This is a genomic window from Dokdonella aquatica (assembly GCF_051987395.1).
Taxonomy (GTDB): domain Bacteria; phylum Pseudomonadota; class Gammaproteobacteria; order Xanthomonadales; family Rhodanobacteraceae; genus Dokdonella.
Window position 1 is genome coordinate 2785951 of sequence record NZ_CP197094.1, and the last position, 57671, is coordinate 2843621.

Sequence of the window (57671 nt, forward strand, 5' to 3'; positions counted from 1 at the left end):
CGCGGGCAAGATCCAGGAGCGCTATGGCCTCGCCAAGGACGAAGCGGCCAAGCACGTGAAGGATTTCGAAGACAGCTTGCGCTGATCCGCGGTGCCGCCACCGCGAAGGGCCGGGAGCGATCCCGGCCCTTTTCTTTTGCATTCGACGGTAGGCGTCGGCGCGCCGACGGCCTACCATGCCGGCATTCCTCCTGCCGGTACCGCGCGACATGAGCCAGATTTCCGTCCCCGTCTCCTACGGCGAACTCATCGACAAGATCACGATCCTCGAGATCAAGGCCGAGCGCATCGGCAACCCCGACAAGCTGCGCAACGTGCGCACCGAGCTCGATCTGCTCAACGCGACGTGGTCCGCCGCCGAGGTGTCGCGCATCGACATCGCCGCCTCGCGCGGCAAGCTGCGTGCGGTCAACGAGCTCCTGTGGGACATCGAGGACCGCATCCGCGTCAAGGAGAAGGCCAAGGCCTTCGACGAGGAGTTCATCGAGCTCGCGCGCGCCGTGTATTTCCGCAACGACGAGCGTGCCGCATTCAAGCGCGAGATCAACGACGCACTCGGCTCGACACTGGTCGAGGAAAAATCCTACGAGGACTACCGCTGAAACGCCGACGGGTGCTGGCCGGCACGCTTGCGGTCGCCGGCGTGCTCGGCATCGCCGGCGCGCTGCTCTGGCCCGTGACCGGTCGCAGCCTCGTCGCGCGCGTGCACGCCGCCGAAACCGACCGCGCCGCGGCCGCCGAGGCGCGCGTCAAGCCTGCCCTCGAGCGCGACCTCGCGGCGCTGGGCCTGCGCTACGGCGCGCCGGTGTTCATGCGCGTGTTCAAGCGCGAGAAGCTGCTCGAGCTGTGGATGCAGGGCGAGGGCGGCGCGTACGTCCATGTGCGCGATTACCCGATCTGCACGTACTCGGGCGCGCTCGGGCCGAAGCAGCGCGAGGGCGACCAGCAGGCACCGGAAGGCTTCTATCGCGTGCGCGTCGGCCAGATGAATCCTCGCAGCAGCTACCACCTCTCGTTCGACCTCGGCTACCCGAACGCCTACGACCGCGCGCACCGGCGTACCGGCAGTTACCTCATGGTGCACGGCTCGTGCGTGTCGATCGGCTGCTACGCGATGGGCGACGCGGCGATCGAGGAGATCTGGTCGCTGGCCGCGGCCGCCTTGCGTAGCGGGCAGGACGCGTTCGAGGTGCACGCGTTTCCGTTCCGCCCGACCGACGAGGCGCTCGCCGCCGAGCGCGATTCGCCGTGGCACGCGTTCTGGCGCGAGCTGCAACCCGCTTATGATGCGTTCGAGCGCACGCGCACGCCGCCCCGCATCCGCGTGGACGGCACGCGTTACGCCGTGGAGGGTTCCCGATGAGCGACACGCGTGGCTTGGAGCAGGACCAGCTCGACGATCTCTGCGCAGCGTGGCCCGGTGCCGCGCGTTCGATCAAGTGGGAGGTCGACCTCGTCTGGAGCGTCTCGGGCAAGATGTTCGTCGTCTACTGCACGCTCGGGCCCGACCGCGGGCGCCTGAGCTTCAAGGTCGATCCGGAGCGCTTCCTCGAGCTCAGCGATCAGCCCGGCATGGCGCCGGCGCCTTACGCGGCGCGTGCGTTCTGGATCAGCGTGACCGAGCCGGACCGGTTCAGCGAGGCCGAGTTGTGCGGCTACGTGCGCAATTCCTACGAGCTGGTGCGCCAGGGCCTGCCGAAGAAGACCCGCCTGGCCCTCGGCGCCGAGGACTGAGGCATCGTCCGACGGCTATAATGGCCGGATGTTGCAACTCTGTCGTGATGCCTCCGGTGCGCCGCTCGCGCCGCAGGGAAGTGTCGTCTGCATCGGCGCGTTCGACGGTGTCCACCTCGGCCACCGCGCGCTGCTCGCGCGTGCGCGCGAGCGTGCCGCCGCGCTCGGCGCCCGCACCGCGGCGCTGAGCTTCGAACCGATCCCGCGCGAGTTCTTCGCGCGTGGCACGCCAGTCCCGCGCATCGACGACGCGCGCGGCAAGATCGTCCAGCTGGCCGCCGCCGGTGCCGACCTGCTGCTCCTGCTGCGGTTCGATGCCGCGCTCGCCGCGATGTCGCCCGAGGCCTTCGTCGAGCAGGTGCTGGTCGCACGCCTCGGTGCACGTGAGGTCTGGATCGGTGCGGATTTCCGTTTCGGCCACGCGCGGCGCGGTGATCCCGTCTTGCTGCGCGAACTCGGCGCGAGGCTCGGCTTCGGCGTCGAGGTGTTCCCGGAGTTCCTCGTCGATGGCGAGCGCGTGCGCAGCAGCGGCATCCGCGCCCACCTCGCCGCGGGCGATTTCGACGCCGCGGCGCGCCTGCTCGGCCGTCCGTTCATGATCGGCGGACATGTGGTGCGCGGCCAGCAGCTCGGCCGCAAGCTCGGTTACCCGACCGCGAACTTCCGCCTCGGCCGCCGCACCTCGCCGGTCGACGGCATCTTCGCCGTGCGCGTGCACGGCATCGGCCCGGTGCCGCATGCCGCGGTCGCGAGCCTCGGCGTGCGGCCGACCGTCAACGGCACCGAGCCGCTGCTCGAGGCCCACCTGTTCGACTTCGACGGCGACCTGTACGGGCGCCGCCTCGACGTGGAGTTCGTCGCCAAGCTGCGCGACGAGGAAAAATTCAGCGATCTGGACGCGATGGTGCGCCAGATCGATCTCGACGCCGCGCAGGCCCGCAGCCTGCTCGGTGTCCCCGAGGCCCGCCCGGCCGGAGCATGCGCGTGAGCACCGATTACAAGAGCACGATCAACCTGCCCAACACCGCGTTCGCGATGAAGGCCGACCTCGCCAGGCGCGAGCCCGGCATGCTCGAGGACTGGTACGCGAAGGGCCGCTACGAGGCGATCCAGGCGCGCACCGCGCAGCGCCCGCACGCGTTCGTGCTGCACGACGGTCCGCCGTACGCGAACGGCGTGATCCACATCGGCCACGCGGTCAACAAGGTACTCAAGGACATCGTGGTCAAGTCCAAGCTCATGGCCGGCCTGCGCGCGCCGTACGTGCCGGGCTGGGACTGCCACGGCCTGCCGATCGAGATCGCGGTCGAGAAGGAGGTCGGCAAGGTCGGCCAGAAGGTCGACGCGGCGACGTTCCGCCAGAAGTGCCGTGAGTACGCCGCCAAGCAGATCGACCTGCAGCGCGCCGACTTCAAGCGCCTCGGCGTGCTCGGCGACTGGGACAACCCCTACCGCACGATGGACGCGCGCTTCGAGGCCGACATGCTGCGCGCGCTGTCGGTGATCTACGCGAACGGCCACATCACGCGCGGCTTCAAGCCCGTGCACTGGTGCTTCGACTGCGGCTCGGCACTGGCCGAGGCCGAGATCGAGTACGCGGACAAGATCTCGCCGGCCATCGACGTCGCCTACGATGCGCTCGACGCGCAGGCGTTCGCGAAGCTGTTCGGCGTCGAAGTCGATGTCGGCACGATCGTCGCCGTGCCGATCTGGACGACCACGCCGTGGACGCTGCCGGCCAGCCTTGCCGTGTCGCTTGGCCCGGAACTCGAGTACGTGCTCGTCGAAGGCCCGGCGCGTGAAGGCCGCCGCGTGTTGCTCGTGGTCGCCGAGGCGCTCGCCGGCAAGGCGCTCGCGCGGTACGGCGTCGAGACGGTCGCGGTGCTCGGTCGCGTCACCGGCGCGCAGCTGGAAACGAAATCCCCGGACGGGCAGGGTGGCACCGGCCTCGCGCTGCGCCACCCGTTCTACGACGACCGCTCGATCCCGCTGCTGGTCGGCGACCACGTCACCGCCGAGGACGGCACCGGCGCCGTGCACACCGCGCCCGGCCACGGCGTCGAGGACTTCGCGGTCGGCCAGGCCTACGGCCTCGTCGAGGCGTGCACGGCGAACCAGCTCAACCCGATCGGCGGCAACGGCGTTTACCTGCCCGGCACGCCGCTGTTCGAAGGCCAGTTCATCTGGAAAGCCAACGACGCTGTCGTCGAGCTGCTGCGCGGCAACGGCCGCCTGCTCGCGTTCGCCAAGCTCGAGCACAGCTACCCGCACTGCTGGCGCCACAAGACGCCTGTCGCGTTCCGCGCGACGCCGCAGTGGTTCATCAGCATGGAGAAGGAAGGCCTGCGCGCCGACGCGCTCGCCTCGATCAAGGCCGTGCGCTGGATCCCGGCCTGGGGCGAGGAGCGCATCACCGGCATGATCGCGGGCCGCCCGGACTGGTGCATCTCGCGCCAGCGCACCTGGGGCGTGCCGATCGCGATGTTCGTCGACCGCACCACCCAGCTGCCGCATCCGCGCAGCGTCGAGCTGTTCGAGCAGGTCGCGCAGCGCGTCGAGAAGGACGGCATCGACGCCTGGGCCACGCTCGACGCGCGCGAGCTGCTCGGCGACGACGCCGAGCGCTACGAGAAGGTCACCGACGTGCTCGACGTGTGGTTCGACTCGGGCGTCACCCACCACGCCGTGCTCGGCCAGCGCGCCGAGCTCGCGCGCGGCGAAGGCGACCGCGTCATGTATCTGGAAGGTTCGGACCAGCACCGAGGCTGGTTCCATTCCTCGCTGCTGACTTCGGCGGCGATGCACGGCCGCGCGCCGTACGACGAGGTGCTCACGCACGGCTTCACGGTCGACCAGCACGGCCGCAAGATGTCCAAGTCGCTCGGCAACGTGGTCGCGCCGCAGAAGGTCGTCGATTCGCTCGGTGCCGACGTGCTGCGCCTGTGGGTCGCGTCGACCGACTATCGCAACGAGATCGCCGTCTCCGACGAGATCCTCAAGCGCGTCTCCGACGCCTACCGCCGCATCCGCAACACGGCGCGCTTCCTGCTCGGCAACCTCGACGGCTTCGATCCGGCCACGCAGCTGCTGCCGGTCGAGTCCTGTCTGCTGCTCGACCAGTGGGCCGTGCAGCAGGCGCACGACACCCAGGTCGCGGTGGTCGCCGCGTACGAGCGCTACGACTTCCCCGAGATCGTGCAGCGCGTGCAGAACTTCTGCACCAACGAGATGGGCTCGCTCTACCTCGACATCACCAAGGACCGCCTCTACACGATGCCGACCGACAGCCTCGGCCGGCGCAGCGCGCAGAGTGCGATGTACCGCATCCTCGAGGCGCTCGTGCGCTGGCTCGCGCCGGTCACGACGTTCACCGCCGAGGAAGCCTGGCAGCACCTGCCCGGTACGCGCGACGAGTCGGTGCTGTTCGAGACCTGGTACGACGGCCTCGCCGCGACCCAGGCCTCGCCCGCGCAGCGCACGTTCTGGACCTGCCTGCTCGCGATCCGCGCCGGCGTGGCCAAGGTGCTCGAGGGCATGCGCGGCGCCGGCGCGATCGGCGCGTCGCTGCAGGCCGAGGTGACGGTCTACGCCGACGAGGCCACGCTCGCGCGCGTGGCGGACGTGACCGACGAGCTGCGCTTCTTCTTCATCACGTCCGAGCTCGCCTGGCGCAGCCTCGCCGACAAGCCGGCCGAGGCCGTGCGCGCCGAGATCGACGGCGCCGAGGTGTGGATCGTCGCGAAGGCCAGCGAGGCCGCGAAGTGCATCCGCTGCTGGCATTACCGCATCGATGTCGGTTCCAACGCGGCACACGCGGAGATCTGCGCGCGCTGCGCCGAGAACATCGACGGCGCGGGCGAGGTCCGCCGCTGGTTCTGACCGTGCGCCGGGCGTGCGCGCCCGGCGCGTTCCGCCGCAGGGGCTTGCGCAACGCCCCTGCGTGCCCGCATGTACCATGCGCGTCCTGCCGCCGCCTGTGACCGTCCCGATGTCCCCACGCCCGAACGCCCTGAACTGGCTGCTGCTGTCGCTGGTCGTCCTCGTCGCCGACCAGATCACCAAGCACGTCGTGCTCGGCCACCTGCAGCTGCACGAGACGATCGAGGTCATCCCGGGCCTGCTCAACTGGACGCTGGCCTACAACGAAGGCGCGGCATTCAGCTTCCTCGCCGATGCTGGCGGCTGGCAGCGCTGGTTCTTCACCGCGCTCGCGGTCGTGGTCAGCAGCGTGCTGGTGGTGTGGCTGTCACGCACGCCGCGCGGCGACTGGCGCACCGCGCTGCCACTGTCGCTGGTGGTCGGCGGCGCGATCGGCAACGTGATCGACCGCGTGCGCTTCGGACATGTCGTCGACTTCATCGACGTGTACTGGAATGCCTCGCACTGGCCCGCGTTCAACATCGCCGATTCGGCGATCAGCGTCGGTGCGGTGTTCCTCGTCGTGTTCGGCCTGTTCGGTGGGAAAGCCCCCGCCGCTGCGCGATAATCACGCCATGCAGGTCCTGCTCGCCAATCCCCGTGGTTTCTGCGCCGGCGTCGACCGTGCGATCGAGATCGTCGAGCGCGCCATCGATGCGTTCGGCGCGCCGATCTACGTGCGCCACGAGGTCGTGCACAACCGATTCGTGGTCGAGTCGCTGCGCGCGCGCGGCGCGGTGTTCGTCGACGAGCTCGACGAAGTGCCCGACGGCGCGACCGTGATCTTCAGTGCGCACGGCGTCTCGCAGGCTGTGCGCAAGGAAGCCTCGGACCGTGCGCTCAGCGTGTTCGACGCGACCTGTCCGCTCGTGACCAAGGTGCACATCGAGGTCGCGCGCCACGGCAAGGCCGGGCGCGACGTGGTGCTGATCGGCCACGCCGGGCATCCCGAGGTGGAAGGCACGATGGGCCAGTGGGATCCGGCCAACCGCGGCGCGATCCACCTCGTCGAGACGCCCGAGTGCGTGCCGCAGCTCGCACCGCGCGATCCGGAGAACCTCGCGTTCGTGACCCAGACGACGCTGTCGGTCGACGACACGCGCGCGGTCATCGAGGCCTTGCGCACGCATTTCCCGGCCATCATCGGCCCGCGCCACGACGACATCTGCTACGCCACGCAGAACCGCCAGGATGCGGTGCGCAAGCTCGGCCAGGAATGCGACCTCGTGCTCGTGGTCGGCTCGCCGACGAGCTCGAACTCGAACCGCCTGCGCGAACTCGCCGAGAAGCAGGGCGTGCCGGCCTACCTCATCGACGGCGCCGCCGACATCCTCGACGCCTGGCTCGAAGGCCGCTCGCGCATCGGCGTGACGGCCGGTGCCTCGGCCCCCGAGAGCCTCGTCCAGGACGTCATCGCGCGCCTGCGCGCGGCCGGCGCCGAAAGCGTGCAGGAACTGGAAGGCAAGGCCGAGAACGTCACGTTCGCGCTGCCGCGCGAACTGCGCATCAAGGTCGTCGCCTGAGCCACCGCCCGTCGCGGGCGATGGTCGTGATGGTGACGGCGCGGCCAGGTCCCGCGGGCGGTCAGCCCAGCGAGGCGAGCCACTCGTCGTCGGAGCCCTCGTTGACGCCCTCGAACAGGATCGTCGAGAAATAGCGCTCGCCCGTGTCGGGCAACATCGCGAGGATCACCGAGCCCTGCGGGGCGTCCTTGGCGACTTCCAGTGCCGCGGCCAGCGTCGCGCCCGACGAGATACCCGCGAAGATGCCTTCGCGGCTCGCGAGCAGGCGTGCCGTGTCGCGCGCGACGATGTCGTCGACCGGCAGGATGCGGTGCGCGACATCGCGGTTGAGCACGCCGGGCACGAAGTCGGGCGTCCAGCCCTGGATCTTGTGCGGCTTCCATTCCTGGCCCGACAGCAGCGCGGCGCCGGCCGGCTCGCTCGCGACGATCTGCACCTCGGGACGCGCGAGGCGGATGATCTCGCCCGCGCCGGTCAGCGTGCCGCCGGTGCCCCAGCCGGTCACGAAGAAGTCGAGGCGCTTGCCGGCGAAGTCGCGCAGGATCTCGGGGCCGGTCGTGTTGCGGTGCCAGGCCGGGTTGGCCGGATTCTCGAACTGGCGCGCGAGGAACCAGCCGTGCTTCTCGGCGAGTTCGGCGGCCTTGCGCACCATGCCGGTGCCGCGCTCGGCGGCCGGCGTCAGGATGACCTTGCCGCCGTAGGCGCGGATCAGCTTGCGGCGCTCGACCGAGAACGTTTCGGTCATCACGGCGACGAACGGGTAGCCGCGCGCGGCCGCGACCATCGCGAGCGCGACGCCCGTGTTGCCCGAGGTGGCCTCCACGATCGTCTGGCCCGGCTTGAGCGTGCCACGCTTCTCGGCATCGAGCACGACCGCCAGCGCGAGGCGGTCCTTGACCGAGCCGCCCGGGTTGAACGACTCCACCTTGACGTAGAGGTCGACGTGTTCCGGCGCGAGGCGCTGCAGCTTGACGACGGGCGTGTTGCCGATGGTGTCGAGGATCGAGGCGAAGGCCATGCGGGATCTCCGTAGCGGTTCAGGCGGCGCGCAGCGCGCGCGGGAGGACGGGAGGGGCCTGGAGCGGCGGGGTGCCAAACCAGTGTAGACGATCGGCCAGCGCGGCGACCTCGCCGAGCACGAGCAGCGCGGGCGAACGCACGGAATGCGCCTGCGCGGACTCGACGAGCGTCGCGAGCGTGCCGGTGACGACGCGCTGGTCGTGGCGCGTGCCGTTCTCGATCAAGGCGAACGGGGTCGCCGCATCGCGACCGTGCGCGAGCAGCCGATCGCGCAGCACGTCGAGCGTTGCCACGCCCATGTACACCGCGAGCGTCTGGCGCTCCTGCGCGAGCGCGTTCCAGTCGAGCGTGTCGAGCGATTCACGGCAGTGCGCGGTGACGAAGCGCACCGACTGCGCGTGGTCGCGATGGGTGAGCGGGATGCCGGCATGCGCGGCGCAGGCGAGTGCCGCCGTGATGCCCGGTATCACCGCGTAGTCGATGTCATGGTCGCGCAGGAACTCGAGCTCCTCGCCGCCGCGGCCGAACACGAACGGATCGCCGCCTTTCAGGCGCACGACGCGCCGGCCCGCACGCGCGTGCTCGAGCAGCAGCGCGTGGATGTGCTCCTGCGGCGTATGCCCGCCGCCGCCACGCTTGCCGACCGCGATGCGGTCGGCATCACGGCGCGCGAGCGCGAGCACGTCGTCGGAGACGAGGCTGTCGTGCAGGATCACGTCGGCCTCATGCAGGGCGCGCAGGCCCGCGAGCGTGAGCAGGCCGGCATCGCCGGGGCCGGCGCCGACCAGCGTGACGCGGCCGCGCGGACGGTCGTCGGCACGCGCGAGTGCTGCGGCGAGCGCCTGCTCGGCATCGTCGGGACGCGCCGCGCGCGCGAGCGCGGCGACGTCACCCGTGAAGACCTCCTCGAGAAACCGCCGGCGCGCGCCGAGGTTCGGCAGGCGTGCACGGATGCGCTCACGCCAGCGCGACGCGAGCGTGGCGAGCGTCGCCACCGATCCGTCGAGCAGGGCCTCGAGCCGCTCGCGCACGAGGCGCGCGAGCACGGGGGCGGTACCGCCGGTCGAGACCGCGACGACGAGCGGGCCGCGGTCGATCACGGCCGGGACCTGGAAGCTGCACAGCGCCGCGTCGTCGACGACGTTCGCGAACACGCCGCGTGCCTCGGCGGCCTCGGCGACGGCGCGGTTGACGCGGGTATCACGGGTCGCGGCGATCACGAGCCAGGCGCCGTCGATCCAGTCGGGGCTGAACTCGCCGTCGAGGTGCGTGACGCTGCCGTCGCGGACCCGGGCGGCGACATGCTCCCCGAGCCGCGGCGCGCCGACCACGACGCGCGCGCCGGCGGCGAGCAAGGCCTCGATCTTGCGCGCGCCGACGCTGCCCGCGCCGACGACGAGGACGCGGCGGCCGCTGAGGTCGGCGAAGATCGGATAGAGGCTCATGGCTCCGGTCAGGCTAGGCGGGCCCCGCCGGTCGCGGAAATAGCCAGCCGTATCCGGCATATGCCGGCGCGTGATGACGCCATGATTGGACGTCTAAACGTCCACGTGGACGCGTGCGCCGACTGGCGTTATGCTGCACGGCAATAAGGCGCTCCGCCGCGAGGTGGCGCGCTCCCGACATCCTCCTTCCGGCCGTGCGTCATGACCCTCACCCAGCTCCGCTACATCGTCGCGATCGCCGATGCCGGCCTCAACATCACGCTGGCTGCCGAGCGCGTCCACGCGACCCAGCCCGGCCTGTCCAAGCAGCTCAAGCAGCTCGAGGGCGAACTCGGTTTCCAGCTGTTCCTGCGCAAGGGCAAGAGCCTCGATTCGATCACGACGGCCGGCCAGCAGGTCATCGGCCGCGCGCGCACGATCCTCGCCGAGGCCGCCAACATCCGCGCGCTCGCGGCCAACCTGCGCAACGACGCGCAGGGCGAGCTCGTCATCGTGACGACGCACACGCAGGCGCGCTTCGTGCTGCCAAATGCGATCGCGAACGTGAAGCGGCGCTACCCCGACGTCGGCGTGCGCCTCGAGCCGCACGGCGACTCGGAGCTCATGGAGCTGCTCGGCAAAGGCGAGGCCGATCTCGCCATCGTCAGCACGGCAGGGCAGGTGCCGACCGCCGATCTCGCGATCCCGCTGTTCCGCTGGGAGCGCGTCGTGGTGGTGCCGCGCACGCACGCGCTCGCCTCGCTCGGCCGTGCGCCGACGATCGGCGAGATCGCCGCCTATCCGCTGGTCAGCTACGAATCCTCGCTGGCACCCGAGTCGTCACTGCGCCGCGCGTTCGTGCAGGCCGGCGTCGAGCCGAAGCTCGCCGTGACCGCGCGCGATGCCGACGTCATCAAGACCTACGTGCGCGCCGGGCTCGGCGTCGGCGTGTTCGCCGAGATGGCGTTGACCGAGGCGGATGCGGCCGACCTGTTCGTGCTGCCGAGCGAAGGCCTGCTGCCGACGTGCACGGCCTGGGTGGTGCTGCGTCGCGACCGCGTGCTGCGCGACTACGCACTCGACCTCATCGCGGCGCTCGCGCCGCAGGTCGATCGCCGCGACGTCGTGCGCGTCGTGCAGGGGGCTGCTCCGGCCGACTGGCCCGAACCGCCGGACTGGCACGACATCGCGCGCCGGCCCGGCATCGTGCGCGCGGCCTGAGCGGCCGCCGCACGCTTCTTCGCGGTCAGTAACCGCTGGCGACGTCGAGCTCGGCGATGTCGATGCCAGACAGCACGAGCGAGGTCGCGGCGACCAGTTCCTCGAGCTGCGCGACCGACGTCGCGCTCGCGATCGGCGCGCTGATGCCCGGTCGCGCGATCAGCCACGCCAGTGCGACCTGCGCGGGCGTCGCGCCCCGACGCGAGGCGACGTCGTCGAGCTTGGCGAGGATGCGACGGCCGCGTTCGTCGAGGTACTTGGCGACGCCCTGGCCGCGCGCGCTGCTCTTGGCGAGGTCGGCTTCGCCGCGGTACTTGCCGGTCAGGAAGCCGCTCGCGAGCGAGTAGTACGAGATCACGCCGACGCCGTGCTCGCGGACCAGCGGCTCGAGCGCGGCCTCGTAACCGGCGCGATCGTGCAGGTTGTACTCGGGCTGCAGCGTCTCGTAGCGCGGCAGGCCGTGCTTCGCGCTCGCTTCGAGCGCGGCGGCCAGCGAGGCGGCGCTGTAGTTCGATGCACCGATCGCGCGCACCTTGCCCTGCTCGATGAGGCGCGAGAACGCGCCGAGCGTCTCCTCGATCGGCACCGACGGGTCTTCCTCGTGGGCCTGGTAGAGGTCGATGCGCTCGACGCCGAGGCGCTTGAGCGAACCGTCGGCGGCGGCCTGGATGGTCTTCGGCGCGAGGCCGCGGTGGCGATCCCACTTGGCGACCTTGGTCGCGATGACGACGTCGTCGCGCTTGCGGCTGCGGCGCAGCCAGCGGCCGATGATGGCTTCGGACTCGCCGCCCTCGTTGCCTTTCACCCACGACGAGTACATGTCGGCGGTGTCGACGAGGTTGAGGCCTGCGCCGACGAACGCGTCGAGCAGCGCGAACGACGTCGCTTCGTCGGCACTCCAGCCGAATACGTTGCCGCCGAACGCGAGCGGCTTCACTTCGATGCCGGACTGGCCGAGCGTGCGTGTCGTCATGCGGTGGTTCTCCGGGCGATGATCCGCCCACGATATGGGGCGGATGGTGCGATGCACAAGGGCCTTTCGGCCTATCGCCCGCGGAGCGGGATCGGTGCGCGCGAGGCTGCCGCGATCGGCGCCGCAGCCTCGGGCGAACGGCTCAATCAGCCGTTGCGGCGCAGCGGGGTGACCTTGGTCGACGTCGCCGCGGCTTCGTTCTGCCGGATGAAGTCGCGCACCTGCGGGTAGATCTTCTCGCGCCAGCGGCGGCCGCTGAAGATGCCGTAGTGGCCGGCGCCCTGCGCGACGATCTTCTGCCGGCGCGCTGCAGGGATGCCGGTGCAGAGGTCGTGCGCGGCTTCGGTCTGGCCGAGGCCCGAGATGTCGTCGAGCTCGCCTTCGATCGTGAGCAGCGCCGAGCTGCGGATGTCCTGCGGCTTGACGCGCTCGCCGTCGACGTCCCACAGGCCGCGCGGCAGCAGGTGTTCCTGGAACACCGTGCGGATCGTGTCGAGGTAGTACGGCGCCGGCATGTCGAGCACGGCGTTGTACTCGTCGTAGAACTTGCGGTGCGCCTCGGCGTCGTCGAGGTCGCCCTTGCGCAGGTTCTCGTAGAAGTCCCAGTGCGACTGCAGGTGGCGGCTCGGGTTCATCGCGACGAAGCCCGCGTGCTGCAGGAAGCCCGGGTAGACGAGGCGCCCGCCGCCCGGGTACGAGCGCGGCACCTCGTGGATGACGTTGTGCTCGAACCACGACAGCGGCTGCGTCGTGGCGAGGTCGTTGACCTTGGTCGGGCTGCGGCGCGGATCGATCGGCCCGCCCATCATCGTCATCGACAGCGGCGTGGTCTCGCCACGCGAGGCCATCAGCGACACCGCCGCGAGCACCGGCACGGTCGGCTGGCACACCGAGATCACGTGGAGCTTCTCGGCGCCGATGTGGCGGATGAATTCCTGCACGTAGGCGACGTAGTCGTCGAGGCGGAAATCGCCCTGGTCGAGCGGCACCATGCGCGCGTCGATCCAGTCGGTGACGTAGACCTTGTGGTCCTGCAGCAGCGTGCGCACGGTGTCGCGCAGCAGCGTCGCGTGGTGGCCCGACAGCGGCGCCACGACGAGCACGGTCGGGTCGTCCTTGAGCTCGGCCAGCGTCTGCACGTCGTCGCTGAAGCGCTTGAAGCGCACGAGGTTGCAGAACGGCTTGGCCAGCGCGACCTGCTCGGAGATCGGCGTCTCGTGGCCGTGCGCGGTCACGCTCGGGATCGCGAACGCGGGCTTCTCGTATTCCTTGCCGAGGCGGTAGAACAGCTCGTAGCCGGCCGCGACGCGCTGCGCGCCGGGCAGGTGCGAGAGCCAGCTGTCACGCGAGGTCAGCAACTGCGCCGCGGCGCCCGACCACGCGATGAGCGGGTTCATGAGCGTGCGGTTGAACTCGTGCCACTGGTACAGCATCGGCCATCACTCCGGCGAAGAACCGGGCCAGCTTAGCCCGAAATTGTGCGGTTGCAACATTCGACTCTGGTCCAATGGCGTCGAACGCGCATCGAGTCGACGGAAAGCGCATGCACGCGCGGTGCCATACTGCGCGGCCCCGCGACCCGACGACCGTGCACGATGACGACGAAAGCCTACGACCGCGCCTATTTCGACCGCTGGTACCGCGATCCGCGTGACCGCGTGCGTGCCGGCGGCGAGACGCGGCGCAAGGTCGCGATGGTGGTCGCGCTGGCCGAGTACTACCTCGGGCGTCCGGTCACGAGCGTGCTCGACGTGGGCTGCGGCGAAGGCGTCTGGCGCGCGCCGTTGCTCGCGCTGCGGCCGAAGCTGCACTACCTCGGCCTGGATTCGAGCGAGTACGCGGTCTCGCGTTTCGGGCGCTCGCGCAACCTGCGTTTCGCGCGCTTCGGCGACCTCGCCGAGCTGCGCTTCGAGCGCCGTTTCGACGTGATCGTCTGTTCGGACGTGCTGCACTACCTGCCGTCGCGCGAACTCGTGCGCGGGCTGTCGGGGTTCGGCGAACTGCTCGAAGGCCTCGCATTCATCGAGATGTTCACCTCGCGCGATCCGATCGAAGGTGACATGGACGGTTTCATCCGGCGCTCGCCGGCCTGGTACCGCGCCCGCCTCGCCGAGGCCGGCCTGCTCGCCTGCGGCTCGCACGCCTACCTGTCGCCGCAGCTCATGCGGTCGGTGTCGGCACTCGAGTGCGTGTGAATGCCTGAAATGCGTCGCCACGTCTTGGGGCGATGTCGCGTGCCGGGCATTTGCGCACCGTGCCGGCGGAATCCGCTGCGCGGGTTTCGCCCTACGGGATGACACGTAGGGCGGAACCGCCGCAGGTGATTCCGCCTTGACCCTCGTGGACGCCGGCGAGGCGTGAAGCTCGCGGGCGTTCATCGACGAGGCGTCGGCGTCAGTACTTCTTGCCCGGCTTGAACGGCTTGCCGTGCTTCGGTGCGCGCTCGAACGGGCGCTCGGGGCGATCCCCCGACGGCGCGCGCGGCGCGGCGCGACCGGCTGCGTCGTCGGCGCTCGCACGGGCCATGCGCAGGCGCTGGCCTGCGACCCAGACCTTCTTGAGGTGGCCGAGGATCTCCGACGGCATGCCTTCGGGCAGGTCGATGAGGCTGTGGTCGTCGCGGATCGTGATGCGGCCGATGTGCTTGCTGTCGAGTTCGGCTTCGTTGGCGATCGCGCCGACGATGTTGCCGGGCTTGACGCCGTGCGCGTGGCCGACCTCTACGCGGTAGGTCTCCATGCCGGGCTCGGGATCGCGGTGTGCGGCATCGCCGCGCGAGGCGTCGCGGGCGGGGCGTGCACGTGGCTCGCCCGGGAACGTCGGCTCGGCGTCGCCCGTGCCCGTCGGGCGCGGCGCACGCGGCGGGCGTGCCTCGTCGCGCGGCGGCTTGCCGTCGCGGAAGGCCGGCTTGCCCGAGCGCTCGCGCTCGCTGCGCTCGGCGAAGTCGCGGCGCTCCTTGCGTGCGGTCGGGTCGAACTCGCGGCGTTCCATGGTCTTCGGCGCGGCCTCGAGCAGCAGCGGCTTGTCGCCCTGGGCGAGGCGCGCGAGCGCGGCGGCGATCTCGATCGCGGGCACGTCGTGCTCGCGCTCGTACTGCTCGATCACGGTGCGGAACACGCCGAGGTCGCTCGCGGCGAGCGCGGCGCCGATGCGGTCCTTGAAGCGCGTGATGCGGCGGTCGTTGACGGTCTCGACCGACGGCAGGTCCATGACCTCGATCGGCTGGCGCGTCGCACGCTCGATCGCGCGCAGCATGTTGCGCTCGCGCGGCGTCACGAACAGGATCGCGTCGCCCTGGCGGCCCGCGCGGCCGGTGCGGCCGATGCGGTGCACGTACGACTCGGTGTCGTACGGGATGTCGTAATTGAGCACGTGGCTGATGCGCTCCACGTCCAGGCCGCGCGCGGCGACGTCGGTCGCGACGAGGATGTCGAGCTTGCCTTCCTTGAGCTGCTGGATCGTGCGCTCGCGCTGGGCCTGCGCGATGTCGCCGTTGATCGCGGCCGCGGCGAGGCCGCGCGCCTGCAGCTTCTCGGCGAGTTCCTCGGTGGCCTGCTTGGTGCGTGCGAACACGATCATCGCGTCGAACGGCTCGGCCTCGAGGATGCGCGTGAGCGCGTCGAGCTTGTGCATGCCGCTGACCAGCCAGTAGCGCTGGCGGATGTTCGCGGCGGTCGTGGTCTTGGCCTTGATCGTGATCTCGACCGGCTCGCGCAGGTGGTTCTGCGCGATGCGGCGGATCGGCGCCGGCATCGTCGCCGAGAACAGCGCGATCTGGCGGTCCGGCGGCGTCTTCTGCAGCACGGCTTCGACATCGTCGATGAAGCCCATGCGCAGCATCTCGTCGGCCTCGTCGAGGACCAGGCACGACAGCTGCGAGAGGTCGAGCGAGCCGCGCTCGAGATGGTCGATGATGCGGCCCGGCGTGCCGACCACGACGTGCGCGCCGCGGCGCAGGCCGCCGAGCTGCGGGCCGTAGGCCTGGCCGCCGTAGATCGGCAGCACGTGGAAGCCCGGCAGGTGCGCGGCGTAGCGCTGGAATGCCTCGGCGACCTGGATCGCGAGTTCGCGCGTCGGCGCGAGCACCAGCGCCTGCGGCTTGGTCTTGGAAAGGTCGAGGCGGTTCAGCACGGGCAGCGCGAACGCGGCGGTCTTGCCGGTGCCGGTCTGGGCCTGGCCGAGCACGTCCTTGCCGGCCAGCAGGTGCGGTATCGTCGCGGCCTGGATCGGCGACGGCGACTCGTAACCGACCTCGGTCAGCACGCGCTGCAGCGGCTCGACGAGGGCGAGGTCACGGAATGAGGGGACGCTGGGCGCGTCGGAGGTCGCCGGATCGGACATGTGGGTGCTCGGAAGTCGCAGCCGCGGCAGGGGCGCGGGCGGCGCGGGGGAAGGGAAGGCCGCCATTGTAGCGCTTCGGCGCCCCGGCCGCATGCCGGCGGGCGCGGCTCCGGGGCCGTCGCATTGACGCAGGCCGGGACCGGCCTGTATGCTCCCGCGTCTTTTCACGCCCGGCCGTCATGCGGTGCGGGTGTGGAAAGCGGGCAGAGTCCAGAATAACTACAGAGGCATGGCCACAATGTACGCAGTCGTTCTCATCTCCGGTAAGCAGTACCGGGTCGCCCAGGGCGAGACCCTGCGCGTCGAAAAACTCGTCGGCGACGTCGACAGCAAGGTCGATTTCGACCAGGTGCTGCTCGTCGGTTCCGGTGACGGCATCAGCATCGGTGCGCCGCTCGTCGCGGGCGCCACGGTCGCCGCGACGATCAAGTCGCACGGCCGCGCCGAGAAGATCCGCATCATCAAGTTCCGCCGCCGCAAGCACCACATGAAGCAGCAGGGTCACCGTCAGCACTACACCGAAATCGAGATCACCGGCATCACCGGTGGCAAGAAGGCGGGCAAGGAGTAAGTCATGGCACACAAAAAGGCAGGCGGCTCAACCCGCAACGGTCGCGACTCCAACCCGAAGTACCTCGGCGTCAAGGTGTACGGCGGCCAGGCGGTCAACGCCGGCAACATCATCATCCGCCAGCGCGGCACGCGTTTCCACATCGGTCCCGGCGCGGGCCTCGGTCGTGACTACACGATCTTCGCGCTCGTGGACGGTGTCGTGACGTTCGCCACGAAGGGCGCGCAGAAGCGCAAGACGGTCAGCGTCGTTCCCGCGAACTGATCCGTTCTTCGCCAGCGTGATGACAGAGCCCCGCCTCGTGCGGGGCTTTTCATTGGCGGCGTACGCGCCCGCCGTCGCGCGATACCCTTCGGCAGGCCGTTCCGGCCACTGCCATCGCTTTTCCGATCCACGGAGTTCCACCATGCAATTCGTCGACGAAGCCACGATCCGCGTCCACGCCGGCAACGGCGGCAACGGCTGCGTGAGTTTCCGCCGCGAGAAGTTCATCCCGTTCGGCGGCCCCGACGGTGGTGACGGCGCCTCGGGCGGCAGCGTCTGGCTGGTCGCCGACGAAGGCCTCAACACGCTCGTCGATTTCCGCCACCAGCGCGCGTTCCGCGCCGAGCGCGGCGAGAACGGCATGAGCCGGCAGATGAGCGGCAAGGGCGGCACCGACACGGTGATCCGCGTGCCGGTCGGCACGGTCGTCAGCGCGACCGAGACCGACGAGATCATCGGCGACCTCACCGAGCACGGCCAGCGCCTTCTGGTCGCCCAGGGCGGCCGCGGCGGGCAGGGCAACATCCATTTCAAGAGTTCGACCAACCGCGCGCCGCGAAAGGCCACGCAAGGCACGCCGGGCGAGGAGCGCGAGCTGCGCCTCGAGCTCAAGGTGCTCGCCGACGTCGGCATGCTCGGCTTCCCGAACGCGGGCAAGTCCACGTTCATCCGCGCGGTCTCTGCGGCGACGCCGAAGGTCGCCGACTACCCGTTCACGACGCTGCAGCCGCACCTCGGCGTGGTGCGCATCGAGACCGACAAGAGCTTCGTCGTCGCCGACATCCCGGGCCTCATCGAGGGCGCCGCGGAGGGTGCAGGTCTCGGCATCCAGTTCCTCAAGCACGTCGCGCGTACGCGCCTGCTGCTGCACGTCGTCGACATCGCCCCGCTCGACGGCGAGACCGACCCGGTCGAGCAGGTGCGCACGATCGAGAACGAGCTCAACGGTTTCGATCCCGAACTGCTCGATCGCCCGCGCTGGCTGGTCTTCAACAAGATGGACCTGCTCGCCCCCGAGGAGCAGCAGAAGGCCGCCAAGGCACTCGTGAAGCGCCTCAAGTGGAAGCAGCCATGGTACCTGGTCTCGGCGATCTCGCGCGAGAACACCTGGCCGATCTGCCTGGACATCCAGCGCTTCTTCGACGAGCAGCGTCGTGACGCGGCCGAAGCGGCCGAGGCGGCGCGACCGTGAGGCGCGGCGTGCACGGTGCCCTCACGCCGATGGATCGCCCAATGAAAAAGCCGGCTTGCGCCGGCTTTTTCGCATCCACCGTGGTGTCGAGCTCAGGCGAGCGCGCGGATGTGCGCGGTCAGGCGGCTCTTGTGGCGCGCGGCCTTGTTCTTGTGGATCAGGCCACGGGCGGCGTAACGGTCGACGATCGGCTCGGCGCTCTTGAGCGCGGCTTCGGCGGCCGCCTTGTCCTTCGCCTCGATCGCCTTCACGACCTTCTTGATCGCCGTGCGGACCATCGAACGGGCACTGGCGTTGCGCTGGCGAGCCTTCTCGGACTGGCGTGCACGCTTCTTCGCGGACTTGATGTTGGCCAAGGTAAAACTCCAGAATACGGGGATGTAAAAAGGCGCGGAAGTATGCGCGCGCCGATCGGCCGCGTCAATCCCGGCCCCGGCACCACGGTCGGAGCCGCCCGATGAAGCCCAGTCTGCTGCGCTCGATGCTCGCGTTCAGCAGCGGCACCTTCGTGTCACGCGTGCTCGGCCTCGTGCGCGAGATGGTCGTTGCCGCGGTGTTCGGCGTGTCGGCGGCGACCGATGCGTTCCTGGTCGCGTTCCGCATCCCCAACTTCATGCGCCGCCTGTTCGCCGAGGGCTCGTTCTCGATGGCGTTCGTGCCGGTGCTCACCGAGTACCGCGAGAAACGCAGCGCCGAGGAGTTGCGCGAGCTCGTCGCGCGCACGGCCGGCACGCTCGGCGCGGTGCTGCTCGTCGTCACCGCGCTCGGCGTGATCTTCGCCGATGTCCTCGTCGGCGGCTTCGCGCCGGGCTCGCTCGACGAGCCCGGCAAGTTCGCCCTGACCAGCGACTTGCTGCGGCTGACGTTTCCTTTCCTGCTGTTCGTCTCGCTGACCGCGCTTGCGGGCGCGGCGCTCAACACGTTCAACAGGTTCGGTCTCGCCGCGCTGACTCCGGTCGTGCTCAACGTGTGCATGATCGCGGCCGCGCTGTGGCTTGCGCCGCATCTCGAGGTGCCGATCATGGCGCTGGGCTGGGCCGTGCTCGCGGCCGGCGTGCTGCAGCTCGCGGTGCAGCTGCCGGCGCTGCACAGGCTCGGCCTGCTCGCGTGGCCGCGCTGGGGTGCTGCGCACGAAGGCGTGCGCCGGGTCATGAAGCTCATGGTGCCGACCCTGTTCGGCTCGTCGGTCGCCCAGGTCAACCTGTTGCTCGACACGCTGATCGCCTCGTTCCTGATCGTCGGTTCGCAGACCTGGCTCGGCTACACCGACCGCCTGCTCGAGTTCCCGCTCGGCATGTTCGGCGTCGCGCTCGGCACGGTGATCCTGCCGACGTTGTCGCGTCATCATGTCGCGGCCGATCCTGCTGGCTTCTCGCGGGCGCTCGACTGGGGCCTGCGCACGACGCTGCTGATCGGGTTGCCGGCGATGCTCGGCCTCGTCATCCTCGCCGAGCCGATCCTCGCGACGCTGTTCCAGCATGGCAAGTTCACCGCGCACGACGTGCGCATGGCGGCGATGTCGCTGGCTGCGCTGAGCTTCGGGCTGCCGGCGTTCACGCTCGTGAAGACCTTGGCGCCTGCGTTCTATTCGCGCCAGGACACGACCACGCCGGTACGCGCGGGCATCGCCTCGATGGTCGCGAGCATGCTGCTCAACGTCGTGTTCGTCGGTGCGCTGTTTGCGCTGTGGAGCACGCCGGAGCAGCGGGCGATGGGCTGGCGCGAGGCCCTGGCATCGGTGCCGGGCCTGCACGTCGGCCTCGCGCTGTCGAGCGCCTGTGCGAGCTACCTCAACGTCGCGCTGCTGTGGCGTGCGCTGCGTCGCGACGGCGTCTACACGCGCGAAGCGGGCTGGGGGCGGCACCTCGTGCGGCTCGTGCTCGCATGCGCGGCACTCGCGGCGACGCTGCTGGTCGGCGTCTTCATCTGGGACGACTGGAGCGCGTGGTCGGTGACGACGCGGGTGTGGCGCCTCGGCGTACTGATCGCGGCCGGCGGCGTGGCCTTCGCGGGCGTGCTGTTCGCGTTCGGTTTCCGCCTGCGCGACCTGCGCGGACCACGTGAGCAGCGGGCCTGACGCGTACCGGCGGACGAGCCGTCAGTCGACGTCCGTCGACGTGCCTTCGCGACCGAGCCGCGCGAGCTGCACGGCCAGCGTGGTCGCCGCGATCAGGCTGCCGGGGTCGGCCTGCCCGGTGCCGGCGAGGTCGAGCGCGGTGCCGTGGTCGACCGAGGTGCGCACGTAGGGCAGGCCGAGCGTGATGTTGACCGCGTGGCCGAAGCCCGCGTGCTTGAGCACGGGCAGGCCCTGGTCGTGATACATCGCGAGCACGGCATCGAAGCGCGCGAGCTGCTGCGGCACGAACGCCGTGTCGGCGGGCAGCGGGCCGGCGAGATCGAGGCCTTCGCCGCGCAGTTCCTCGATGACCGGCTGGATCGTGTCGATCTCCTCGCGGCCGAGGTGGCCGCCTTCGCCCGCGTGCGGATTGAGGCCGAGCACGGCGATGCGCGGCTGCGCGAGGCCGAAACGCGCGACGAGGTCGCCGTGCAGGATGCGCAACGAGTTCGCGAGCGAGGGCCGCGTGATCGCGGCCGGCACGGCGGACAGCGGCAGGTGCGTCGTCGCGAGCGCCACGCGCAACGATCCCGCGACGAGCATCATGACGACGTCACGGTTCGCACGCGCCGCGAAGAACTCGGTGTGACCCGTGAACGGCACGCCGCCGTCGTTGACCACGCCCTTGTGCACGGGCGCGGTCACGATCGCGTCGAAGCGGCCGTCGCTCGCACCGTCAGCGGCACGCGCGAGCGTCTCGAGCACGTAGGCGCCGTTGCGTGGATCCAGGCGTCCCGCGATCGAAGGCACACGCAGCGCGACGTCGGCCACGCCGAGCGTGCCGGGCGGAAGCGGGACGCCGGGGCGATCGGCCTGCAGCGACACGGAGAGGCCGATCGAGGCCGCGCGTTCGGCGACGAGATCGGCCGAGCCGACGAGGATCAGATCGGCCCCGGCGTCGAGCGCGGCGAGGTGCGCGACGAGTTCGGGGCCGATGCCGGCGGGTTCGCCGGCGGTCAGGGCGATGCGCGGGCGGCGATCAGCCGCCGGCGCTGCTGCCGGTGCCACGATCGCCTCCCGGGAGGCGGATCTCGATGTACGCCTCGGAGCGGACCTGGCGCAGGAAGTTCTCGTACTCCTCGTCGGCCTTGCGCGCGCCGAGGGTCTGGCGCGCCTGATCGCGCTCGGCATCCGCCGTGCGGTCCTGCGTGCGCGTGCCGAGACGCTGCAGCAGGTGCCAGCCGATGTCGGTCTGGAACGGCTGGCTGATCTCGTTGTCGGCCAGCGTGTCGATCACCTGCGCGACGCTCGTGCCGTAGGCATTCTTCTGGAACCAGCCCATGTCACCGCCGATGTTCGCGGTGGGGCCGTCCTCGGAGCCTTCGCGGGCGAGCTTGCCGAAATCCTCGCCGGCGACCGCACGCGCGCGCAGGGCATCGACCTTCGCGCGGGCCTCGTCGGCCGACACGACCTCGGTCGCCTTGACGAGGATGTGGCGGGCGTGGAATTCGGTCACGAACTGCTGTGCGGCCTCGCGCTTCTCGACGACGCGGATGATGTGGAAGCCGTTCGGGCCACGGATCGGCGCAGACGTCTGGCCCGGCTGCAGGCTCTCGCTCGCCTCGACGAACGCGGGCGGGATCTCGTCGAATCCGCGCCAGCCGAGGTCGCCGCCTTCGAGCGCGTTCTGCGCGTCGGAATAGCGGATCGCGGCGGCGGTGAAATCCATGCCCTCGTTGATCTGGCGGACGACGTCCTCGGCCTTGGCCTGCGCCTCGTGGATCTGGTCGGCGGTGGCGCCGTCGGGCAGCGTGATCTGGATGTGGCCCAGGTGCACCTGGCCACGCTGGATGCCGCCGTTCTTGAGCAGCAGCTCGATCTCGGTGTCGCTGACCTGCACGCGGCTCTGCACGACGCGCTGGCGCAGCCGCTGCACGACGGTTTCCTCGCGCACGTTGTTGCGGAAGCCTTCCCACGACAGGCCCTGCTGCTGGACCGCCTGGCGCAGCTGCGCGGTGTCGAGGTTGTTCTGGCGGGCGATCTGCTGGATGGTCTGGTCGACCTCGGCATCCGACATCTTGACGCCGGTCTGGTCGGCACGGCCGACCTGCAGCTTGAGCAGGATCAGGCGGTCGAGCACCTGCCGTTGCAGGACGTCGCGCGGCGGCAGCTGCTGCGGATTGGAGCGGTACTGGTACTCGACGGCGGCGACCGCACGGTCGAGCTGGCTCTTCAGGATGACGTCCTCGTCGAGCACGGCCACGATGCCGTCGAGTGGTTCGGTCGGCATCAACTGCGCCTGCACGCCGGGGGCGGCGAGGGCGGACGCGAGGAGCAGGGTGGCGAGCAGCTTCTTCATGCGGATCGGGATTCCGGTGGTGCCGGGACGCGGACAGTCGCCCATTCTAGCGGGCGATCCGGCGCGGCGGCGTTAAAACTTCGCGCAGTCGCGTGGCGGCGTGCGGCCGCCACGGGGCCTCATCGGTAGCCGGTGATCGAGCGGCGCAGGAAGTCGCCGGCCTTCTGGCCGAAGGCACCGACGCCTTTGAACTCGACCTCGAAGTAGATCGCGTTGGTCGCGTCACCCTCGATGTTGTGCACGTAGCGACGGCCGAGCACGCGCCAGGCCACGCAGCAGCTCTCGTGCTCGAAGCCGGCGAACGCCTCGAGCGTCTTGTCCTCGAGCAGCGAGAAGTTCCAGCGCGCGATGAGGCGCCACGACGGGCTCAGCGGCACGAGCACCGAACTGTCGAGCTGTTCGAGGAAGTCTCGGCGGAAACGGTACGAGACGTTGAAAACGCCCTCGCTGCCGAAGCGGTTCTGCAGGCCGATCGCAGACAGGTCGGTGCGGTCGGTGTTCGGGTTCCACTGGTTCGAGAACGTCGCGCGCCAGCGGTCGTTGAAGCGGAAATCGACCTCGCCGACGTAGGTCGACCCGTTGTAGTCGGTCGGCGGGCGTCCCGGCAGCTGCACGCGCTGTTCGTCGAAGTAGCGGATCTGGCCGAAGCTCGCGGAAACGCGCTCGCGGCCGTCGGCGGCGTCGAGCAGTCGCGAGGTCAGCGCGAGCGTGAGGTTGTTCGCGTCCATCTGGCGATCGGCGCCGACGAAGCGGTTCGGGCGGAACAGCTGGCCGAACGTGAACGGCACCTCCTGCGTGTCGAACACGGGCAGGTCGTCCTGGTTGCGGTACGGCACGCGCAGGTAATAGGCGCGCGGCTCGAGCGTCTGCGTGTAGTCGCTGCCGAACAGCGACACGTCACGCTCGAAGACCATGCCGGCGTCGAGGCTCGCGATCGGCACCGCGCGGTGCGGCGAGTCGTTCGCATCGCGGTCGAGATCGTAGCCGGTGTAGCGGTAGCCGAGCTCCGGCCGCACGAACCACGATGCGCGCTCGATCGGCAACGCGATGTACGGATACAGGTCGAGTCGGCGACCCTCGAGTGAGTCCTCTCGCGAGAACGACACGAACTCCGACTTCACGCCCGCGTCGAAGACCGCGCCGAAGCGCTGTTCGGCGTCGAAGGTCAGGCGTGGCAGGCGCCGGTACGGCGCCGCCGAGCCGGGCAGCGTCGGATCGGTGACCTGGTACTCGTCGCCACCGATGCTCGCCGACCACCACGTGCCGTTGCCGGTCAGGTAGGCGCTCGACGGCAGCAGGCTCGTCGCGGCGATGTTGAGGCTGCGGCCGAAATCCTCGAAGTAGCGGTCGTCCGAAGCGTGGTTGATGTTGGCCGAGAAGCCCCACGTGCCGTCGATGCGCGTGCTGTTGTCCCAGTGGAACAGGCTGCGGCGGCCGCCCGATTCGCGGTCGTCGGGCAGCAGGTTGAGCTCGACCATGCCGCGGCTGTGGTCGAACAGGTAGCGGAACTCGCCGCCGAGCATGAGGCCGCGGTAGGTCATCAGGCGCGGCGTCAGCGTCGCGTCGTAGTTCGGCGCGAGGTTGAGGTAGTACGGCGCGGTGATGTCGAGGCCGCGCGTGTCGCCGTAGCTGAAGTCGGGGAACAGGAAGCCCGACTTGCGGCGATCGTCGAGCGGGAACGTCGCGTACGGCAACCAGAACACCGGCACGTCGCCGACGCGGAACGTCATGTCGCGCGCGGTGCCTACGCCCTCGGCCTGGTCGAGGTGCATCTCGCGTGCGGCGAACGCCCAGCCCGGGGTGTCGAGCGGGCAGGTGCTGAAGGTCGTGCCGGTGAGGTCGGCGTGGTCGGCGTCGCGCATGACGGCGACGTCCGCGCGGCCGTTGCCGCGCGAGGACAGCAACTGGTAGCGCACGCCGTTGAGCGTGCCCTGGCTCGGCGTCGTCGTGCCGCTGCCGTCGTGCGCCGACATGAGCATGTCGCGATCCTGGTAGCGCACGTTGCCGGTTGCGGTCCAGCGCGTCGACGTCTGCTCGTAGGTGAAACGATCGGCGCGGATCAGCTGGTCGAGCTGGCGGATGCTCGCGTTGCCGTCGAGCTCGTAGGTCTGGCCATCGGCTGAACGCGAACGATCGGCGTGCACCTGCGTATCGGCAGCGGCACGGTCGCCCTCGGTCGGCAGGTCGGCGACGTAGAAATCGAGCAGGTCGTTCTTCGGGCACATCGAGAAATCGACCGACGGCTTCGCGCACACGAACGTGCCGAGCGGGCAGGCGTGCGCGGGGGCATCCGCCGCCCAGGCCGGGGCCACGAGGCCGAGCACGACGGCCGCGCACAGCGCGCGCCGCACGGGTACAGCAGGGAAGAAGGACGACACGTCGGGCGCTGGCCGGTTGCGGGGACGCGCTAGCTTGCCGAAACGCCGTCGCGGCGGCAAACGCCGTTCAGTCCTCGAGCAGGGCGGTCATGTGGGCGGCGGTCGCCTCGCGCAGCGCGGTCAGGCTGTAACCACCCTCGAGGCTCGACACGATGCGCCCCTGCGCATGGCGCTCGGCGAGGTCGACGAGGCGCTCGGTGACCCAGGCGTAGTCGGAGGTCTCGAGGTTCAGGTTGGCGAGCGGGTCGAGCTTGTGCGCATCGAAACCCGCCGAGACCATGACCAGCTGTGGCGCGAAGGCTTCGAGCGCGGGCAGCACGGTCTTCGTGTAGGCCTCGCGGAACTCGACCGAGCCCGCGCCCGGATCGAGCGGTGCGTTGACGATGTTGCCGGCTCCGCGCTCGCGTGCCGCGCCGGTGCCCGGATACAGCGGCCACTGGTGCGAAGAGGCGTACATGACGCGCGCATCCGACCAGAAGATGTCCTGCGTGCCGTTGCCGTGGTGGACGTCGAAATCGATGATCGCGACGCGTTGCACTGCGCCGCCGGCGAGCGCATGCGCCGCACCGACCGCGACGCTGTTGAACAGGCAGAAGCCCATCGCCGTCTGCGCCGTGGCATGGTGACCCGGTGGTCGCACGGCGCAGAACGCGCGTCGCGTACTGCCGGCGAGGACGAGATCGACCGCCGCGCAGACCGCGCCCGCCGCACGCAGGGCGGCATCCGTCGAACCCGGCGACATCGCGGTGTCCGCATCGAGGCGGCGCAGGCCGTCGGCGGGCACGCCTTCGTGGATGTCGTCGACGAGGCGCGCGTCGTGGACGCGCAGCAGCTGCTCGCGCGTCGCGCGCGGCGCCTCGATGCGGTCGACGCGCGCGAAGCGGTCGGTGTCGAGCGCCTGCAGGACGGCGGCGAGTCGCGAAGGGGATTCGGGGTGGCCCGGTCCGGGCATGTGGTCGAGGCAGGCGGCGTGCGTGAACAGCGCGACGGTCATGCAGGCGGTTCCCGGTCAGCGCGCGACGCGCTCGTGGTTCCACAGCACCTCGCCCTGCGCCGACGCCCGCGCGAGTACGCGCGCGACGACGAACAGCAGGTCGGACAGGCGGTTCAGGTAGCGCGACGCCTCGGGGCGGACGGCCTCGTCGCGGCCCAGCGCGACGACATCGCGTTCGGCGCGCCGGCAGATCGTGCGCGCGAGGTGGCAATGGGCGGCGGCGATACCGCCACCGGGCAGGATGAAGTCCTTGAGCGGCGGGAGATCCTCGTTGAAGCCGTCGAGGTCGTGCTCGAGTCGCGTGATGTCGGCATCGTGCACGAGCGCCATGCCCGGGATGCACAGTTCGCCGCCGAGGTTGAACAACTCGTGCTGGACACGCACGAGCACGTCGCGGACCGCCTGCGGGACCTCGCAGGCGAGCACGACGCCGATCGCGCTGTTGGCTTCGTCGACGGTGCCGTAGGCACCGACGCGTGCCGAGTCCTTGCCGACGCGCGTGCCGTCGCCGAGGCCGGTGCTGCCGTCGTCCCCGGTGCGCGTGTAGATCTTCGAAAGGCGGTTACCCACGCCCGGCGCGCTTGGTACCGACCGGCCCGGCCTGCTGCACGAACAGGCCGACGATCACGTGCAGCAGCGCCGCGACGCCGACGTAGCTCGCGGTCGTCGTGAGGTAGGGCAGGTACCAGTGGCCGAGGTTGGTCATCCAGCCGCCCATGCTCGGCGACGCCACGCTCGCGCTCAGCCAGTAGAAGCTGCCGTTGGTGACGAGGAACGTGAGGCTCGTCGCGGCGAGCACCGACACCGCCAACAGGCCGAGTGCCTGCGGCCGCAGGCCGCCGTGGTGGGCGTTGAGCCAGGCGCCGCCGAACCACAGGATGGCGTACGAGGCGAGCAGGAAGCCGTAGGCGGGCGACATGCAGTAGTGCGCCCAGAACGACAGGCCCTGCGAGGTGATGACCGCGTAGTCGATCACGACGGCCAGCGCGAGCAGGGCCGGGAACGCCCAGCGCACCGCGTGGCGGAGGTAGAAGCCTGCGACGAAGAACACGGCCCACGACGCGTCGGGAACGACCGCGAAGTGATTGATGCGCGTCGCCGCCATGAGCAGGACGAGGATCGCGAAGACGACGAAGCGTTGCGGCTGGGTGAGACTCATCACGGGGTCCGGCGGGTCGGTTGCAGCCATCATCTTAGCGCAGTGGGCCGTGCCTTGGCGGCGGGACGCCGTTCAGGCGCATGCCCGGGGAGCGCCGCCGCCTCGGCGCTACAATGCGCGCCTGCCACGACGCGCGCGGCGACCGCACCGCGCGTGCCGACACACATTTCCCCCTGCACCTTCCGGTATTTCCATGCTTGAACTGATCGGTTTCGACGGCGACGACACGTTGTGGCACAGCCAGGATTTCTACGACGCCGCGCAGGCCGAGTTCGAGCGCATCGTCGGACAGTACGTCGACCTCGCCGATGCCCGCGTGCACGAGCGCCTGCTCGCGATCGAGGCCGGCAACATCCACGTGTTCGGCTACGGTGCCAAGGGCATGACGCTGTCCATGATCGAGGCTGCGTTCGACATCACGGGCGGCCTCATCAGCTCGGGCGACCTGCATCGCCTGGTCGGCATCGGCAAGGAAGTGCTTGCCCACCCGGTCGAGCTCCTGCCGGGCATCCGCGCCGCGGTCGAGGCCGTCGCCGCGTCGCATCGCATCGTGCTGATCACGAAGGGCGACCTGATCCACCAGCAGGCCAAGGTCGCGCGCTCCAACCTCACGGACCTTTTCCACCGCATCGAGATCGTCTCCGAGAAGGATCCTCCCGCGTACGCCCGCGTGCTGCGCGAATGCGGTGTCGCGCCCGAGGCATTCGCGATGGTCGGCAACTCGCTGCGATCGGACATCGCGCCCGTGGTCGAACTCGGCGGATGGGGCATCTACATGCCGTACCACTCGACGTGGTCGCTCGAGCTCGATACCGCATTCGCGGCGGACGGTCCGCGCGTCGTGCAGGTCGGGGAGCCGCTCGGCATCCCGGCCGCCGTCGAGCACCTGCAGCGCGCCGCCGCGAACGCCACCTGACGCACGAAGGCCGGGCACGAGGCCCGGCCTTCGCAGCATGACACGTGGGCTCAGCGCTTGCGCGCGTCGAGCCAGGTCTTGTACTCCGATTCGGAGATCTTGCCGTCACCGTCCGTGTCGATGATCTCGAACTGCTTGAGCACGCCCGGGAAAGGAATCAGCTCGTCCTTGCTCAGGAAGCCGTCGCGGCTCGTGTCGGACTCGGACCACGTCGGCGCACGCTCGGTGCTCGGTTCGGTCATCGCCGGCGTCTGCGCGAACGCGGCGGCGGAAATCGTCGCCAGCGCGACGGTGAAAAGCGGGTTGCGGATCTTCGGGGTCTTCATGGAGGTTCTCCTCGGATGGCGGCCAGACCTCGGCCTCGGCGTGGGAACAACCCTAGCGACGCCGTCGCGACTCGATGGTGAATACGTGGTTGCACCGCGAACGACGTTCAGGCCGCGGACATCCGAGCGACGCGGAGCAGCGCTTCGACATGCGTTGCCGCCGCCTGGCCTTGCACGCGCAGCGCGTGCATGCGCGGTGCACCGCCGGCGAGTTCGCGTCCGATCGCGATCGTGACGGCGTCTTTCGGGCACAGGTCGAGGCACCCGCTCGCGACGACGCGCACGTCGCGCGTACCCGACGCCTTCAAGGCACGCTTGAGGTCGTCGCGCAGCGATTCGCGGTCCTGCCGCTTCATGCACTTGGTGCAGACGAACACGACGTCGCGCCATGGGACGTCGTCGTGGGAATCGGAAGGTGGACGGACCATGGGATCTCCGCGTGTCGTGCGCCCTCGATCGGGGCGGCGGAGCGGGTGATCAAGTCCGTTGCATGACTGGCCGGTGACCGCTTTCGAGCATGCCCGGCGAATGTCAGGACGCGTTCACCGCCGACGGCCTATCCGTAGGGCCCTCGGGGTGACGTTCTCGGTGCGACTCGGCAGGCATCGGTCGACGCTGCAGTCATTCCGGAGTTTCGCCCTCGGGACGCGACACGTCCCTTCGATGTTCAGCCCCGGACAAGGACAAGACCATGACCGTTTCGACCATCCTGCTGATCGTGTTGATCCTGCTTCTCGTCGGCGCATTGCCGGCGTGGCCGCACAGCCGTCGTTGGGGCTACGGCCCGAGTGGCGGCCTTGGCCTCGTCGTGGTGATCCTGATCATCCTGCTGCTGCTCGGCCGGATCTGACGGAGCATCGTCACCGCCTGCGTCGAACTCGATCGGCGCAGCGGGTGGTGCGGGTGGCGGCCCGTTCTATCGTGCCGCCGCCGGCATCGCGGCACTCGTCCCGAGGGGCGAACGCCGATTCGCCGAATCAGGCAGCCTGGGGAACGAGCGTCGCCGTGACTTCCTCGACGCGTGCGCGGGCCGAATGCATGGTCGGGTGGAACTCCATGGTCGGGGCGACTTCGGTGTCGCGCGTCGACCACCAGGTCAGGACGAAATTGCCATCCGGCCAGGGACCCGAGATGCCCGCGACGGCGACGCCCTGGATGCTCGCCACGGCCAGCAGGCCGTCGTAGCGGACTTCCCAACCGAGGCTCTCCGGCGTCGAGAACTGGATGAACTTGCTGACCTTGCCCATGGCATCGTTCCTATCGTGAAACGGAAGGTGGTGGATCGGATATTGTGGACAAAGCAATCCGCGTGCCATACGTGATTCGATCTCAAGTCATTGAATCATCGTGGTATTACTTCGCGGGCATGTCAGTTCCTGACAGGCGTGACGTGACAGGCTCCGCATGTCTTGATCCTGCCGGGCCCGCCGTCTAGGGTGTGACGATGCGCATCCTTCTCCTGACCACGAGTGTCCTCGTCCTCGCCGCGTGCTCGCGCGAGGCCCCGCCGCCGGCCGCCGACGGCCCCTCCGGCGCTCCCACCTCAGCGGAGGTCGGTGCGCCGGTCGCGACGGCGGCCGACGCGTTCTTCGCCAACCTGACCACGCTGTGCGGCAAGGCCTTCGGTGGTGCGCTGGGTGCACACGAAGAAGCCGATCTCGCCTTGTTCGGAGGCCCGCCCGTGATGCACGTGGCGTCGTGCAGGGCCGACGAGATCCGCATCCCGTTCCATGTGGGCGAGAACCGCTCGCGCACCTGGATCGTCACGCGTACGTCCGAGGGCCTGCGCCTCAAGCACGACCATCGCCACGAGGACGGCACGCCGGATGATCTGTCGATGTACGGCGGTGATTCCGCAGGGCCGACCGCCGGCTCGGCGCAGCGCCAGTCGTTCCCGGCGGATGCCGAATCGAAGGCCATGTTCGAGGCCGCCGGGCTGACCGCATCGGTCGACAACACGTGGACGCTCGAGATCGAACCGGGCAGCCGCTTCACGTACGAGCTGCGCAGGCCCGAACGCCATTTCAGCGTGGTGTTCGACTTGACCGCACCGGTGGCACCGCCGCCGCCGCCGTGGGGGGCCGTCACGGGCACGTCCGCAGCAGGCGGACACGACTGAACGCTTTCACCGGCGCGGGTGTTCGATGCCGGACACCCGTCCGCACTGGCCGTGTTCACGCCAGTCCAAGGGCTTTTCAGATCAATAGATTGCGATGATGTGAAGGATTGGCATGCCTCGTGCTGAAGCATGCCCATGGACATCGCACGCCCCGAACTGAAGCAACGCAAGCGCCGCCGCCAGATCATCCTCGGCACGGTCGTCGCCACTCTCGTCGTCGCCGCCGGCGTCGGACTCGCCTCGCTGGGACCGGCCATGCCGTCGGTCGAGCGCACGAGCCTGCTCGTCGACACCGTCAAGCGCGGCGAGCTGCTGCGCGAGGTGCGCGGCCCCGGCACGCTCGTGCCGAAGGAGATCCGCTGGATCGCCGCCGAGACCGCCGCGCGCGTCGAGCGCATCGTGGTCAAGCCCGGCGCGAAGGTCGAGACCGATACGGTCATCCTCGAACTCAACAACCCCGAGGTCGACGATCAGCTGCTGTCGGCGAAGTCGGAGGTCACCGCCGCCGAAGCCGACCTCGCCGTGCGCCGCGCGACGCTGCAGTCGCAGTTGCTCGACCAGAAGGCCAGCCTCGCCAGCATCGAGGCCGATTACGAATCCGCACGCCTGCAGGCCGAAGCCGAGGCCACGCTGCGCGACAAGGGCATCATCCCGGGCATCCAGGCCAAGCGCAGCGCGCTCGCGATGGGCCAGCTCAAGACGCGCCTCGGCATCGAACACGAGCGCATCGACCAGTTCACCCAGAACATGCGTGCGCAGCTCGCCGCCGACCAGGCGCGACTCGCCCAGCTCGCGGCGACGCGCGACCTGCGCCAGCGCCAGGCCGATGCGCTCAAGGTGCGCGCCGGCATCGCCGGCGTCCTGCAGCGCATCGCGGTCGAGGAAGGCCAGCAGGTCGCCGCCGGTTCCAACCTCGCGCGTGTCGCCCGTCCCGGCGAACTCATGGCCGAGCTGCGCATCGCCGAAACCCAGGCCAAGGACATCGTCATCGACCAGCCCGCGCGCATCGACACGCGCAACGGCATCGTTGCCGGCAAGGTGCTGCGCGTCGATCCGGCCGTGCAGAACGGCACCGTGCAGGTCGACGTCGAGCTGACCGGCGACCTGCCGGGTGGTGCGCGTCCGGACCTTTCCGTCGACGGCACGATCGAGATCGAGCGCCTCGCCGACGTGCTCTACGTCGGTCGCCCCGCGTTCGGCCAGCCCGAGACCGAGGCACGCCTGTTCCGCGTCGATGCCGACGGCGTCGCCGAGCGCGTGCCGGTGCTGCTCGGCCGCAGCTCGGTCAACCTCATCGAGGTGCGCCAGGGCCTGCAGGCCGGCGATCGCGTCGTGCTCTCCGACACCAGCGCCTACGACCAGGCTGACCGCCTGCGCCTCAAGTGACGCCTTCCGTTTCCCACCGCATCCCATCGCCGACCGACACGAGCCCGCCATGACCGACGAATCCCTGCTCCGCCTCGACAACATCAAGAAGGTGTTCCTGACCGACGAAGTCGAGACGCATGCGCTGGCCGGCGTGCACATCGCGATCGCCAAGGGCGAGTACGTGTCGATCACGGGCCCGTCCGGCTGCGGCAAGTCGACCCTGCTGGCGATCCTCGGCCTGCTCGATACGCCGAGCGAGGGCACCTACCGCCTCAACGGCCGCGAGGTCGCCGACATCGGCGCGAGCGAGCGCGCGGCGATCCGCAACCAGGAAATCGGCTTCGTGTTCCAGGCCTTCAACCTGATCGGCGACCTGACCGTGTTCGAGAACGTCGAGCTGCCGCTGACCTACCGCGACGGCGTCTCCAAGGCCGAGCGCCGCGACCGCGCGATCGCCGCGCTCGAGCGCGTCGGCATGGCGCACCGCGTGAAGCATTACCCGGCGCAGCTCTCGGGCGGTCAGCAGCAGCGCGTCGCGGTGGCACGCGCACTGGTCGGCCAGCCATCGATCCTGCTCGCCGACGAACCGACCGGCAACCTCGACTCGAAGAACGGCGAGGCGGTCATGGAACTGCTCGACGAACTCCACAAGGCCGGCTCGACGATCTGCATGGTCACGCACGATCCGCGCTACGCCGATTTCGCCGACCGCAAGATCTTCATGTTCGACGGTCGCGTCGTCGACGAGGCGACCATGCACCGCCTGCGCCACGAAGAGGACCAGCGCCTCATGCGTCCGGCGCGCGCCACCGCGAACGGCGCGACCTGATCGCGTCGACGTGCCGGCCATGAACACCTTGCGCTTCGCGCTCCGCCAACGGGTCCGCACGTCGGGCTTCACGCTCGTCGCGGTGCCCGCGCTTGGCATCGGCGCCTGCGCGGCGATGTTCGGCATCCTCGACGCGATGCTGCTCAAGCCGCTGCCGGTGCGCGCGGCATCGGTCGATCCCGCCACCGCCCTGCGCTGAAACGGAGCCCGGACCATGCACGCGATCACCGCCGACCTCCGCCGCGCCTGGCGCAACCTGCTCGCCAAGCCGACATTCCTCGCCGTCGCGGTGCTCACGCTCGCGATCGGCATCGGTGCGATCGGCGCGGTGTACAGCGTCGTCGACGGCACGCTGCTCAAGCCGCTGCCGTATCCGCAGGCCGAGCGCATCGTGCGCATCGACCGCGTATCGGAGCCGTACGGCGGACCGGTCTCGGCGAACCTGTTCAACGCCTGGCGCGAGGGTTCGCGCGAGCAGTTCGACAGCTTCGGCGCGTTCGCCGGGGCGACGCTGCATTTCCAGGCGCCCGGCGCGGCGGCCGAGCGCCTCACCGCCTACGCGGTGACGCCGGGCTTCTGGACGACGATGGGCCTGCCGGCCGCCGCGGGTCGCTACTTCGGCGACGAGGAAGAGTCGCGCAACGAGCGTGTCGTCGTGATCGGCCACGCGTTCTGGCAGCACCAGCTCGGTGGCCGCGCCGACGCGGTCGGCAGCGACGTCGTGCTCAACGGCACCGCCTACCGCATCGTCGGCATCACGCCGGCGACATTCCGCTATCCCTACACGGTCGACGTGTTCGTGCCGACCGCGCTGCGCGCGGGCAACTCGACCGACGAGACGAGCTATCTTTCGGTGGTTGCGCGGCTCGCCGACGGCGCGAGCCTCGCCCAGGCCGACGCGGTGCTGGCGCAGGTCAATGAAAGGCTGTCGAGTGAGAACGGAGGACGTTCCGGGACGATCGGTGCAAGTCTCGTCGCACTGCCGGACCGCCTCGTCAGCAGCGTGCGCGAGCCACTGCTGATCCTGCTTGGCGCTTCGGCGCTGGTGCTGCTGATCGCATGCGCGAACCTCGCCAGCCTGCTGCTCGCGCGGGGCGTCGAGCGCCACCGCGAGCTCGCCGTGCGCGCCGCGCTCGGTGCATCGAAGGCGCGCCTGCTGCGTCTCGTGCTCGCCGAGGTCGTCATCATCGCGCTGCTCGGAAGTGCGGTCGGCCTCGCCGTCGCCGCGTTCGCGGTGCCGATGCTGCTTGGTGCCGCGCCCGACGTGCTGCCGGGCCACAGCCTGGTCGGCGTCGATGCCGGCGTCGTCGCGGTCTGCGTCGTGACCGCGCTCGCGACGATGCTCGTATTCGGCATCTGGCCGGCCCTGCGCGCCTCGCGTGCCGATCCCGCCCGCGCGATGCAGGACGAGGCGCGCGGCAGCGTCGGCGGGCGTGCCGGCGGACGTGTGCGCAACGTGCTCGTCGCGGCCGAACTCACGGTCGCGCTCGTGCTGCTCGCCGGTGCCGGCCTGCTGGTCGAGAGCCTGCGCCAGATCGGTCGCGTCGACACCGGCGTGGACACCTCGCACGTGCTGACAGCGTCGATCATCGTGCCGACGCCGCCGACCACGCCGGGCGAGGATTTCGAGACCGCCTACCAGCGCAACACTGCGATCTTCCAGAGCCGCATCGATGCCGTGATCACCCGCCTCGCCGCGCTGCCCGGCGTGACTGCGGTCGGTGTCAGCGACGCACTGCCGCTGTCGGGCGCCGACAACGCGAGCTCGACGATCGAGGTCGTCGGCCAGGCCGCGCCCGACGGTGGCGCGAGCCGCACCGGTGCGAACTGGCGCTTCGTCAATCCTGACTTCATGGCGACGCTCGGCATGCGTCTCGTGTCCGGCCGCCACCTCGTCGATGCGGATGCACGCCCCGGCGCGTTCCCGACCCAGGTCGTCGTCAACGAGACGTTCGCGCGTCGCCTGCTGCCCGGTGTCGATCCGCTCGGCCGCGAAGTCGTGTTCCTCGGTGGCCCTAAGACCATCGTCGGCGTCGTCGCCGATGCGCGCATGGGTGTCGAGCGCGAGCCCGATGCCGAGGTCTACATGCACCACGCGCATTCGCTGTTCCCGCAGTTCGAACTCGCGATCAAGGTCGCCGGCGAGCCGATGGCGATGGCCGAGCCCGTGCGTGCCGCGCTGCGCGAGCTCGATGCCGCGATGCCGGTGTTCCGCGTGCGCAGCATGGACGAGCTCGCCGCGGGCGGCGTCGCGATGCGCGCGTTCAACCTGCGCCTCATGGGCGGCTTCGCGCTCGTCGCGCTCGTGCTCGCCGCGATCGGCGTGTACGGCGTCATCGCCGGCTCGGTCGCGCAGCGCCGCCGCGAGATCGGCCTGCGCAAGGCGGTCGGCGCGAACGTGCTCGACATCCACCGCCTCGTGCTCGGTTCGGGCCTGCGCCTGATCGTGCCGGGCCTCGTCGCCGGCGCGCTCGGCGCGCTCGCGCTGGGCCGCCTGCTCGCCTCGCAGCTCTACGGCATCGGCGCGGCCGATCCGTTCGTGCTCGCGACGACGGTCGCCGTGCTCGCGGTGGTCGCGTTCGCCGCCTGCATCGTGCCGACGCTGCGCGCCGCGCGCGTGCCGCCGATGGAGGCGCTGCGCGACGGCTGACCGCGCCCTCCCGCCAGGCCTTTTTTCTGCCTCACCACCGGAACACACGCACACCGATGAACACGCTGCACGACGATCTCCGCCACGCCCTGCGCGCCTTGCGCGCCCATCCCGGTACGCATGCGTTCGCGATGCTGACGCTGGCCTGCGGCCTCGCCGCGGCGCTGGCGATCCTGTGCGTGGTCGAGGCGGTGCTGCTGCGCGGCTTGCCGTTCCCGAATGCGGATCGCGTCGTGCAGCTGCGCGAGCTCTCCGACGACGGTCGCCCGATGGCGCTCGCGATGCCGAACTACCGCGATCTCGCCGCGGGCACCCAGGGCGTCGCGAAGACTGCCTTCATCTCGGAAGGTCCTTCGCCGGTCGGCTTCGGCGGCCAGCTGCGCAGCACCAGCGTGGCCTGGGTCGGCGACGACTTCTTCGGCGTGTTCGGCCTCGCACCGTCGCTCGGACGCACGTTCGACCGCGACGAGCGCGGCGCGGTCGCGGTGATCTCGCACGCGATGTGGCGTTCGCAGCTCAACGGTCGCGAGGACGTGCTCGGCCAGCGCCTCGACATCGACGGCACGTCGGTCACGATCGTCGCGGTCATGCCGGCGGGCTTCGCCTATCCGGGCGACACCGCCGTATGGACGCCCGCACCGGCCGCGTGGACCGGCGGCGAATCGCGCACCGCGCACAACTGGGATGCCGTCGCGCTGCTCGACGACGGCGCCGCACTCGGCACCGCGCGCCTCGCCGTGGCGGCGCTCGCGACGCGCCTGCAGCGCGAACATGCCGGTGACGTCGATGCCCATGGCTTCGAGGTGACGCCGCTCGCCGACGCGATCGCTGCGCCCGTGCGCAGCGCACTGCTCATGCTCGCGGCCGGCACCGTGTTCCTGCTCGCGATCGCGATCAGCAACGCGCTGAACCTGTTGCTGACCCTCGCCGCCGCACGCTCGAAGGAGTTCGCGGTGCGCACCGCGCTCGGCGCGAGCCGCGCACGCCTCGCGCGCCAGGTGTTCCTCGAGAGCCTCGCGGTCAGCCTCGCCGCCACGCTGGCCGGCCTTGCGGTGGCCTGGGGCGCGCTGCGCCTGCTCGTGCATCTGGCCGGCGAGACCTTGCCGCGCGCGCAGGAGATCCACGTCTCCGCGTCGGCTGTCGCTTGCGCATTCGCCGGTGCCGTCGTCATCGCCGTGATCCTGTCGATCGCCGGGGTGCTCGGTGCGCGTGCGCGTGCACCGATGGAGACGCTGCGCGAGAGCGGGCGAGGGCAGTCCTCGAGCCGTGCGACGCTGCGCTCGCGCAAGGTACTGCTCGTCGCGCAGACCGCACTCACGACCGTGCTGCTGGTCGGTGCGGGCCTGCTCGGCCGCAGCTTCGTCGGCCTGCTCGCGGTCGATCCGGGTTTCCGTGCCGAAGGCGCGATCGCGATCGAGCTGTCACAACCCGGCATGGGCGAACCCGCCGCCGCGCAGCAGGCCGCACGCCGCTACGCCGCGATCATGGACGCGCTCGCCGCGCAGCCCGGCATCACCGCGGTCGGCGGTTCCAACCGCCTGCCGCTGACCGGCGGCGCCAACGGCGCATTCTGGGACGACACCGTCACCTCGTTCGACACGCCGCCGCCTACGCAGCTCGGCTATGCCGAATTCCGCGCCGCGAGCGCGGGGTATTTCGACGCCGCCGGCATCCCGCTGCTGTCGGGCCGTGCCTTCGACGCACGCGATCGCGAGGACAGCCAGCACGTCGCCGTCATCAGCGCGACGGTTGCGCAAAAGACCTGGCCGGGCCGTGATCCGATCGGCCAGCGCATCCAGGTCGGCAACATGGACGGCGACATGCGCCCGGTAACGATCATCGGCATCGTCGGCGACGTGCACGAACGCCGTCTCGAGCGCACGCCGATGGGTGCGGTCTACGTGTCGATCGCGCAGCGTCCGCGCATCGCCGGCGAGTTCAGCGTGGTCGCGCGCACGACGCTGCCGCTCGCGACGACGCTGCCGGCCGTGCGCACGCTGCTCGAACGCGAGGCCATCGACGTGCCGAGCCGCGTCTACCCGCTCGCCGAGGTGCGCGAGCGCGCGGTGGCGCAGCGCCGCTTCAACCTGATCCTGCTCGGCGTGTTCGCGGGCGTCGCGTTCGTGCTCGCGACCGGCGGCCTGTACGGCCTCATGGCGTTCGCGGTCGGCCAGCGCCGCCACGAATTCGCGCTGCGCCAGGCGCTCGGTGCCTCGTCGCGCGGCGTGCTCGACCTCGTCCTGCGCGACGGCATGCGCATCGCGGTGGTCGGCATCGTCGCCGGACTCGCCGCCTCGCTCGCGACGACGCGCCTGTTCGCGGGTCTGCTCTACGGCGTGCCCGCGACCGATCTCGTCACGCTCGCGACGGTCGCCGTCGTGCTCGCCGGCACGCTGCTGCTCGCGAGCCTGCTGCCGGCACGTCGCGCGAGCCGCGTCATGCCACGCGAGGCACTCGCGTGAACCTCGCATCCCTGAACCCTCGCATCGGAGGCGTGCGATGACGACCTTCCTCACCCTCATGCTCGACGAACTGCGCATCGGCGCGCGCAACGCGCTGCGCCGCCCGGGCTTCGTCGCGCTTGCGGGCTCCACGCTCGCGCTCGGTATCGGTGCGCTGGTCGCGGTGTTCGCGCTCGTCGACGCGGTGCTGCTCGCACCGCCGCCGTATCCGCAGGCCGAGCGCCTCGTCGTGCTCGGCAAGAGCGACCGCCACGCCTGGTCGACGATCGCGCCGCGCCAGTACCAGCGGCTCGACGGCATCGACGGTATCGAGCGTCTCGGTTCGCGTTTCGTGCCGAAGGACGTCAACGTCGCCGGCGGCGGCGATCCCGATCTCGTCACCGCATGGCCGGTTGATGCCGGCCTGCTGCCGACGCTCGGCGTCGCTCCCGTGCTCGGCCGCAACTTCACGGCCGAAGAGGATCGCCCCGGCGGCCCGCGTGCGGCGCTGCTCGGCCACGCGTTCTGGCAGCGCCATTTCCATGGCGACACCGGCGTGATCGGTCGCGACGTGCTCGTCGACGGTGTTGCCACGCCGGTCGTCGGCGTGCTGCCGCCGACGTTCCGCCTCGACGGTTCGCCCGACGTGCTGCTGCCGCTCGCGCTCGCGCCGGCGAGCAACGACGGTGCGACCAACCTGCTGGTCTTCGCTCGCCTGGCGCCCGGTGCGTCGATCGACGCGGTGCAGGCCGCCTACGACACGCGCCTGCAGGCGCTGTCGGTCGAACTCGGTCGCGAGCAGGGCGACTGGCGCCCGCGCTTCTACGCGAGGCCGATCGCGGGCGAGCTTGGCGCCGCCGCGCGTCCGGTATTGCTGCTGTTCCTCGGCTGCGCGGCCTGCGTGCTGCTGCTCGTCGCGGTCAACCTTTCCAACCTCATGCTGCTGCGCGCCCTCGCGCGCAGCCATCAAGGCGCGGTGCGTTCAGCGCTTGGCGCCTCGGCCGTGCGGCTCGCGCTGCCGGCGCTCGGTGAAGGCGTGCTCGTCGGTGTCGCGGGTGCAGTCGGCGGCCTCGTGCTCGCGTGGGCGATGCTGAGCTTCGGTCGCGCCTGGTTGCCGGATGGATGGATCGCCGCGGATGCCTCGCTGATCGGCCTGCGCGCGTTCGCCGTCGCGCTGGTCGCCGCCGTCATGGTCGGCGTGTTCGCGGCGCTGCTTGGCGTCTGGCGCGGCGGCAGCACGCCGCGCGATCTCGTCGCCGGCGGGCGCACGGGCGCGAGCCGCGGCACGCAGCGTTTCGGCCGCGTGCTCGTGGCCACGCAGGCGGCGCTCGCAACGCTGCTGCTGGCCTCGTCGGCGATGCTCGCGCATTCGCTGTGGAAGCTCTCGCAGGTCGAGCTCGGTTTCGATGCGCGCGGCGTGCTCGTGCTGCGCCTCAATCCGGCCGCGGCGACCTATCCCGACACCGCGGCCGTGCATCGCCTCGGCGAGCGCATCACCGAGCGGCTGCGTGCCGAACCCGGCGTGCGCGACATCGCGCTGACCACCAACCTGCCGATCGGCTCGCAGCTCAACATGTCGATCAGGCGCTCCGATGGCCTGCCGATCGACGAGGCGCCGCAGTACCGCGCGGTCGGTCCCGGCACGCTCGCCGCGTTCGGCATCCCGCTGCTCGCCGGGCGCGACATCGGCGACGGCGATGTCGCCGGTGGCGAACCGGTCGTCGTCGTCAACGACGCCTTCGCGAAGGCCTATCTCGGCGGCCAGGCACTCGACCAGACGCTGACCGTCGATTTCGGCGACGGCATGCCCGCGATGCGCGTCGTCGGTGTCGCCGCCGACGTGCGCGATTTCGGTCCGCAGGAAGCATCACCGCCGACCGTGTTCGCGCCGATCGCGCAGATGCCCGATCCGATGCTCGCGCTGCTGCGCCAGTTCGTGCCGGTCAACGTGGCGGTGCGCGTCGAAGGCGATGCTGCTGCGTATGCGTTGCGCGTGCGTGCCGCGCTGCGCGACGTCGACCCGGGTCTCGGCATCGCCGGCCTGCGCCTGCTCGAGCGCGATGTCGCGGCGGCGACGTCGGTGCAACGCATGAATGCCGCGCTGGTCGGCGTGTTCGCGGTGCTCGCGATCGTGCTCGCCTCGGTCGGCCTCTACTCGGTCACCGCGGTCGCGGTGGCCTCGCGCCGCCGCGAGTTCGGGGTGCGCGCCGCGCTCGGCGCCTCGGCGCCGCGGCTCATGCGCGGCGTCGTCGCGCGCGGCCTTGTCGATGTCGCGATCGGCCTCGCCGCCGGTCTCGCCCTCGCGCTCGCCGCGGGACGCCTGCTCGAGCGATTCCTGCACGGCGTCGGCGCTTCCGATCCGCTCGCCTGGATCGCGACGCTCGCCGTGCTCGGTCTCGCCGGCCTGCTCGCGACCGTTCTGCCGGCCGTGCGTGCGGCGCGCGTCGCGCCGATGGAGGCCTTGCGTGACGACTGATGCACTCTCGAACACACCGTCGATGCCGCGCGGAGGCACGCCGTGATCGCCGCATTCGCCGACGACCTGCGCCTGGCCTGGCGCGGCCTGCGCGCGCAGCCGACGTTCCTCGCGACGGCCGTGCTGACACTCGCGCTCGGCATCGGCGCGCTCGCGGCGATCTTCACGGTCTACGACGCGGTACTGCTCAAGCCGCTGCCGTTCGCGCACGGCGACCGCCTCGTGAGCGTCACGCGCGAGCAGCCGCCGTACCGCGGCAGCGACAGCCCGGTGCCGCAGTTCGACGAATGGCGTGAACGCAGCACGGCGGCGTTCGATGCGTTCGGCGCGTATGCGCCCGAGACGATGAACCTCGCCGGTGACGGCGATGCCTTGCGGCTCGCCTCGTACAAGGTCACGCCGGGCTTCTGGGACGTGTTCGCACGGCCACTCGCGCTCGGCCGCGCCTGGGGCGACGACGAGGAGCGCCACAACGTGCGCGTCGTCGTGCTCGGCGATGCGCTGTGGCGCACGCGCTTCGGTGCCGCCGCCGACATCGTCGGTCGCGACGTCGTGCTCAACGGCGACGCGTATCGCGTCGTCGGCGTGGCGCAGGCGGCGTTCCGTTTCCCGGCGGACGCGCAGGCCTGGATGCCGACCTATGCACCGGGTCATGCGCAGAGCCGCCGTGACATGAGCTTCCTGCGCGTGGTCGCACGGTTGCGTGACGGCGTCACGGCCACGCAGGCACGCGACGTGCTGCGCGGCGTGACCGACTGGCAGGCGGCGACGTTCCCCGATACCGATGCGGGCCTGTCGGCCGCGGTCGAGCCGCTGCAGGACGCGATCGGTGCGAAACTGCGCACGCCGCTGCAGATGCTGCTCGCGGCGTCCGCGCTCGTACTGCTGATCGCGTGCGCGAACCTCGCCAACCTCATGCTCGCGCGTGCCCAGGACCGCCACGCCGAGCTCGCGCTGCGCCGTGCACTCGGCGCGGGTCAGCGCCGCCTCGCGCGCCAGCTCGTCGCCGAGGCGCTGGTCGTGACCGCACTCGGCGTGTTCGCCGGCCTCGCGCTGGCCTGGCCTGCGACGGCCGCGCTCGCGCAGCTCGATCCGGGCCTGCTGCCGGGCTACACGGCACCGTCGCTCGACCTGCGCGTCGTCGCCGTGACCGGCCTCGTCGCCGGCACGACGATGCTCGCGTTCGCACTCGTGCCGGCATGGCGCGCGGCCGCTGCCGATCCTGCGCTCGCGTTGCGCGGCCTCTCGCGTGGCCAGGCCGGTACGCGCGGCGCGGCACGCGCACGCCGTGTGCTCGTCGCGGCCGAACTCGCGCTCGCGCTGACCCTGCTCGCCGGCGCCGGCCTGCTCGTCGATTCGCTGCGTCGTCTCGGCGGGGTCGACACCGGCGTCGACGCGCGCCAGGTGCTCACCGCGCAGTTCTCGATCCCGACGCGTGTGCTGCAGCCCGGCGAGGACCTCGATGCATGGGCCGGGCAGGCGATGTCCGCACTCGGTCCGCGCCTGACCGCGATCGAGGAACGCCTGCGCGCGATCGGCGGTGTCGATGCGGTCTCGTTGAGTTTCGGCCTGCCGGCGTCGGGCATCGCGAGCTGGAGCAGCGCGTTCGAGGTCGTCGGCGATCCGGCCGGACGCCAGCCGGCCGTGCAGTACCGCTTCGTCAGCACCGACTATTTCCGCACGTTCGGCATCCCGGTCGAAGCCGGTCGTGCGTTCGACGCGCTCGACGGCACACGCGCGCTGCTGCCGACCGAGCTGCTCGTCAACCGTGCGTTCGCGACGCGCTTCCTCGGTGGCGGCGACGCGATCGGGCGCGAGATCCGTACCTTCGGCGATGCGCCGATCCCGGTCGTCGGCGTGGTCGGCGACGTGCGCCAGGCCGGGCTCGAGCGCGAGGCGCAGCCCGAGCTGTACTTCCCGCTGGCCAAGGCGATCAAGGGCGAGATCGCGATCGCGCTCAAGGTGCGCGGCGACGCGCTCGCGTTCGCGGGTCCGCTGCGCGAGGCGATGCGCGAGGTCGCTCCCGATGCGCCCGTGTACGCGGTGCGCACGCTCGACACGGTGATCGGCTCGACGCTCGCGTTGCGCCGCTTCAATGCCTCGCTCATGGCCGTGTTCGCGGGTGTCGCGCTCACGCTCGCCGCGGTCGGCCTGTACGGCGTGGTCGCCTACACGGTCGGCCGGCGCCGCCGCGAGATCGGCCTGCGCCAGGCGCTCGGCGCGGACGCGCGCGCGATCCACCGCCTCGTGCTGCGCTCGGGCCTCGCGATGCTGCTGCCCGGCATCGCGTTCGGCGTGGTCGGCGCGCTCCTGGTCGGCCGCCTCGTCGCCTCGCAGCTGTACGGCGTCGGCAGTGCCGATCCACGCGTGCTCGCGGGCGTCGTGGCGGTGCTGGCCGTGGTCGCGCTCGCGGCCTGCCTCGTGCCGACCTGGCGTGCCGCGCGCGTCGCGCCGCTCGAGGCCTTGCGTGATGAATGACTTTCGAAGGGGATTCCGATGAGCGGCTTCGTGTCCGACCTGCGCCTCGCCTTGCGCCGCCTCGCCAGCGCACCGGGCTTCACGTTCGCCTCGGTGGCGATGCTCGCGCTCGGCATCGGCTTCAGCGTCGCGATGGTCGCGACCGTCGACGGCGTGCTGCTGCGTGGCCTGCCGCTGCACGATCCTGATCGCATCGTCGTCGTGCGCGCCGTGAATCCTGCGCAGGACGTCGACAACGCGCAGTTCACGACGCGCGAGGCCGAACTGCTGGCCGCCGGCACGCCGGGCTTCGACGCGCTCGGCTACTACTGGTGGAGCGGCGTGACGCTGTTCGACGGCGAACGCGCGCGCGAGATCACGACGCATGTCGTCGGCGCGGGCTATTTCGAGGCGCTCGGCATCGCGCCCGTGCTCGGGCGTGTGCTGGATGCCGACGACGTGCGCGAGGATCGTGGCGTCGCGGTGCTGTCGCATGCCGAATGGCAGCGTGCGTTCGGCGGCTCGACCGACGTGATCGGCAAGCGCCTCGAACTCGTCGACGAGGATCCGCTCGAGATCGTCGGCGTGCTGCCGCCGTCCGCCGAACTCGTCGCCGGTGACACCGGTGTATGGCGTCCGCTTGCGGCGAAGTACCTTCCGCAGGACGGCCTGCAGCGCGAGCGTCGCCGCACGCTGCTCATGGTCGGACGTCTCGCCGCGGGCACCACGCCCGCGCAGGCCGACGCGGCCTTGCAGCAGCGCTTCGAGGCCCTCGCGGCCGAGCGCGGCGAGACCGATGCGGGCTGGCGTGCCACCACCCGACCGCTCATCGACGTACTCGTCGGCGATGCGCGCACGGCGCTGTGGGGCGCGTTCGCGCTGGCCGTGCTCGTGCTGCTCGTCGCGGCCGCGAACGTCGCGATCCTGCTTGATGCGCGCCAGCTCGCGCGGCGCCGCGAGCAGGCCGTCTTGCAGGCAATCGGCGCGAGCCGCGGACGCCTGCGCCGCGAGCTCGCGCTCGAACTCGGACTGCTCGCGACCGCCGCGGTCGTGGCCGGCAGCGGCGTCGCCGCAGCGACGATTGCACTCCTGCGTGAACTCGCTCGCGACAGCGTGCCGCGCGTCGACGGCATCGTGCTCGACGCACGCGTACTCGCCGCCGCCGCAGTGTTCGGCCTCGCCGTGCCGTGCCTCGCTGCGCTCGCGGGTGCGCTGCGTGTGCACGGTGCGCCCGCCGAGGCGATGCGCGCGGGTGGCAAGGGGCTCGTCGGCCAGGCCGGGCAGCGTCGTGCGCTTCCCGCGCTCGCGATGGCCTTGTCGACGCTGAGCCTCGTCGCCGCGCTCGCGCTCGCGGGAGGCCTGTGGCGGCTGCAGGCCGTGGAGCCCGGCTACGCGACCGCGAACGTGCACGCGATGCAGTTCTTCCGCGGTGGACGCGAGGCTTTCGTGCCGTTCACCGAGCAGCTCGCCGAACGCCTCGGTGCGCTGCCCGGCGTGCGCGGCGTCGCGGTGACGAGCGCGGCACCGCTGTCGGGCATCGGCAGCGCGAGCGTCGACCTGCGCACGCCCGATCAGGGCGCCGAGGCTGGCGTGCAGAGCGTGCTGCGCCGTGTCTCGGCCGATTATCTCGGCGTGCTCGGCATGCCGCTGGTTGGCGGTCGCGGCTTTGAGGCGACCGACCGCCGCGGCGCGGAAGCCGTCGCGATCCTCAATCGCACCGCGGCGCGCCGCGTGTTCGGCGACGCCGATCCGCTCGGGCGCATGCTCAGCGTGCCGATCGGGCGCGAGCGCGTCGACGTGCGCGTAGTCGGCCTCGTCGACGACATCCGCAACGACGGCCTGCGCATGCCCGCGGCACCCGAGGTGCTCGTGCCGTTCGCGCAGTTCCCGATCAACGCGATGACCTTCCTCGTGCGCGGCGATCGCCCGCTGCCGGGCATCGACGCGCAGATGGCCGCGGCACTCGCCGCGATCGATCCGCGCCAGGCGGTCACGCGCCACTATGTGCTCGCCGGCGACATCGCCGAGCAGCTGCGCCCGGCGCGCTTCTTCGCGCGCACGGTCGGCGCGTTCGCGGGCGCCGCGCTGCTGCTCGCCGTGCTCGGCGTGTACGCGGTCGCCTCGCTGCAGCAGCAGCGCCGCATCGGCGAGTTCGGCCTGCGCCTCGCGGTCGGCGCGCGCCCCGTCCAACTCGCCTCGCGCGTGCTGCGCGACAGCGTCGCCACGAGCGCGGCGGGTGTCGCCGCCGGCCTCGTCGCGGTCGCGATCGTGCTGCGCGTGATCGACCTGCGCGAACTCGGCGTCGACGGCTGGCCGCTCGGTGCGCTCGCCGCGGGCGTCGCCGCGATGGCGGCTGCCGCGCTGCTCGCCGCCGCACTGCCGGCCTGGCGCGCGTCGCGCGTCGCACCGATGGTCGCGTTGCGCGACGAATGACGACACGTTCTCCAGAGGATCCGACCCGATGAGCCGCTTCACCGACGACCTGCGCACCGCCGTGCGTGCCTTGCGCGCGAGGCCGACCTTCCTCGTCACCGCCGTGCTGACGCTCGCGCTCGGCATCGGCGCGCTCGCCGCGATCTTCACCGTCTACGACGCCGTGCTGCTCAAGCCGCTGCCGTTCGCGCATCCCGAGCGCATCGTGCGCGTCATGCGCGACCAGCCGCCGGTCACGCACAGCCCCGTGTCGCCGCCCGTGTTCCGCGAGTGGCAGGCGCGCAGCGGCGAGGCGTTCGAGGCCTTCGGTGCGTTCGTCGGCGGCACCTACAACCTGACCGGCTCGGGCGATGCCGATCGCCTGTCCGGCTATGCGGTGACGCCGGGCTTCTGGAACGTGTTCAACGGTTCGATCCTGCAGGGTCGCGCGTTCGGCGAGGCCGAGGAGAACGCCAACGAGCGCGTCGCGATCATCGGCGAAGCCTTGTGGCGCGACCGCTTCGGTGCCGATGCCGGCGTGATCGGCCGCGATGTCGTGCTGAACGGCGAGGCCTGGCGCGTGGTCGGCGTCGCGCGCGCCGACGCCTCGTTCCCGTCCGGCGCGCAGCTGTGGGTGCCGACCTTCCTGCCCGGCAACACGCAGACGCGCGGCAACAACTCGCTCAGCATCGTCGGGCGCCTGCGCGACGGCGTCGGCGCTCAGCAGGCGCTCGGCGTGCTCGACGGCATCGTGCAGTGGCAGCGTGCGACCTGGCCCGACGAGAGCAAGGGCATGCAGGTGCGCGTCGAGGCCTTGCAGGATCGCCTCACGAGCCGCGTGCGCGAGCCGCTCGGCATGCTGTTCGGTGCCGCCGGGCTCGTGCTGCTGATCGCGTGCGCGAACCTCGCCAACCTCATGCTCGCGCGCGGCCAGGCGCGTGCGCAGGAACTCGCGCTGCGCAGCGCGCTCGGTGCGGGGCGTGGCAGGCTCGTGCGTGCGGTGCTCGCCGAATCGATGGTCGTCGCCGCGCTCGGCACGCTGGCCGGCGTGCTCGCGGCGATCCCGGCGGTGCGCGGGCTGCTCGCGCTCGCGCCGGATCTGCTGCCGGCGTACGCGGTGCCCGCGGTCGACCTGCGTGTCGTCGCGGCCTGTGCCGGCGGCGCGCTCGCGACGCTGCTTCTGTTCGGTCTGCTGCCGGCATGGCGTGCGTCGCGCATCGACCCGGCCACGGCGCTGCAGGGCGCCTCGCGCAGCCAGACCGGCGGCGCGAAGCAGGTGCGTGCGCGTGGTGTGCTCGTGGCCGGCGAGGTCGCGCTCGCGGTCGCGCTGCTCGCGGGTGCAGGCCTGCTCATCGACAGCCTGCGCCGCCTCGGCGAGGTCGACTCGGGCGTCGATCCGAAGCAGGTGCTGACCGCGCAGTTCTCGCTGCCCGCGCCGTCGATGGAGGCCGGTGAGGACATCGCCGACTGGTACGCTCGCATGGTGGCGTTCGCGGGCCCGCGCCTCGACGCGATCGAGGCGCGCCTGCGCGAGATTCCCGGCGTCGAATCGGTCGCGCTCAGCGAGCGCCTGCCGGCCTCGGGCGACTGGGGCTGGAACGGCAGCTTCGGCATCGTCGGTCACGAGATTCCCGAAGACGCGATCATCGAGTTCCGTTTCGCGAGCATCGACTACTTCCGTACCTACGGCATCCCGGTCAAGGCTGGTCGCGCGTTCGACGCGCAGGACGGCCATGTCGACGGCGTGCCGTCGCAGGTCGTCGTGAACCAGGCGGTGGTCGACCGCTACCTTGCCGGCGGCGATGCGCTCGGCCGGCAGATCGCCGCGTTCCTCGGCGATCCGAAGCCGATCATCGGCGTGGTCGGCGACGTGCGCCAGGCCGGCCTCGATCGTCCGCCCAACGCGGAGCTGTACTTCCCGATCCGCAAGGTCGGCCGCGGCGAGCTCGCGCTCGGCCTCAAGGTGCGCGGCGACGCGATGGCGGTGGCCGGCGCGCTGCGCGAGGCGATGCGCGAGGTCGCGCCCGACGTGCCGGTCTACGCGATCCGCACGCTCGAGTCGGTCACCGGCGCGACGCTGCAGCTGCGCCGCTTCAACATGACGCTCATGAGCGTGTTCGCGGGCGTCGCGCTCGTGCTCGCCGCGATCGGCCTGTACGGCGTGGTCGCCTACACGGTCGGCCAGCGTCGCCGCGAGATCGGCCTGCGTCAGGCGATCGGTGCGGGCACGCGCGACATCCATCGTCTCGTGCTCGGCACGGGCATGCGCATGGTCGTTCCGGGCCTCGTCGCCGGCATCGTCGGCGCGATCGCGCTCGGCCGCGTGATCTCGGCCCAGCTGTACGGCGTCGGCGCGGCCGATCCGCGCGTGCTCGCCGGCGTCGTCGCGGTGCTCGCGCTCGTCGCGTTCGCGGCCTGCGCGGTGCCGATGTGGCGTGCCGCTCGCGTCGCGCCGATGGAGGCGTTGCGGGCTGAATGAGCGCGCGCGTTGCGTCGTGATCCCGCGAGCGTCGGGATGGGGCATGCGCACACGCCGCAATCGGACAGCACGGCGTCCGATCACGGACGCCGAAGCCGCTGCGGTATGGCGCACGCCGTGCCACGCAGCGGTTGGAGGGGTTGGCGCGACCCTTGCTGTGTGCATCCGGGTCGCTCCTTCGCGGGCATGTCCCCACCGGCTTGCCGAACCGTCGTGTCGCCTGGAGAACCGCAACGATGGATGTCTCGATGAACAAGCCGGAAGTCGCGAGACGCGAGCGCCGCTCGTCGGCGCGGGTTCTTCGGTTCGTCATTCGCGAGCGTGTCCGCGATCGCATTTCCGGCCCGCCATGCGTTGCATGTCGACCCCATGGTGGCCTTGCGCCCCGCATGAACAGGACCCCCCGATGATCCACGACATCCGCTTCGCCCTGCGCGCGCTCGCGCGATCGCCCGGATTCACCGCGACGAGCGTGCTCATGCTCGCGGTCGGCATCGGCCTGTGCATCTACATGTTCGGGGCGATCAATGCGTTCGCGCTCAAGCCGCTGCCGTTCGCCGACGCCGACCGCCTCGTGCACTTCGAGTACACCGAAGCGCGCGAGCCCTCGCGCAACATCGCGCTCGCGCAGCTCGACTGGCTCGACCTGCGCGAGCGCCAGCAGGTGCTCGACACGCTCGCCGCGTACGCGCAGGGCACGGCCAATCTCGGCGGCATCGAGGGCGCGCCCGAGCGGCTCGCCGGTGCGTTCGTGAGCGCGGAGGTCATGCCGGCGCTCGGCGTGCGCCCGCAGCTCGGTCGCGGCATCGAGGCCGCCGACACCGCGGCCGGTGCGCCACGTGTCGCGCTGATCGGCCATCGCGTGTGGCAGCTGCGCTTCAACGCCGATCCCGCCGTGATCGGTCGGCAGGTCCGCGTCAACGGCGAGGCGACGACGGTGATCGGTGTCATGCCCGAGAACTTCGGCTTCCCGGTCGCCGAGGCGATGTGGCTGCCGCTGTCGAGCGACCGCACGGTCGCCGCGTCCGATGCGGCGATGCGCGTGAAGACGTTCGGACGCCTGCGCGAAGGCGTCACGCTTCCCCAGGCCTCGCAGGCGTTCGATGCGCTCATGCTCGGCCTCGCCGCCGAACGTGGTGTGCCGCTGCGTGGCGATCGCGCCAAGCTCGAGCCGTTCGCCCACGAGTTCATCATGCCGCAGATCCGCGATGCCACGGCCGCGATGTTCGTGGTCGTGCTCATGGTGCTGCTGATCGCCTGCGCGAACGTCGCGAGCCTCGTGCTCGCGCGCTTCGCTGCACGGGCACGCGAGCTGGGCATCCGTTCCGCGCTCGGCGCGAGCCGGCGCAGACTGGTCGTGCAGGTGCTCGCCGAGACCATCGTGGTCGCGATGCTCGCGACGGTACTCGGCTACACCGGTGCCGACGTCGCCGCACGCGTGTTCGATGCCTCCATGTCGGCCGACAGCCAGCTGCCGTACTGGATCGATTTCTCGCTCGACATGCGCGACCTCGCGTTCTGCGCCGGCATCGCGCTCGCCTCGGCGCTGCTTGCCGGACTGGTGCCTGCGCTGCGCGCGGGCCGCGTCGACGTGCAGGCCAGCCTGCGCGACGGCTCGGGCGGAAGCCTCGGTGGCGGCAGGCGGCGCGGACGCTTCCTGGTCGGCGCCGAGGTCGCGCTGTGCGTGGTGCTGCTGGTCTGCGCGGGCATCGCCGTGCGCAGTGCGCTGCACGCCCAGGAGACCGAACTCGGAGTGCGCACCGACGACGTGCTGACCGGACGTATCGCGCTGTTCGAATCGACCTACCCGGATGCGGCGTCGCGCACGCGCTTCGTCGAGGCGCTGCAGGCGCGCTTCGCGGCGCTGCCGGGCGTGCAGCGCGCAGGCTTCGCGAGCACGCTGCCGCTCATGGGCTACGAGCGCCAGGAGTATGCGCGTGTCGGCGATGTCGTCGCGGAAGGCGAGCGCCGCCCGCAGGCCTGGGCCTCGAGCATCGACGACGGCTTCCTCGCGACGTTCGGCATCGCGCTGCGCGAAGGTCGCGTGTTCGACGCGCGCGACACGGCGCAGTCGCCGCGCGTCGCGATCGTCAGCGCGTCGTTCGCCGCCGCGGCGTGGCCGGGCCAGTCCGCGCTCGGCCAGCGCGTGCAGCTGTCGCCGAAGTCGTCGGGCAGTCCATGGCTCGAGGTGGTCGGCGTCGTCGCCGACAGCTCGCAGGCCGACTACGTGCAGTCGGGCGCGAGCGCCGCGTACCGTGGCGACGGCAACGTGTTCCGCCCGCTCGCGCAGGAGCCGCCCGCGTTCGTGAGCTTCGCGCTGCACACGACGGGCGACCAGGCGGCCCTCTCGCAGGCCGTGCGCGATGCGGTGCGTGCTGTGGACGCCGATCTTCCGGTCTACTGGCTGCAGCCGATGTCCGAATGGCGCCGCAGCATCTTCTGGGGCGCCGAGCTGCTCGCCAACATGTTCACCGCCTTCGCCGCGTTCGCGGTGCTGCTCGCCGCGGCCGGCATCTACGCCGTGCTCGCGTTCGACGTCGCGGCGCGCACGCGCGAGATCGGCGTGCGCCGCGCGCTCGGCGCCTCGGCACGCAGCGTGCTCGCGATGGTCGTGCGTCGCGGTGCCGTGCAGGTCGCGGTGGGCATCGCGGTGGGCGTGCCGCTCGCGTTCGTGTTCGCGCGCGTGCTCGACACGATGATGTTCCCGGGGTCGCGTGCCGATCCGCTCGTCTACGTCGTCGTGGTGGCCGTGCTCGCGCTCGCTGTGGCCGCGGCGACGCTGCTGCCGGCGCGCCGCGCGCTGCGCGTCGATCCGATGGTGGCGTTGCGGCAGGAGTAACGCTGTCCGGGCGCGCACGAGGCGGTGTCCGGTTCCGGACGCCGCCCGGGCCCGGTGCGGCATGCAGGCGGCCGCGAAGCGCGCCACGATGCGGTCCGCTGGCGCTGGCACGGTCCCTGCTGAACGACCCTCATGCGGTGTCTTGCGCGCCGCCCCAACGGAGATCCCGCATGCACGCGTTGGCCTCGTGGCGCCGTCCGTTCCGCTCGCCGCTGTTCGCGCTGACCGTCATCGTGCTCGTCGCCGCGGTCGTCGCGGTCAATGCGACCGCGTTCTCGGCGATCCACGCGCTGCGCTGGAAGGCCTTGCCGTATCCGGAGGCCGATCGCCTCGTGAACCTCAAGGCCGATCTCTCGAAGTTCGGCTTCACGGTCGGCCTCACCGACCGCCTGCGTCGCGCGGTGCCCGGCGACGGTGCGCAGATCACGGCCGCACTCGGCTACACGGTTGGCCAGCAGCTGCGCCAGGACGACAGCGGTCAACGCTGGCGCATCGCCCGCGTCAGCGACGGGTTCGGCGAGGTGCTCGGCGTCGCGCCTGCGATGGGCCGGCTGTTCGCGCCCGACGAGATGGTCGAGGGCCGTGACGACGCCGTGGTGATCTCGCACGCCGCGTGGCAGTCGCGCTTCACGGGCGATGCCGAGGTCGTCGGCCGCAAGCTGCGCATTGGCAACGACAGGTACACGGTGGTCGGCGTGATGCCCGAAGGCTTCGTGTTCCCGACCGCGTCGGTCGACGCCTGGCGCCCGTATGCGATGACCACACGCGAGCGCGAGCAGTCCGAGGCCGGCAACGTCGGTTCGCTCGACGTGGTCGCGAGGCTCGCGCCGGGCGTCTCGCCCGGACAGGCGCGCGATCGCCTGCAGGCGGTGTTCCTTTCCGATGGCAGTGCCAAGGGCCTGCTCGATAACGCGGGACTCAAGGCCGAGGTCGAGCCGATCCGCGACGCGTTCGCGGCCTCGCATTGGCGCGCGCTCGCGCTGCTTCAGCTCGCGGCGATCGTGCTGCTCGTGGTCGTCGCGGCCAACCTCGTCAACCTCAACCTCGATCGCCTGCTCGCACGCTCGCGCGAGTTCCAGATCCGCCGCGCGATCGGTGCCGACACGCGTGCGATCACGCGCGGCATCGCCGCCGACCTCGCTCCGCCGATCGTCGCGGGCCTCGTGCTCGGGCTCGTGCTGACGCCGTTCGGGCTCGGCCTCGCGAGTCGCCACGGCCTGATGCCGACGGACCTTCCGCAAGGCACGGGATTCGGCATCGCGGCGATCGTCGCGGGTGTCGTCGTCGCGGTCGTCGCGCTCGCCAGCGGCACGCTCGCGGCATTGCTGTCGCAACGCGCGGCAGCGCTGTCGTCGCGTGGCAGCGCGTCGGGCCTCGGGCGCGTGCGTCCGGCGATGATCATCGCCCAGGTCATGCTCACGACGGCGCTGCTCGGCGGTGCCGGCCTGCTGCTGCGCAGTGCGGCCAACCTGATGGCGACCGAGCGCGGCTTCGACGCGACCGGCGTGGTGCTGACCGCGGTCGATCCGGTCGGCGTCAGCATCAGCGGGCGTGCGTTCGATCCCGCCGTCGACGGGCCGCGCTACACGCCATTCGTCGAGACCCTGCGTGCCGACGTCGCTGCGCTGCCCGGCGTGCGCGCGGTCGCGATCGCGTCGGCACCGCCTTTCAGCCAGTGGGAGATGGTCTCGAACATGCGCCCGACCGGCACCGACGACAACGTGCAGGCACGCGCACGCAAGGTCGGGCCGGGCTTCTTCAACGCGCTCGGCGTCGGCCTCGTCGCCGGGCGCGAGTTCGAGCGTTCCGATCCGGCCAGCGGCGGCCCCGTCATCGTTGACGAGCTGTGGGCGCGCCGCCACCTCGCCGGCCGCGATCCGCTCACCGCGTCGGTCGACGTGCCGACCGGCGGCGAGACGACGCGCACCGCGCCGATCGTCGGGGTCGTGCGCAGCGTCAAGCACGAGCGCCTCGACGAAGCCGAGAATCTGCCGACCGTGTACGAGGTCGCCGAGGCGCCGCTGCCGGTGTTCTGGCTCGTCACGCGCGTCGACGGTGACGCGGCCGCGTTCACCGAGGTGGTGCGTCAGCGCGTGCTCGCGCTCGCGCCGCAGGCCGACATAGGCGTCAACCGTGCACTCGCCGATCTGGTCGCGTCGTCGATCGCCGCGCAGCGTGCGTTGCTCGGCGCACTCGCCACGTTCGCGGGCGTCACGCTGCTGCTCGCCGCGCTCGGCCTCGCCGCCGTGCTGAGCTTCGCGATCCGCCGCCGAACCGCCGAGCTCGGCGTGCGCATGGCGGTCGGTGCGACGCCGTCGCGCGTGCGCAACCTCGTGCTCGGACAAGGCGGGCGCCTGATCGCGTCCGGAGCGCTGCTCGGCCTCGCCGTCGGCGTGCCGCTCGCGCGCGTGCTCGGCGACCGCCTGTACGGTGTCGCCTTCACGGACCCGCTGACCTGGCTCGCCGCCGCCGCGGTGGTCGCCGGCGTCGCGCTCGTCGCGTGCTGGTGGCCGGCCCATCGTGCCGCCGCGACCGATCCGGTCGTCGCGCTGCGCAGCGAATGACAGGATGATCGCGAGCAAGGATTCCGCATGAACCTCTTCGCCGACCTCGCCCCGATCCTGCGCCGCCTGTGGCGCGAACCCGCGTATGCCGCGACCGTGGTGCTGCTGCTCGGCATCGCGCTGGCCGCCAACGGCGGCGTGTTCGCGGTGCTCTACGGCCTGCTCTACAAGCCGTTGCCGTTCCCGCACGAGGATCGCCTCGTCACGGTGAGCGCGCGCTTCATGGGCATCGACGGCGGCGTGTCGCTGCCGCTGCTCGACGCGATCGCCCGCGACGCGAAAGGCCTCGACGGCGTCGCCGGTTTCCAGGCGAAGCACGTCGACGTCGGCGACGCGACGAACGCGCAGGCTGCCTCGATCGAGATCGCACGCGTGCAGCCGCAGCTGTTCACGCTGCTCGGCGCGCAGGCCGCGGCGGGTCGGCTGTTCGAGGCCGAGGATGCACGCGAAGGCGCGGCACGCAGCGTCGTGCTCGGCTGGGACACGTGGCAGCAGCGCTACGGCGGCGCCGCCGACACGATCGGCCGCACGATCGACCTCGACGGCGAGACCTACCGCATCGTCGGCGTGCTGCCGCGTGGCTTCGCCTTCCCCGAGCGCAGCATCCAGGCATGGACACCGTTCGTGATCGGTGCGAGCGATCTCGCCGAATCGAAAGCCGGCAGTTTCGGCGACACCTACGCGATCGCGAGGCTCGCGGTCGGCGCCGACCGCGTCGCGGTGCGTCACGATGTCGAGGCGGTCGCGCGTGCGCTGCCGGGATTGCAGCGCGCCTTCGACGAACCGGGGCGCTTCGCGATGGAGGTCGGTGCGCTGCGCGACGTGTGGATCGGCGAGCACGTGCCCGCGCTGCGCCTCATGCTGCTCGCGGTCGGCCTCGTGCTGCTCGTGACCGCGGCCAACCTGTGCAACCTCGCCATCGCGCGCGCCACCGCGCGGCGCCACGCGATCGCCGTCCAGCAGGCGCTCGGAGCAGGGCGTTCGCGCCAGGTCGCGCAGGCGGCCGGCGAGGCGTTCGCGCTGTGCACACTCGCGGCGGGCCTCGCGCTCGCCCTGCTGCCCGGCGTGCTGATGCTGCTCGCGGGCTTCGAACTGCTGCCGGTCGATGCACCGCAGGCGATCGGCATCGACGTGCCGACGGTCGCCTTGCTGCTCGGGCTGGCCTTCTCGGCCGCGCTCGCGATCACGTTCGCGAGCCTCGGCTCGCAGCGTGGCCTGCAGTCCGCGCTCGGCCAGTCGGGTCGCCGCCAGACGGCTGGCCGCGGCGCGCAGCGCGTGCGCCAGGGGCTCATCGTCGGCCAGATCGCGCTGACCGCGGCACTGCTGGTCGGCATCGGCCTGCTGCTGCGCAGCTCGCAGCACCTGCTCGCCGAAGACGTCGGCTTCGACCGCGAAAACCTCGTGCATGCCGGGCTCGGCTCGCTGGGCGGACGCGGCGTCGACGACGCCACGCGCATCGCGCGCGTCGCCGCACTCGTCGACGCGGCACGCGCGATGCCCGGCGTCATCGCCGCGGGCGTCGGCAGCCAGGTGCCGTTCGGGGACAACGTCAACCTGTCGAGCTTCCAGCCGCCCGGTGCCGCGATCGACGGCAGCCGGTCGCCGAACGCCTACGATGCGCGCGTCGATGCCGGCTACTTCGCCGCGCTCGGCATGCCGATCCTGCGTGGCCGTGCCTTCGGCGACGACGAGGCACGCGGCCAGTCACCCGTCGCGATCGTCGACGAGGGCTTCGTACGCCGCTATTCGCCGGATCGTGATCCGCTCGGCCGCACGTTCCTGCTCGAGCGCCCGCCGCTGCCCGACGGCACCGCGCAGGCGCCGCTCGAACTCACGATCGTCGGCGTCGTCGCGACGACCAAGCGCCGCGGCCTCGACGAGTCCGACGACTATGCGACGATCTACCGCCCGCAGGCCGCGCCGTTGTCGGGTGCGCTGCTCGTGCGCAGCTCCGCGTCGCCCGACACGCTGGTCGCACCGTTGCGTGACCTCTTCACGCGCATCGCGCCGGACGGCTCGCCGGGACAGATCATCGCGATGCACCACCGCATCGCCGCGACGCTCGCGGAGCGCGACCGTCTCAACGCGCTGCTGCAGGGACTCGGCACGATCGCGCTGGCACTCGCCGTGCTCGGCCTCTACGCGGTGCTCGCCTACGCCGTGCGCATGCGCGAGGCCGAGTTCGGCGTGCGCATGGCGCTCGGCGCCGATGCGCGACGCATCCTGCGCGGCGTGCTCGCGCAAGGCCTCGCGCTGGTCGGCCTCGGCCTGCTCGTGGGCGTGCCGCTCGTCGTCGTCGCGACGCGTCTGGTCGCCGCGCGCCTGCACGGCGTCGCCGCCTACGACGCGGTCACGCTCGCGGGTGTCGCCGCGGTACTCGGCACGGTCGCGCTGGCGGCATGCTGGCTGCCCGCACGCCGCGCCGCGCGTGTCGATCCGATCGCTGCGCTGCGCAACGAATGAGCCGCGCACCGCACGGCGCGCGGACCCGCCCGAGGGCGGAATCCTTCACGATGGAGTCACCATGATCACGCTCGAGAACGTCGAAAAATCCTTCCCGCTGGCCGGCGGTCGCAGCTGGGTGCTGCGCAACGTCAACCTCGCCATCGCCGACGGCGAGTTCGTCAGCATCATGGGGCCGTCCGGTGCGGGCAAGAGCTCGCTGCTCAACGTGCTCGGCCTCATGGACCACGACTGGCAGGGCGGCTATTCGCTCGACGGCACCGCGGTCGCGCCGCTCAACGCGAAGCAGCGCCAGGCCCTGCAGCGCGACAAGATCGGCTTCATCTTCCAGCACTACCACCTCATCGACGACCTGAAGGTGTGGGAGAACCTCGACCTGCCGCTGCAGTACCGCGACGTGCCGGCCAAGGAGCGCGCCGCGCAGGTCGCCGACCTGCTCGACCGTTTCAACATCGTCGGCAAGAAGGACCTCTTCCCGAACCAGCTGTCGGGTGGCCAGCAGCAGCTCGTCGCGGTCGCGCGCGCGGTGATCACCAAGCCGCGCCTGCTGCTCGCCGACGAGCCGACCGGTGCGCTGCATTCGACCCAGGCACGCATCATCATGGACCTGCTGCACGAGCTGCACCGCGGCGGCATGACGATCGTGCAGGTCACCCACAACGAGGATTACGCGGCCGAGGCGCAGCGCATCGTGCGCCTGCGCGACGGCTGGATCGAGGGCACGTGAGCATGCCGGGGTTGAGGCGCGTGCCGCGGCACGCGATGCTGTCGCGATCCCGCGCACGCCGCTGCGCCGTGCGTCCGCTGCGAACGGAGTATTGAACGTGTCACGAGACAAACCCCGCATCCTCGTCGCCGACGACCAGCGCGACGTGCGCGAGGCGCTGCGCCTGCTGCTCAAGAGCGAAGGCTGGGACTGCGCGACGGTCGACGGTCCGGCGACCGCGCTCGAGGCCGTGCGCAAGGAGCGCTACGACGTCGCCCTGATCGACCTCAACTACACGCGCGATACCACCTCGGGCGCCGAAGGCCTCGAGCTGCTGCGCGACCTGCGCAAGCTCGATGCCGAGCTGCCCGTCGTGGTCATGACCGCGTGGGGCACGATCAACGTCGCGGTCGAGGCGATGCGCCACGGTGCCGGCGACTTCATCGAGAAGCCCTGGGACAACCAGCGCCTCATGAGCGTGCTCGGCAACCAGCTCGCGCTCGGTCGCGCGCAGCGTCGCGAGCAACGCCTCAGCGCCGAGAACGCGCTGCTGCGCGGCGACGCGGGCGAGGGTTTCATCGCCGAGTCGCGCGCCATGCGCCAGCTGCTCGAGACGCTGCGCCGCGTCGCGCCGTCGGATGCGAACGTGCTGATCCTCGGCGAGAACGGTACCGGCAAGGGCGTCATCGCACGCTTGCTGCACGAGGCCTCGCGGCGCCGCGAGGCGACGTTCGTCAAGGTCAACATGGGCGGTATCCCCGAGAGCGTGTTCGAGGCCGAGATGTTCGGCCACGTGCGCGGCGCGTTCACCGACGCCAAGACCGACCGCATCGGCCGCTTCGAGCTCGCCGACGGCGGCAGCCTGTTCCTCGACGAGATCGCCAACATCCCGCTCGCCCAGCAGCCCAAGCTGCTGCGCGTGCTCGAGGACGGCGAGCTCGAGCGCGTCGGCTCGTCGCGCACGCTCAAGGTCGACGTGCGCCTCGTCTCGGCGACCAACGCCGACCTCGCCGGCGACGTCGCACGCGGCGCGTTCCGCAAGGACCTGCTGTTCCGCCTCAACACGGTCGAGCTGCGCCTGCCGCCGCTGCGCGAGCGCGGCGAGGACATCCCGCTGCTTGCCGAATCGTTCCTCGCGCGGTTCGCGAAGCGTTACCAGCGCGACGGCGTGCGCTTCGCGCCGTCGGCGAGCGCGGCGCTCGCGGCCTACACGTGGCCCGGCAACGTGCGCGAGCTGTCGCATGCGATCGAACGTGCCGTGCTCATGAGCGCCGGCGACGTGCTCGACGCCGCGGCACTCAACCTCGACGCGGGCGCGGTCGCGGTCGGCGCCGGAGCACTGGCGCCCTCCGCACCGATGACCGCGGCGTCCACGGCCGGCGGGCCGCTCACGGTCGACCAGGCCGAGGAGCAGCTCGTGCGCCAGGCGCTCGACCAGACCGGCGGCAACATCCAGCGCGCCGCGGCACTGCTCGGCCTGAGCCGCCCGGCGCTGTACC

At 71.0% G+C, this 57671-nt stretch carries 46 protein-coding genes (2 of these 46 only partly in view); 31 read left to right on the top strand and 15 right to left on the bottom strand.

Annotated elements, in window-relative coordinates; all coding sequences use genetic code 11:
* From ACQQ2N_RS12520 to ispH, 8 genes are all read left to right on the top strand, one after another.
* Nucleotides 1-85: the 3' portion of a CsbD family protein gene (locus ACQQ2N_RS12520; protein ID WP_440221908.1), read on the top strand. 116 nt of this gene lie to the left of the window's left edge; the window shows 85 of its 201 coding nt (coding positions 117-201); its start codon lies off the left edge, out of view; it ends in the stop codon at nt 83-85.
* A gap of 124 nt (nt 86-209) precedes the next feature.
* Nucleotides 210-602, top strand: a complete 393-nt coding sequence (locus ACQQ2N_RS12525; protein ID WP_440225757.1) for a DUF6165 family protein — start codon at nt 210-212, stop codon at nt 600-602.
* A gap of 11 nt (nt 603-613) precedes the next feature.
* The gene (locus ACQQ2N_RS12530) at nt 614-1363 is read left to right on the top strand and encodes a L,D-transpeptidase family protein (RefSeq protein ID WP_440221909.1); all 750 of its coding nucleotides are present in this window, start codon (nt 614-616) and stop codon (nt 1361-1363) included.
* Nucleotides 1360-1734 (top strand): MmcQ/YjbR family DNA-binding protein, encoded by a 375-nt coding sequence (locus tag ACQQ2N_RS12535; RefSeq protein WP_440221910.1) that lies wholly within the window; start codon nt 1360-1362, stop codon nt 1732-1734. The genes ACQQ2N_RS12530 and ACQQ2N_RS12535 overlap by 4 nt, the downstream gene beginning before the upstream one ends.
* 28 nt (nt 1735-1762) lie before the next feature.
* A complete protein-coding gene (locus ACQQ2N_RS12540; protein ID WP_440221911.1) occupies nt 1763-2722 on the top strand; it encodes a bifunctional riboflavin kinase/FAD synthetase in 960 nt (319 codons plus the stop codon).
* Nucleotides 2719-5613 (top strand): isoleucine--tRNA ligase, encoded by a 2895-nt coding sequence (ileS, locus tag ACQQ2N_RS12545; protein ID WP_440221912.1) that lies wholly within the window; start codon nt 2719-2721, stop codon nt 5611-5613. The genes ACQQ2N_RS12540 and ileS overlap by 4 nt, the downstream gene beginning before the upstream one ends.
* Nucleotides 5614-5722: 109 nt before the next feature.
* On the top strand, nt 5723-6220 hold the full coding sequence (gene lspA / locus ACQQ2N_RS12550) for a signal peptidase II (protein ID WP_440221913.1): 498 nt from the start codon (nt 5723-5725) through the stop codon (nt 6218-6220).
* 7 nt (nt 6221-6227) lie between these two features.
* Nucleotides 6228-7175: a 4-hydroxy-3-methylbut-2-enyl diphosphate reductase gene (gene ispH, locus ACQQ2N_RS12555; protein ID WP_440221914.1), complete on the top strand. Its 948-nt coding sequence runs from the start codon at nt 6228-6230 to the stop codon at nt 7173-7175.
* Nucleotides 7176-7236: 61 nt separating this feature from the next.
* On the opposite strand, the gene cysK is transcribed toward ispH, so the two are convergent.
* Together cysK and cysG are read right to left on the bottom strand one after the other, a co-directional pair.
* Nucleotides 7237-8193, bottom strand: a complete 957-nt coding sequence (gene cysK, locus ACQQ2N_RS12560; protein WP_440221915.1) for a cysteine synthase A — start codon at nt 8191-8193, stop codon at nt 7237-7239.
* A gap of 19 nt (nt 8194-8212) precedes the next feature.
* Entirely contained in the window at nt 8213-9640 is a 1428-nt protein-coding gene (gene cysG / locus ACQQ2N_RS12565; RefSeq protein WP_440221916.1) for a siroheme synthase CysG, read from the bottom strand.
* Between the two features lie 201 nt (nt 9641-9841).
* Between cysG and ACQQ2N_RS12570 the strand changes: the two genes are divergently transcribed.
* Entirely contained in the window at nt 9842-10840 is a 999-nt protein-coding gene (locus tag ACQQ2N_RS12570) for a LysR substrate-binding domain-containing protein (protein ID WP_440221917.1), read from the top strand.
* A gap of 25 nt (nt 10841-10865) precedes the next feature.
* Here the strand turns inward: ACQQ2N_RS12570 and ACQQ2N_RS12575 are convergent, their stop codons facing one another.
* Together ACQQ2N_RS12575 and ACQQ2N_RS12580 are read right to left on the bottom strand one after the other, a co-directional pair.
* Nucleotides 10866-11813: an aldo/keto reductase gene (locus tag ACQQ2N_RS12575; protein ID WP_440221918.1), complete on the bottom strand. Its 948-nt coding sequence runs from the start codon at nt 11811-11813 to the stop codon at nt 10866-10868.
* Between the two features lie 146 nt (nt 11814-11959).
* Entirely contained in the window at nt 11960-13246 is a 1287-nt protein-coding gene (locus ACQQ2N_RS12580) for a polyhydroxyalkanoate depolymerase (RefSeq protein WP_440221919.1), read from the bottom strand.
* 162 nt (nt 13247-13408) lie between these two features.
* Here ACQQ2N_RS12580 and ACQQ2N_RS12585 point away from each other — a divergent pair, with 162 nt between their 5' ends.
* Nucleotides 13409-14008 carry a class I SAM-dependent DNA methyltransferase gene (locus ACQQ2N_RS12585; protein ID WP_440221920.1) on the top strand — a complete coding sequence of 200 codons (600 nt, stop codon included), beginning with the start codon at nt 13409-13411 and terminating at the stop codon, nt 14006-14008.
* 199 nt (nt 14009-14207) lie between these two features.
* Here the strand turns inward: ACQQ2N_RS12585 and ACQQ2N_RS12590 are convergent, their stop codons facing one another.
* On the bottom strand, nt 14208-16154 hold the full coding sequence (locus tag ACQQ2N_RS12590; protein WP_440221921.1) for a DEAD/DEAH box helicase: 1947 nt from the start codon (nt 16152-16154) through the stop codon (nt 14208-14210).
* A gap of 238 nt (nt 16155-16392) precedes the next feature.
* On the opposite strand from ACQQ2N_RS12590, the gene rplU reads away from it, so the two are divergent.
* From rplU to cgtA, 3 genes are all read left to right on the top strand, one after another.
* Nucleotides 16393-16725, top strand: a complete 333-nt coding sequence (gene rplU, locus ACQQ2N_RS12595) for a 50S ribosomal protein L21 (RefSeq protein ID WP_440221922.1) — start codon at nt 16393-16395, stop codon at nt 16723-16725.
* A 3-nt stretch (nt 16726-16728) separates the two neighbouring features.
* Nucleotides 16729-16989: a 50S ribosomal protein L27 gene (rpmA, locus tag ACQQ2N_RS12600; protein ID WP_440221923.1), complete on the top strand. Its 261-nt coding sequence runs from the start codon at nt 16729-16731 to the stop codon at nt 16987-16989.
* Nucleotides 16990-17131: 142 nt separating this feature from the next.
* Nucleotides 17132-18181: an Obg family GTPase CgtA gene (cgtA, locus tag ACQQ2N_RS12605; RefSeq protein WP_440221924.1), complete on the top strand. Its 1050-nt coding sequence runs from the start codon at nt 17132-17134 to the stop codon at nt 18179-18181.
* A gap of 92 nt (nt 18182-18273) precedes the next feature.
* On the opposite strand, the gene rpsT is transcribed toward cgtA, so the two are convergent.
* A complete protein-coding gene (gene rpsT, locus ACQQ2N_RS12610) occupies nt 18274-18537 on the bottom strand; it encodes a 30S ribosomal protein S20 (protein WP_440221925.1) in 264 nt (87 codons plus the stop codon).
* 101 nt (nt 18538-18638) lie between these two features.
* Between rpsT and murJ the strand changes: the two genes are divergently transcribed.
* Nucleotides 18639-20258: a murein biosynthesis integral membrane protein MurJ gene (gene murJ, locus ACQQ2N_RS12615; protein WP_440221926.1), complete on the top strand. Its 1620-nt coding sequence runs from the start codon at nt 18639-18641 to the stop codon at nt 20256-20258.
* Between the two features lie 21 nt (nt 20259-20279).
* Here the strand turns inward: murJ and pdxA are convergent, their stop codons facing one another.
* The 6 genes from pdxA to ACQQ2N_RS12645 all read right to left on the bottom strand — a co-directional run bounded on the left by pdxA (nt 20280) and on the right by ACQQ2N_RS12645 (nt 27127).
* Nucleotides 20280-21305 (bottom strand): 4-hydroxythreonine-4-phosphate dehydrogenase PdxA, encoded by a 1026-nt coding sequence (pdxA, locus tag ACQQ2N_RS12620; RefSeq protein WP_440221927.1) that lies wholly within the window; start codon nt 21303-21305, stop codon nt 20280-20282.
* Nucleotides 21277-22596, bottom strand: a complete 1320-nt coding sequence (locus tag ACQQ2N_RS12625) for a peptidylprolyl isomerase (RefSeq protein ID WP_440221928.1) — start codon at nt 22594-22596, stop codon at nt 21277-21279. The genes pdxA and ACQQ2N_RS12625 overlap by 29 nt, the downstream gene beginning before the upstream one ends.
* 119 nt (nt 22597-22715) lie before the next feature.
* Nucleotides 22716-24974, bottom strand: a complete 2259-nt coding sequence (locus tag ACQQ2N_RS12630) for an LPS-assembly protein LptD (RefSeq protein WP_440221929.1) — start codon at nt 24972-24974, stop codon at nt 22716-22718.
* A gap of 67 nt (nt 24975-25041) precedes the next feature.
* Nucleotides 25042-25968, bottom strand: coding sequence for a histone deacetylase family protein (locus ACQQ2N_RS12635; protein WP_440221930.1), 927 nt, complete (start codon nt 25966-25968; stop codon nt 25042-25044).
* A gap of 15 nt (nt 25969-25983) precedes the next feature.
* Nucleotides 25984-26538 carry a cob(I)yrinic acid a,c-diamide adenosyltransferase gene (locus tag ACQQ2N_RS12640; RefSeq protein ID WP_440221931.1) on the bottom strand — a complete coding sequence of 185 codons (555 nt, stop codon included), beginning with the start codon at nt 26536-26538 and terminating at the stop codon, nt 25984-25986.
* On the bottom strand, nt 26531-27127 hold the full coding sequence (locus ACQQ2N_RS12645) for a hypothetical protein (protein WP_440221932.1): 597 nt from the start codon (nt 27125-27127) through the stop codon (nt 26531-26533). The genes ACQQ2N_RS12640 and ACQQ2N_RS12645 overlap by 8 nt, the downstream gene beginning before the upstream one ends.
* 193 nt (nt 27128-27320) lie before the next feature.
* On the opposite strand from ACQQ2N_RS12645, the gene ACQQ2N_RS12650 reads away from it, so the two are divergent.
* On the top strand, nt 27321-28043 hold the full coding sequence (locus tag ACQQ2N_RS12650) for an HAD family hydrolase (RefSeq protein ID WP_440221933.1): 723 nt from the start codon (nt 27321-27323) through the stop codon (nt 28041-28043).
* Nucleotides 28044-28093: 50 nt separating this feature from the next.
* Here ACQQ2N_RS12650 and ACQQ2N_RS12655 read toward each other — a convergent pair whose 3' ends face one another.
* Together ACQQ2N_RS12655 and ACQQ2N_RS12660 are read right to left on the bottom strand one after the other, a co-directional pair.
* The gene (locus ACQQ2N_RS12655; RefSeq protein WP_440221934.1) at nt 28094-28369 is read right to left on the bottom strand and encodes a hypothetical protein; all 276 of its coding nucleotides are present in this window, start codon (nt 28367-28369) and stop codon (nt 28094-28096) included.
* 107 nt (nt 28370-28476) lie between these two features.
* Nucleotides 28477-28797, bottom strand: coding sequence for a hypothetical protein (locus ACQQ2N_RS12660; RefSeq protein ID WP_440221935.1), 321 nt, complete (start codon nt 28795-28797; stop codon nt 28477-28479).
* Nucleotides 28798-29060: 263 nt separating this feature from the next.
* On the opposite strand from ACQQ2N_RS12660, the gene ACQQ2N_RS12665 reads away from it, so the two are divergent.
* A complete protein-coding gene (locus tag ACQQ2N_RS12665; RefSeq protein WP_440221936.1) occupies nt 29061-29219 on the top strand; it encodes a DUF3309 family protein in 159 nt (52 codons plus the stop codon).
* Between the two features lie 127 nt (nt 29220-29346).
* Here the strand turns inward: ACQQ2N_RS12665 and ACQQ2N_RS12670 are convergent, their stop codons facing one another.
* Nucleotides 29347-29616, bottom strand: coding sequence for a hypothetical protein (locus tag ACQQ2N_RS12670; RefSeq protein ID WP_440221937.1), 270 nt, complete (start codon nt 29614-29616; stop codon nt 29347-29349).
* Nucleotides 29617-29813: 197 nt separating this feature from the next.
* Between ACQQ2N_RS12670 and ACQQ2N_RS12675 the strand changes: the two genes are divergently transcribed.
* The 15 genes from ACQQ2N_RS12675 to ACQQ2N_RS12745 all read left to right on the top strand — a co-directional run.
* Nucleotides 29814-30488, top strand: a complete 675-nt coding sequence (locus ACQQ2N_RS12675; protein ID WP_440221938.1) for a hypothetical protein — start codon at nt 29814-29816, stop codon at nt 30486-30488.
* Between the two features lie 135 nt (nt 30489-30623).
* Entirely contained in the window at nt 30624-31874 is a 1251-nt protein-coding gene (locus ACQQ2N_RS12680) for an efflux RND transporter periplasmic adaptor subunit (RefSeq protein WP_440221939.1), read from the top strand.
* A 49-nt stretch (nt 31875-31923) separates the two neighbouring features.
* Nucleotides 31924-32685, top strand: coding sequence for an ABC transporter ATP-binding protein (locus tag ACQQ2N_RS12685; protein ID WP_440221940.1), 762 nt, complete (start codon nt 31924-31926; stop codon nt 32683-32685).
* 19 nt (nt 32686-32704) lie between these two features.
* Entirely contained in the window at nt 32705-32884 is a 180-nt protein-coding gene (locus ACQQ2N_RS12690) for a hypothetical protein (RefSeq protein WP_440221941.1), read from the top strand.
* Nucleotides 32885-32899: 15 nt separating this feature from the next.
* The gene (locus tag ACQQ2N_RS12695; protein WP_440221942.1) at nt 32900-35335 is read left to right on the top strand and encodes an ABC transporter permease; all 2436 of its coding nucleotides are present in this window, start codon (nt 32900-32902) and stop codon (nt 35333-35335) included.
* A 56-nt stretch (nt 35336-35391) separates the two neighbouring features.
* The gene (locus ACQQ2N_RS12700; protein ID WP_440221943.1) at nt 35392-37797 is read left to right on the top strand and encodes an ADOP family duplicated permease; all 2406 of its coding nucleotides are present in this window, start codon (nt 35392-35394) and stop codon (nt 37795-37797) included.
* Between the two features lie 37 nt (nt 37798-37834).
* Nucleotides 37835-40252: an ADOP family duplicated permease gene (locus ACQQ2N_RS12705; protein WP_440221944.1), complete on the top strand. Its 2418-nt coding sequence runs from the start codon at nt 37835-37837 to the stop codon at nt 40250-40252.
* A 42-nt stretch (nt 40253-40294) separates the two neighbouring features.
* Nucleotides 40295-42730: an ADOP family duplicated permease gene (locus ACQQ2N_RS12710; protein WP_440221945.1), complete on the top strand. Its 2436-nt coding sequence runs from the start codon at nt 40295-40297 to the stop codon at nt 42728-42730.
* Between the two features lie 18 nt (nt 42731-42748).
* Nucleotides 42749-45142, top strand: a complete 2394-nt coding sequence (locus ACQQ2N_RS12715; RefSeq protein WP_440221946.1) for an ABC transporter permease — start codon at nt 42749-42751, stop codon at nt 45140-45142.
* 28 nt (nt 45143-45170) lie between these two features.
* On the top strand, nt 45171-47600 hold the full coding sequence (locus ACQQ2N_RS12720; protein WP_440221947.1) for an ABC transporter permease: 2430 nt from the start codon (nt 45171-45173) through the stop codon (nt 47598-47600).
* A gap of 406 nt (nt 47601-48006) precedes the next feature.
* Entirely contained in the window at nt 48007-50439 is a 2433-nt protein-coding gene (locus ACQQ2N_RS12725; protein WP_440221948.1) for an ABC transporter permease, read from the top strand.
* Between the two features lie 170 nt (nt 50440-50609).
* Nucleotides 50610-53003, top strand: coding sequence for an FtsX-like permease family protein (locus tag ACQQ2N_RS12730; protein ID WP_440221949.1), 2394 nt, complete (start codon nt 50610-50612; stop codon nt 53001-53003).
* 27 nt (nt 53004-53030) lie between these two features.
* On the top strand, nt 53031-55466 hold the full coding sequence (locus tag ACQQ2N_RS12735; RefSeq protein WP_440221950.1) for an ABC transporter permease: 2436 nt from the start codon (nt 53031-53033) through the stop codon (nt 55464-55466).
* Nucleotides 55467-55527: 61 nt separating this feature from the next.
* Complete coding sequence (locus tag ACQQ2N_RS12740) at nt 55528-56193, top strand: ABC transporter ATP-binding protein (protein ID WP_440221951.1); 666 nt, start codon at nt 55528-55530, stop codon at nt 56191-56193.
* Nucleotides 56194-56290: 97 nt separating this feature from the next.
* Nucleotides 56291-57671: the 5' portion of a sigma-54-dependent transcriptional regulator gene (locus tag ACQQ2N_RS12745; protein ID WP_440221952.1), read on the top strand. It continues 38 nt past the right edge of the window; the window shows 1381 of its 1419 coding nt (coding positions 1-1381); it begins with the start codon at nt 56291-56293; its stop codon lies beyond the right edge, outside the window.

Bases quoted from the DNA above. Each gene is read 5' to 3' on its own strand.
- ACQQ2N_RS12525 (WP_440225757.1), top strand. From the start codon at position 210: ATGAGCCAGATTTCCGTCCCCGTCTCCTACGGCGAACTCATCGACAAG.
- ACQQ2N_RS12535 (WP_440221910.1), top strand. From the start codon at position 1,360: ATGAGCGACACGCGTGGCTTGGAGCAGGACCAGCTCGACGATCTCTGC.
- ACQQ2N_RS12540 (WP_440221911.1), top strand. From the start codon at position 1,763: ATGTTGCAACTCTGTCGTGATGCCTCCGGTGCGCCGCTCGCGCCGCAG.
- lspA (WP_440221913.1), top strand. From the start codon at position 5,723: ATGTCCCCACGCCCGAACGCCCTGAACTGGCTGCTGCTGTCGCTGGTC.
- ispH (WP_440221914.1), top strand. From the start codon at position 6,228: ATGCAGGTCCTGCTCGCCAATCCCCGTGGTTTCTGCGCCGGCGTCGAC.
- cysK (WP_440221915.1), bottom strand. From the start codon at position 8,193: ATGGCCTTCGCCTCGATCCTCGACACCATCGGCAACACGCCCGTCGTC.
- cysG (WP_440221916.1), bottom strand. From the start codon at position 9,640: ATGAGCCTCTATCCGATCTTCGCCGACCTCAGCGGCCGCCGCGTCCTC.
- ACQQ2N_RS12570 (WP_440221917.1), top strand. From the start codon at position 9,842: ATGACCCTCACCCAGCTCCGCTACATCGTCGCGATCGCCGATGCCGGC.
- ACQQ2N_RS12575 (WP_440221918.1), bottom strand. From the start codon at position 11,813: ATGACGACACGCACGCTCGGCCAGTCCGGCATCGAAGTGAAGCCGCTC.
- ACQQ2N_RS12580 (WP_440221919.1), bottom strand. From the start codon at position 13,246: ATGCTGTACCAGTGGCACGAGTTCAACCGCACGCTCATGAACCCGCTC.
- ACQQ2N_RS12585 (WP_440221920.1), top strand. From the start codon at position 13,409: ATGACGACGAAAGCCTACGACCGCGCCTATTTCGACCGCTGGTACCGC.
- ACQQ2N_RS12590 (WP_440221921.1), bottom strand. From the start codon at position 16,154: ATGTCCGATCCGGCGACCTCCGACGCGCCCAGCGTCCCCTCATTCCGT.
- rplU (WP_440221922.1), top strand. From the start codon at position 16,393: ATGTACGCAGTCGTTCTCATCTCCGGTAAGCAGTACCGGGTCGCCCAG.
- rpmA (WP_440221923.1), top strand. From the start codon at position 16,729: ATGGCACACAAAAAGGCAGGCGGCTCAACCCGCAACGGTCGCGACTCC.
- cgtA (WP_440221924.1), top strand. From the start codon at position 17,132: ATGCAATTCGTCGACGAAGCCACGATCCGCGTCCACGCCGGCAACGGC.
- murJ (WP_440221926.1), top strand. From the start codon at position 18,639: ATGAAGCCCAGTCTGCTGCGCTCGATGCTCGCGTTCAGCAGCGGCACC.
- ACQQ2N_RS12625 (WP_440221928.1), bottom strand. From the start codon at position 22,596: ATGAAGAAGCTGCTCGCCACCCTGCTCCTCGCGTCCGCCCTCGCCGCC.
- ACQQ2N_RS12635 (WP_440221930.1), bottom strand. From the start codon at position 25,968: ATGACCGTCGCGCTGTTCACGCACGCCGCCTGCCTCGACCACATGCCC.
- ACQQ2N_RS12645 (WP_440221932.1), bottom strand. From the start codon at position 27,127: ATGAGTCTCACCCAGCCGCAACGCTTCGTCGTCTTCGCGATCCTCGTC.
- ACQQ2N_RS12650 (WP_440221933.1), top strand. From the start codon at position 27,321: ATGCTTGAACTGATCGGTTTCGACGGCGACGACACGTTGTGGCACAGC.
- ACQQ2N_RS12655 (WP_440221934.1), bottom strand. From the start codon at position 28,369: ATGAAGACCCCGAAGATCCGCAACCCGCTTTTCACCGTCGCGCTGGCG.
- ACQQ2N_RS12660 (WP_440221935.1), bottom strand. From the start codon at position 28,797: ATGGTCCGTCCACCTTCCGATTCCCACGACGACGTCCCATGGCGCGAC.
- ACQQ2N_RS12665 (WP_440221936.1), top strand. From the start codon at position 29,061: ATGACCGTTTCGACCATCCTGCTGATCGTGTTGATCCTGCTTCTCGTC.
- ACQQ2N_RS12670 (WP_440221937.1), bottom strand. From the start codon at position 29,616: ATGGGCAAGGTCAGCAAGTTCATCCAGTTCTCGACGCCGGAGAGCCTC.
- ACQQ2N_RS12675 (WP_440221938.1), top strand. From the start codon at position 29,814: ATGCGCATCCTTCTCCTGACCACGAGTGTCCTCGTCCTCGCCGCGTGC.
- ACQQ2N_RS12680 (WP_440221939.1), top strand. From the start codon at position 30,624: ATGGACATCGCACGCCCCGAACTGAAGCAACGCAAGCGCCGCCGCCAG.
- ACQQ2N_RS12685 (WP_440221940.1), top strand. From the start codon at position 31,924: ATGACCGACGAATCCCTGCTCCGCCTCGACAACATCAAGAAGGTGTTC.
- ACQQ2N_RS12690 (WP_440221941.1), top strand. From the start codon at position 32,705: ATGAACACCTTGCGCTTCGCGCTCCGCCAACGGGTCCGCACGTCGGGC.
- ACQQ2N_RS12695 (WP_440221942.1), top strand. From the start codon at position 32,900: ATGCACGCGATCACCGCCGACCTCCGCCGCGCCTGGCGCAACCTGCTC.
- ACQQ2N_RS12700 (WP_440221943.1), top strand. From the start codon at position 35,392: ATGAACACGCTGCACGACGATCTCCGCCACGCCCTGCGCGCCTTGCGC.
- ACQQ2N_RS12705 (WP_440221944.1), top strand. From the start codon at position 37,835: ATGACGACCTTCCTCACCCTCATGCTCGACGAACTGCGCATCGGCGCG.
- ACQQ2N_RS12715 (WP_440221946.1), top strand. From the start codon at position 42,749: ATGAGCGGCTTCGTGTCCGACCTGCGCCTCGCCTTGCGCCGCCTCGCC.
- ACQQ2N_RS12720 (WP_440221947.1), top strand. From the start codon at position 45,171: ATGAGCCGCTTCACCGACGACCTGCGCACCGCCGTGCGTGCCTTGCGC.
- ACQQ2N_RS12725 (WP_440221948.1), top strand. From the start codon at position 48,007: ATGATCCACGACATCCGCTTCGCCCTGCGCGCGCTCGCGCGATCGCCC.
- ACQQ2N_RS12730 (WP_440221949.1), top strand. From the start codon at position 50,610: ATGCACGCGTTGGCCTCGTGGCGCCGTCCGTTCCGCTCGCCGCTGTTC.
- ACQQ2N_RS12735 (WP_440221950.1), top strand. From the start codon at position 53,031: ATGAACCTCTTCGCCGACCTCGCCCCGATCCTGCGCCGCCTGTGGCGC.
- ACQQ2N_RS12740 (WP_440221951.1), top strand. From the start codon at position 55,528: ATGATCACGCTCGAGAACGTCGAAAAATCCTTCCCGCTGGCCGGCGGT.